Genomic DNA, 57,671 nt, shown 5'->3' on the forward strand with positions numbered 1-57,671 from the left:
CGGGGCGGCGTGCGAACTCGCGCCGCGCACAGCATGCTGTGCGCACCCGTGGCGCTCAAACAGCGCACGCCTTGCCTCCCCGAACCAGGCCCTGCACACGCGTGCCCGAATCGCCCGCCCCAGCTCAAGCGCCCACGACGCTCCATGCAGTTGGTATTGGAGTATTCGTTGCTCATGTAGCGGCAGCCCCTGTGGCTGCCATCGGCGCAATAACCTGCACCCCGGTCAGCAAAAATGGCAGCCACAAGGGCTGCCGCTACACGGGCGCTACAGGTCGGGCGTGTCCGTCATGGTACCTTTGGCACGCCGTTCGCGAAAAAACTGTCGCAGCAGATCGCCACACTCGTCGCCCAGCACGCCGCCGTAAACCTGCGTCTGATGATTAAGCTCAGGGTACTCGTGCACGCTCAGCACGCTGCCGCAGGCTCCTGTTTTCGGATCGTTCGCTCCATACACCACCCGAGCCAATCGGGCGTGCAGCATGGCGCCCATGCACATGGCACATGGCTCCAGGGTCACGAACAGGCTCATGCCGGGCAAGCGATAATTGCCCGCGGCCTGGGCCGCCGCCCTTAGCGCCACGATTTCGGCATGCGCCGTAGGATCGTGATCGCCAACGGTGCGGTTAAAGCCCACCCCTGCAATCCGCCCGTCGCCATCGAGCACCACAGCGCCCACCGGAACTTCGCCACCGGCATAGGCCAGCCGCGCCTGGTCGAGCGCCAGCCGCATGGCCGCTTGGTCATCCCCCATAAATGCGGGCCTTGAGGGAAATTCGGCCAGCCAGGCTTTCGACGGCCTCTTCAAGCCACTGATAGAGTTCGGCATCTTCGCCATAACGCGCCTGATTCAAATTCGACACGCGCCCTTCTTGAATAAAGCCCCAGGCGCGGCTGCGTTTCTCGCGGTGCTTGGGATCCCACACCCCGAAGGCGACACCGCCCGAACGGCGTATCAGCGAAAAACACGGTATGTCGGTATAACCGTCGCCCACAAAAATCATTTGGTCGAAAGGCACGCGCAGCTTGTCTTCGGCCACTTTTTTATTCACCTCGAAAGGCTTGTTGCGCGAAGCGGCCCCAACAATCCCCTTCTGGATATGGAACAGATAGCGCGTTTTATCGGTGAAACTCACCACACGCCGCGGAAATTGAATCCCGCCCTGCTCGTCATAGATGAACTCGGATGCCCATATATCGGTAAATTCACCCGCGATCGGGGTATGCCGAACCACATCGCCTATGCCGCTGGAGATCAGATAAAACTCAATCTGCACTTGCGGATGCTGCGCCTTTACCAACGCCCGCAAGCGGCCAAACAAGGACTCAACGCCGTCGTGCAGGGGCAGGCGGCCACCCCACTGCGCCAGGCGTTCTTGCGTAATCAGGCCATAGCCGCCCGATCGGGACAGCTCGATCATGCGGTACAGATACGCCGGCACCGGATCCCAATCGTGCTGGGACAATAAAGGGTCTACCTGATGCGACCAGAAATCGCCCACGTCAACCCCGATATCGGCCAGGAACCCCGAAGTGCTGTCGGGGGCAAGCGTATCGTCAAAGTCGAAAATCAGGGCGATTACATCAGACATGGCCAACCTTTTGAATCGCGGCCGGCAAGGCCGATTCGAGCATAAAGGGCCAGTGTAACGCGTGCAGCCATCAGGTCTTCCGAGCTTTGAGACGCCGCAGTACCGAGGGCAAAGCGTCTGGCAGATCTTCGGCTATCAGGCCCGGCCCGAATGCGCTGGCGGCCTCGCCGTGCAACCACGCCGCAGCCGCCGCGGCCAGGAACGCCTCCATGCCCTGAGCCATCAAGCCGACTATCAAACCGGAGAGGACGTCGCCGCTGCCTCCGGTGGCCAAATCGGCAGGCGCATTGGAATTGATAATGGCTCGGCCATCGGGCGCCGCTATAACCGTATCGGGCCCCTTGAGCAACACCACGGCGCCGCTCTCCCGAGCCGCGTAGCGCGTACGGGCGAGTTTATTTCCTTCGCAAGGGAAAAGCCGTTCAAATTCGCCTTCGTGCGGCGTCAGTACACAAGGCCCGGCGATGGCTGCAAACAGTCGATGCGAATCCCGGCCAAACGACGTTAAGGCATCGGCATCGAGCACCACGCCGCGCTGCGTGGCAAGGATCTCGAGTACATTTTGCCGCGTCTGGCCGCTGACGCCGGCGCCCGGGCCTATCAAAATGGCATTCTTGCGTGTGTCGGCAAGCATTTCCGCCAGGCTATCGGGGTCTTTCAACGACCGGACCATAACGCTGGTCAGTGCGGCCGCGTAAATTGCCCAGGCCGAATCGGGTGCGGCCAAGGTGACCAGGCCCGCGCCCACCCGAGCCGCTGCCATGGCCGACAAGCGACTCGCGCCTGTCATCTCGGCCCCGCCCACGACCACGGCATGTCCGCGTTGATATTTGTGGCTATCCATTTGCGGCCAAGGGTAATCTTCAAGCCATATTTCAGGCCCGTTTTCGTATGCGTGCGGCGCAATTTTTTGCAACACGGCCGCGGGGAGGCCGATATCGGCCACGACCAGTTCGCCGCACAATTGTTTTCCCGGCATCAACAAATGACCGGGCTTCTTGCGAAAGAAAGTCACCGTGACATTGGCCGGCGCCGCGACCCCGCGCACCCCACCGCTTTCGCCATCGAGGCCGCTGGGCACATCGACCGCACAGACCGGCAACCGGCGCCTGATCAGGGTTTCAATCACCGCGCGAGCCTGGCCCTCGACGGGCCGCGACAGGCCGGAGCCGAAAAGCGCATCGATGACCACGACCGCGCCATCGAGCAGCTCAAGCGACAACGGCTCGACCGCACCCGGCCACAGCGCAGCGCAATACGCCGCGTCGCCAGCCAGCCTTTCGCGTGCCCCCAGAAGGCCAAGCCTGACCGGCCAGCCCATCTGGGCAAGACGCCGGGCCGCAACAAAACCATCTCCGCCATTATTGCCCAGGCCGCACAACACCACGACCGGCTGCATCGGCCAGCGCGCGCTTACCGCCTCGGCTACCGCCTGACCCGCCGCCTCCATCAACGTGACACCGCTGATTCCAGACTTCAGGGCAGCCACATCGGCCGCCTTCATTTCCAACGGGGTAAGAAGCGCTCTGTCTATCGAATTCATAGCCATGCCCGTGCCGGCCTGGTGCCGCCGAGATAGATTCATTTCACTATAGTAAAGCACAAGCTCGGCTCTCGATAGTAGCCAAACAACCCGATAACCATTACTTTCTTCCCTTGTACTTTCTCATTAATAGCTTGAATAGATGATGATTATCATTTATTATTCTTGCCAATCCAGTACTCTCAGGAATCGGTCATGCCACGAGCATCGCGCGAACAGGCACACAAAAATCGCACCGCTATCGAAAACGCCTCGGCCCGCCTTTTCCGCGAGCAGGGCTTGAACGGCGTTAGTGTTGCTCAGTTGATGGCCGCTGCCGGATTGACGCACGGAGGCTTCTACGGCCACTTCTCCTCCAAGGACGAACTGGCGGCCGTGGCCTGCGCGGCGGCATTCGGGCAATCGGCCGAACGCTGGGCGGCTCAGGGCAATAAATATCCCGACGCGCATCAAACGCTCCAGGCCATTGTCAGTCACTACCTGCGCGATCCGCACCGGGACCAGATCGGCACGGGTTGCCCCGCCGTGGCGCTGGCGGGCGACGTCATCCGCGAAACACCCGACAAGCCGGTGCATCATGCCTACACGGCGGGAATCGAGCAGATGGCCTCTTCCCTGGCCACTTTGCTGGAAAAATGCGGCTCTCCGAAGCCGCGCAGAACAGCCCTGACAACGCTAGCCACCATGGTGGGCGCGCTAGTCTTGGCCCGAGCCACTCGGGAAGCCCCCATCTCCGAGGATATCCTGGCGGCCGCGCGCGACCTCCTGCTCGACCCAGGTGTACCCGACAATTAAGCAGAAACGCATCGCAGCCCGGGCCGAAGCCCACCACAACGCTCCTCCTAATATCGACAACCCCTCGGAACCGTCATGTTCGCTCAACCTTTGTCCAACTGGCTACGTCGACATGGCATCCATTTCGCCTGGGTCATTGCATTTATCTGCTTTCTTACCATGCTCACCTCGTCGGCCGCCCTGGGCTTGCCAGGCGTGTTATTGCAGCCGCTGGGCAAGGAATATGGCTGGGACACTGAACAAATTTCATCGGCCCTAGCACTGCGTTTTGCTCTCTACGGCCTGATGGGGCCGTTTGCCGCCATTCTGATGGACCGCTATGGCCTGCGCAAAGTCATATGTGCCGCCCTTGTACTGGTTACCGCGGGAATGGCGCTGGCTACCCGGATGACGGCCCTCTGGCAATTAGTGGTTTTATGGGGCGTCGTGCTGGGATTCGGCTCGGGCCTGACCGCACTGGTCCTGGGCGCCGTGGTGGCCAACCGGTGGTTCGAGGCGCGCCGGGGCCTGGTCATAGGAATGCTCACGGCCAGCACTGCTACCGGCCAATTGGTGTTTTTACCCGGGGCCGCCTGGCTCATCGAAAATTTCGGCTGGCGCGCCGCCATATTTCCGGTGTGCCTTTGCGCCCTGCTGGTCATCATCCTGGCTGTTTGCTTTATGCGCGATCACCCCGAAGACCTGGGCTTGACCGCCTATGGGGCCATTCCCAGTGCCGCTGCCGCCGCGCCTGGGTCAGGTATGCGTCCATCCACGATGACAGGCACAAGGCCTGTCGCTACAACACCTGCGCCCCGCACGCGTTTATCTATCGGCGATCCCTTCAGGATGTTGGGCCACGTGCGCGGCAACCAGACCTTCTGGATATTGTTTGCCACTTTCTTCATCTGCGGCTTGAGCACCAACGGGCTGATTCAGACGCACTTCGTGTCCCTGTGCGGCGACTTCGGCCTGTCGGCCGTGCCGGCCGCCTCGGTGCTGGCCATGATGGGCGCCTTCGACTTCTTTGGCACGATTCTGTCGGGCTGGCTTTCAGATCGCTATGACAACCGCAAATTGCTGTTCTGGTATTACAGTCTGCGCGGACTCTCGTTATTATGGCTGCCGCACTCCGAATTCACGTTCTACGGGCTGTCGATCTTCGCCATGTTCTACGGCCTGGACTGGGTGGCTACCGTGCCGCCAACCGTCAGACTGGCGGGCAATGCCTTTGGCAAGGAACGCGCCGGGATGGTGTTTGGCTGGATCTTCGCCGGGCATCAGTTAGGAGCAGCCACCGCCGCCTATGGGGCCGGCGCAGCCCGCACCCTGCTGCTGAGCTACACGCCCGCGCTCTATGTTGCGGGAGGTGCATGTCTGATCGCGGCGCTGATCGTGCTGGGAATACGCCGGGTACACTACTGAGCTTCACCGTTTATTGATGCCCACCATGACGCCCATTATTTCAATATCGGGACTTTCCAAAACCTATGCCTCGGGTTTCCAGGCCCTCAAGCACATCAATCTGGAAATCCAGCGAGGTGAAATTTTCGCCCTGCTCGGCCCCAACGGAGCCGGCAAGACCACCCTGATCAGTATCATTTGCGGCCTGGTCAACCCCACCGAAGGCACTGTGCTGGCCGACGGACATAACATTATTACGGACTATCGCGCCGCCCGATCGAAGATAGGCCTGGTGCCGCAGGAGCTTACCAATGACGCCTTCGAGACCGTCTGGAATACGGTCAGCTTCAGCCGCGGCCTGTTTGGCAAACGCGCCCATCCCGCTCATATAGAAAAGGTACTGAAGGACCTGTCTTTATGGAGCAAAAAGGACAACCGGCTCATGACTCTTTCAGGCGGCATGAAGCGCCGTGTCCTGATTGCCAAAGCGCTCTCGCACGAACCGCAGATTCTGTTTCTGGACGAACCTACCGCGGGCGTCGACGTGGAGCTCAGAAAGGAAATGTGGGCCATGGTGCGGTCGCTGCGCGCCACCGGCGTAACCGTCATCCTCACCACCCACTACATCGAGGAAGCCGAAGAAATGGCCGACCGGGTCGGCGTGATCAATAACGGCGAACTGATCCTGGTGGAAGAGAAAACCGAGCTCATGCGCAAGCTTGGTAAAAAGCAACTGATATTGCAACTGCAAAACGCGCTGCCCAACGTACCCGAAGCGCTGGCCGCTTACGCGTTAGAACTTTCCGCAGACGGCGATCAATTGACGTACACCTACGATACCCGACGTGAACACTCCAGCATCCCGGCCCTGCTGCGCGATCTGCACGACAACAGCATCGTCTTCAAGGATCTGCAAACGACACAGAGTTCGCTGGAAGACATCTTTGTCAAACTGTTGAAGGAGCAATCATGAACTGGCCTGCAATACGCGCCATCTATCTGTTCGAGATGGCCCGGACCGGACGCACCTTGATGCAAAGCATTATTGCGCCTGTTATTTCAACCTCTTTATACTTCGTGGTGTTCGGCTCGGCCATTGGCGGGCGCATCACCGAAATCGACGGAGTCAGCTACGGCGCCTTCATCGTACCCGGGCTGATCATGCTGTCGCTATTGACGCAAAGCGTCGCCAATGCGTCTTTCGGGATTTATTTCCCGAAATTCACCGGTACCATTTACGAGGTGATGTCCGCTCCTATTTCGTATTTCGAGATCACCTTCAGCTACGTAGGCGCGGCGGCCACTAAATCGATTATCCTGGGCCTCATCATCCTGGCGACGGCCGTGTTTTTCGTCCCCTTGCGCATTGACCATCCACTCTGGATGCTGCTTTTCCTGGTGCTGACAGCCTTCACCTTTAGCCTATTCGGCTTCATCATCGGCATATGGGCGGATAACTTTGAAAAGTTGCAACTTGTGCCGATGTTGATCATCACGCCTCTGGCCTTTCTGGGAGGCAGTTTTTACGCCGTCAAGATGCTGCCGCCCTTCTGGCAAACGGTTACGCTGCTCAATCCCGTGGTCTACCTGATCAGCGGCTTTCGCTGGAGCTTTTATGGCATCGCCGACGTAAGCGTGGCCGTCAGTTTGACCATGACCCTGGCGTTTTTGGGCCTGTGCCTGGTCATTGCCGCATGGATATTCAAAAGCGGCTACCGGTTGAAGGCGTAGGCGCTGTTTGCTTGGGAATCTGGCAGCCACAAGGGCTGCCACTACAAATACATACCCGCCGCTTGTAGCGGCACCCCTTGTGGGTGCCACCTCCAACGCCCCGACCCCAATCAATCCCGGAAATTATTGAACTGCAAAGGCAGTTCCACATCCGTCTTGCGCAATAGCGCCATGGCCGTTTGCAGATCGTCGCGCTTCTTGCCGCTGACGCGCAACTTGTCGCCATTGATTTGCGCCTCCACCTTAAGCTTGGCACCCTTCAAGGCCGCAACCAGCTTCTTTGAAACGGCCTGTTCTATGCCTTGCCGAATCGTAATTTTTTGCCGGGCGCCGCCCAGGTTTTCGAGCGGATCGGCCAAATCCATGCAGCGCACATCGATCCCACGCGCCGAAAGCCGGCCACGCAAAATATCCAGCATCTGATTTAACTGAAACACACTGGGCGCAGACTGGTTTACAACGAAACCTTCCAGTTCAAACTTGGCATTCGTTCCTTTGAAATCGAAGCGAGTGACCAGCTCACGATTGGCTTGGTCGACGGCATTGGTGAGTTCATGGGTGTCGACTTCAGAGACGACGTCGAAAGAGGGCATGACGTGGGTCCTATAATTTTGGCGGGTGATGCTTGCATCAATGACAGGCACGAGGCCTGTCGCTACATAATTCGCGCATACGTTTTTGTAGCGGTAGCCCTTGTGGCTGCCATTCTGAACAAGGACGAGTGTACCGTGATTTTTTACCTCGGCGCGCATGGACCCTTGATCCGCTTGCCACCAAATTTGATCCATCCCTCACCTTATGCTATAAATCAAATCATATGATGACTTAATGATTTGATTTATGCTTGAACAGGCGACCAAAACCAGTTTGACCGATAGCGCCGCCGATAAAATCCGGCAGGAAATCCTTGGAAAACGGTGGGCCATAGGCGAACGCATTCCCAACGAACCTACCCTGGCCGCGCTGCTGGGCGTCAGTCGCGGCACAGTACGCGAAGCCGTCAAGATGCTGGTTTCCCAGGATTTTCTGGAAACCCGCCAAGGCTCGGGCACCTATGTTCGCGCCAATTTCGATCCCTCGGGCAGTCTGCTGCGAATGCGACGTGCCAATTTACGCGATCAGGTCGAAACACGCTGCGCGCTGGAAGTCGAGGCCGCGCGCCTGGCCGCCATACGGCACACGCCGCAAGACATACAAACCCTGTTGAATCTGCTGGAATTGCGCGGCCATTCACACGACCCGCAATCCCGCCCAGGTTTTGTGGAACGCGATCTGGCATTTCACACCGAAATCGTCCACATCTCCCGCAATCGGGCGTTGGCCGAAACTTATTTGTTTTTCTCAACCTCCGTGCAGGAAATTATCAAAGCCACCATTAGCCGGGAATTGCCTGAACCCGATCTGGACGCTCACCGCGAAATCGTGCGAGCCATAGAAACCGGCGACCCCGAACGCGCCGCTGCGACGGTGCGCCAATTCATGGCACCCATTCTGTCCGAACTGAATCAGGCGCTGATTTCCTAAGCCCAAACGGGCTGCGACGCAGCGCCACCCTCGCCACCCTATCCATGAATCTGACTCAAGAAAATCCCGGAATCGCCGCCAACGACGGCCGGATCACCCCTCCTGCCCCGGGCTTGCGCCGGGCAGCCTTGCTTTTGCTGGGCCTAAGCGTGATGCTGATCGCATTCAATCTGCGCCCCATATTTTCCAGCCTGTCCGTTCTGCTGCCTGAAATTATCCGGCAAACAGGCCTGTCATCGGCCAGCGCCGGCTATCTGACCACGTTGCCTGTCCTCTGCCTGGGTCTGTTCGCGCCGCTCGCACCACGACTGGCCCAGCGGTACGGTGTCGAACGCACTTTACTTGGCGTCGTCATCATTCTTGGCCTGGGCACGGCATTGCGCGGATATGGCGGCATCGGCGCCTTGTTTGCCGGCTCCGCCTTGGCTGGCGCCGCCATCGCCGTGGGGAACGTACTCCTGCCCAGCCTGGTAAAACGGGACTTCGCCAACCACGCTGCCACGATGACCGGCCTCTACACCATGGCCCTGTGCGGAGGCGCCGCGGCCGCGGCCGCGTTCACCTTGCCTATTACACACGCACTTGGCAATTCCTGGGCCATCGGTCTTGGCGTCTGGGTCATACCGGTGGTGATCGTAGCTCTGGTCTGGGCCCCGCAATCGCTGCGGCAAAATTCACGCGCGCGTCACGCTACGTATACCGTAAGCGGTCTTTGGCGCGACCGGCTGGCCTGGCAAGTCACGTTTTTCATGGGCTTGCAATCCGCTCTGGCGTACTGCGTAATGGGCTGGCTCGCGCCCATTCTACGGGAACGGGGTTTGGACGGCGTAACTGCCGGGCTGGTTGTATCGGTGTCGATTATGGTGCAGGTTTTCACCAGCGTCCTGGTACCCCCGCTGGCGGTTCGCTGCAAAGACCAACGATTTTTCAACGCCGCGCTGGCAGCGATCGCCGGCGTGGCGCTACTGGGCTTGTTGTTTGCCCCTCTTTCTACCGTTTGGGTCTGGGGTATTTTGCAGGGTGTAGGGCAAGGCGGGCTATTTGCCATCGCCCTGACAGTCATCGTCTTGCGTTCGCCCGATTCGCACGTCGCCGCCCACCTCTCAAGCATGGCCCAATGCGTGGGCTACATCCTGGCGGCCACGGGCCCTCTGTTCGTCGGCCTTCTGCATAGCTGGACAGGAGGCTACAGCGCTACCGCATGGCTATTTATCGTACTCAGTGCAGGCGCCGCCATAAGCGGTTGGGGCGCCGGACGGACAACGTATGTCAAAGTCAAAAGCACGCCCAGGAAATCGCCCTGAATCCAATGGGCCGCACAAAGGCCCATCTGCAAGGCCCGTGCGTGCCGCGATTTCAACGTCGCCGCAGGCCTAATGGCCCTGCGTTGTCCGGTATGCACGCTGCCCTTCACGATCCAGGGCGGCAAACTCGTCATCTGATAGCTTGATATTTACCGCCGCCACGTTCTCCTCGAGATGCAAAACCTTCGACGTACCCGGAATCGGCAGCATGACAGGGCTGCGCTTAAGCACCCAGGCCAGCGCAATCTGACTGGGTGCGGCATGATGAGCCTTGGCCATCGTGTCGAGCAGCGCGCCGGGCTTGGCAAGATCTCCCGCGGCCAAGGGGTACCAGGGAATGAAACCAATATGGTGTTGCGCGCAGTAATCAAGCACCGCTTCACTGGTACGATCGACCAGGTTGTAGCGGTTCTGAACGGTTGCAACCTTGAAGTACGCGCCAGCCGCCTCAATGTCCTCGACTTGAACTTCGCTCAAGCCCGCGTGGCGGATCAGGCCTTCTTTCTGCATCTGGCCAATGCAATCAAATTGTTCGTCGCGCGGAACCTTCGAATCGATCCGGTGCAATTGCCAGAGGTCTATCCGCTCAAGCCCAAGCCGGCGCAGGCTCATCAGCACGCATTGGCGCAGGTATTCCGGGCGGCCCAGCGGCTCCCACACGTCCGGCCCGTGGCGCGTAAGGCCTCCCTTGGTGGCAACGCTGACTCCGCGGTAGGGATGCAAGGCCTCGTGAATCAAGTCTTCGCTGACATTGGGGCCATAACTATCGGCCGTATCGATAAAATTCACACCCAGTTCGGGCAAGCGTCTGAGCGTGCGAAGGGCTTCGGCCCGGTCGGCCGGCTCTCCCCAGATGCCTTTTCCGGTAACCCGCATGGCGCCAAAGCCCAATCGGTTAACCGTTAGATCGCCGCCTATCTGAAATTGCCCCGAGGCGGACGTTGAAGGATGAATAGCCATGAATCTTTCTCCTGGTTTTAGCAGATGCTTGACTGAGCAAGAGCAATGAAACCATTGTAGTGCCGCCGAATTACCTCCAGGCCGCCAGAAAGGCCAACAAGACCCTGGCCGAGTTATCCGCCGCAATACTCATGAAGGTATGCATTTCATTGGCGCCTTCGCCACCGCCTGCCAGATCGCTCAAAGAGCGGAAGGCGATAAAGGGCACGCCATTGCTATAAGCCACCATGGCGCAGGCCGCGCTTTCCATGTCGATCACATTGGCATGAAACGTTTTGAACACATATTCGCGAAAAGCGGCGTTATCGACGAACGCCGAGCCCGAGACCCCATTGCCGCCGACCACCAATTCAGGCGCGCGGCTCAGACATTTTTTACCGGTGTCGCAAGCGGCAAGCTTTACGTGCCGAATCTTTTGGGCAACAGCCAGCATTTTCGGGTCGACATCAAACCAGAATTTCTCGCTGATCTGCGGATGCCTGGCCGAACGCACCCGTACAGGACGCGGAAACATCATGCCGAAGTTGGACATCCCCGCCAGCAGCTTGCCCGGCGGAGGGGCAAATACACCGGAAGCGGTCTCGCGCGCCATTAATACCTCAAGATACTGGCCCCAGTGCGCCACCACCGTCACATCGCCAATATGCAAACCGGGATTCGCACCCCCGGCAATACCGCTAAAGACAATATGGCTGATTTTGAACCGATCCAGCGCCAGTTGTGTATTCATGGCCGCATTGGTCATGCTGATGCCGCTTAAAAACAGCACCACGGGTTTGCCCTGCAGCTTGCCCGTCGTGAACTCCACCCCATTGACGGAAAATTTCCTGGGTTGCTTAACCTTGCCCAACAGCAAAGCCAATTCAGGCTCAAACGCCGACATCACGGCAATACGCGGCGTCTGATCGAACCGCGGCGCGGCCTGAGCCCCGGGCAGCACACCAAAGATCAGAAACAGAGCGGCAAACAACGTCCTGAGCACAATCCGGCGTATTGGTTTCATAATGTAGGATCCGATAAGCTCTTGATAAAACAAGGGTCGGCGCAAACCGAATGAGCGCGCCACCTTCGCGAGGCATAACGCCGCGACGCTGCGACAATATAATACGAAATACCCGGTAGCGATCCTTATACAAGGAACACACTTGCTTAGCCCACGAAACATCCAGATCAGTTGCGCAGTGCGCCGCTACAGCGGCGAGCATGCAGCGCATGCCCACGGCCATGCGCAAATCCTGTATGCCTTGCAGGGGCGGATGGAACTGGAGATAGCCGGGCAATCCGCCTTTGCCGATACTTCGTGCGGGCTGATCATTCCCGCGGGTGTCACGCACGGATATATGGCGCCACAAGACACCCGCATGTTCGTCATCGATGCTCCGGCACAAAAAGGCGTCGATCGAATTAAACGCTTCGCGGTAACCCCGCAAATTGGCAGGCGCCTGGGTATCGAAGATGCCACAGCCGAGCTGGCGGCCATTTTGCAGGCGCCCCGGATTCTGGCGCGTCGGAGCATAGACCTGGCGCGTTTGAACGCCGCCGTCAGCCAGGCCTTGCATGAGGACTGGCCCACTTCGCGCATGGCCGCCTTGTTCTTTCTGAGCCCACAGCGTTTTCACGCAAGGCTGCTGGAGCTGACCGGCCACACACCCCAGTCCTATCTGCGCAGGCGTCGCCTGGAACGGGCCATGCGCCTTGTCTCGCAAGGTCAGTTGCTGGAGGCGGCGGCGCTTCAGGTGGGTTATTGCTCAGCCAGCGCCCTGGCTTTCGCCCTCAAGCGAGAACATCAAGTGGGCGCGAAGGGCCTGCGCCACCCCAGACCGAATTAAAGGTCAAGCGTTTCTCGACAATCAAGGGCAACATCCGGTCCTAATATAAAGGGATGAGAAACGCATCGATCAGCGGCATCGGCATGGTTCTGGCAGCCGCCATGCTTTGGGGCACCACCGGCACGGCGCAGAGCCTGGGGCCCGCCAACCTTTCGCCCTACTGGGTCGGCGCCTTGCGGGTACTGATTGCCAGCCTGTTCTTTGCCGCCGTCATTCTGTGCCGAGCCGACAGGCAATTGGTCAAGCAACTGCGGAACCTTCCGTGGCGCTGGGTATGGCTTGCCGGGGCTTGCATTGCGGCCTACAACCTCACGTTTTTTGCGGGCGTCAAGGCCAGCGGCGTCGCTGTTGGAACCGCCATCGCCATAGGCAGCGGCCCCATCTGGGCCGGCCTGTTGCAAACGCTGGTCTCGGGCAAAGCACCCCGATTCGCGTGGTGGGCCGGGACATCGTTCGCCGTCACCGGAGGCAGCCTGATGGTATTGAGCGCGAATGGCCGTCTACATACGACGCCCGCCGGCGTCGGACTGTGCCTGACGGCCGGCCTGGTCTACGCGGTGTATATATTGATCAGCAAGCGTCTGGTCAGCCAAACGTCGCCCGCCATCATTACTTTGTGCACATTTTCATCTGCAGCGGTGATAGCCATTCCTGCCGCCCTGGCATTATCGGGGCTCTTTGCCACGACGGCCGCAGGCTGGGCAACAGTGGGCTATCTGGGCGTTGTGGCAACGGGCGTTTCATACTTGCTGTTCACCTACGGCTTGCGGCATGTTTCCGGCCCCAGCGGCGTGACGCTGGCATTGGCCGAACCGGCTACCGCCTTCACCCTGGCCATTGTTGTCGTTCACGAACATCCAGGCGCTGCGGCCTTTGCGGGTCTGGGGCTGCTGCTGTCCGGCCTGCTTCTAGTTATCCTGGCGGAAATGAAAACAGAAAATAAATCGGCTGGCAGGGTAAACTCCTGACCCAAAGCAGCCTATTGCCGCCCAGGTTTCATATTTCAGTCATAGGCCGCGTTTACTATAGCCTGCGCTCATTTGACAACGACGCACTGCACTTAAAACGAATGCTTACCCGATAAACAATAATGGCCTTGCGCGACGCAGCGACGATGGAATCCAGCCCGGACCCGGCGTCGGGACCGGCCAACGACGACCCATTAATCTTGTCGCGTCTGCATGACATCGTCGAACGGCGCCTGCTGCATGCCGTATTCCAGCCCATCGTCAATATTCAAACCGGCGAGATTTTCGCTTATGAAGGCTTGATTCGAGGTCCGTCGGACAGCCCGCTGCATTTGCCGTCGAGCCTGTTCAAACACGCGCGCGCCAACAACCTGACCGTCGAGGTCGAGCATCTGTGCCGCGGCATCGTGCTAAAACAATTTGCCCACCTGAAGCTTCCCGGCAAGCTCTGCCTGAATGTCAGCCCGGAATGCCTGCTGCAATCACAGACCAGACACGACGATACCCTTGGCCAAATGCGTGAAATCGGCACCGATCCACAGCGCGTGATCATCGAATTGACCGAGCAAAAATCCGGCCACGACTATGAGTTGCTGCGCCAGGCAATAATGCATTATCAGGAAATCGGCTTCGAAATTGCCATCGATGATCTTGGGGAGGGCTTTTCCAGCCTGCGGTTATGGTCCGAGCTAAGACCAGAGTACGTCAAGATAGACAAGTACTTCGCCGAGGGCATTCATCTCGATCCGGTCAAACGCCAATTTGCCCGCTCGATCCAGGAGATCGCGGAAAAATCCGGCACGATCGTGATCGCCGAAGGCATTGAAACCCGGGCCGACCTCTTGCTGATCCGCGAGCTCGGAATTACCCACGGCCAGGGCTACCACATCGCGCGCCCTAACGATAACCCGGCCGTCACACTATCGGCCGATATCGCCACAGCGCTTTGCGGTGCCGGCCTTTCGCACGTCCCGGGCAAAAACCAGGCTGATCAACAGGCTCCTACCGCGCTAAAACTACTGCGTGCCGTTCCAGCCATATCGCCCAGCGTACAAAACGACTATGTGTACGAACTGTTCGTCAACAACCCCGAGCTGCATGTGATTCCGGTGGTGGAAAACGATGCGCCGATCGGCCTGATCAACCGTTTCAACATGATCGATCGCCTGGCGCGCCCCTATCAACGCGAGCTGTACGGTAGAAAATCCTGTATGGAGTTCATCGAACTCAACCCATTGGTAACGGACAAAGACACCAGCTTGCAGGACCTTAGCCATCTTATCGTCGAATCCGATCCACACCATCTCTATAACGGATTTGTCATCACCGATCAGGGGCGATACCTGGGCATGGGCACCGGACATGATTTGATACGGGAAATCACGCAGATGCAGATCCATGCCGCGCGCCATGCCAATCCGCTAACCTTGCTGCCTGGCAACGCACCGATCAACGAACGCATCACGGGCCTGCTGCACAACAGCGAACAGTTCTTCGTCTGTTATGGCGATCTCGATCATTTCAAACCCTATAACGATGCGTACGGCTATCTGCGTGGCGATGACGTCATTCAATTAACCGGCAAAATCCTGGCCAGACACTGCAACCAGAATCGGGACTTCATCGGCCACATCGGCGGCGACGACTTCATCGTATTGTTTCAAAGTGAAGACTGGGAACCGCGCTGCCGTGCCATTCTGGACGCCTTTGACGAGGCCAGCCGAGGTTTCTACAACCCGGATGATTTCGAACGCAGAGGGTATTGGGCCGAGAACCGTCAAGGAGAAAAAGAGCTTCATCCGCTGATCAGCCTGTCGCTGGGAGTCGTCAAGATTGAGTCGGCGCAGTGCCAGTCGCACCATCAAATAGCCGGCGCCGCGGCGGAAGCAAAAAAACAGGCTAAAAAAATACACGGCAACAGCCTGTTCATTGAACGCCGCAGCGCAGCGCAATCCTGACCTTCAGCCCGCACGCACCATCCCGCCGTACTGTCCTGCAAAAATTTCAATTCGAAAGCAAAAACCGGAGTATCCGCAACACTCAAGCACGATATATTGATGGTACGTATTAGGGTTACGGAAAAGGAACGATCATGCGTGCACATACTGCAAAAAAATCGGAAGACGAAGCCACGGCTACCGAACTGGACCCACGCTGGCCTCGCGTTTTAGCCAGGGACCGGACTGCGGACGGCCAGTTTTACTATTCCGTGGCCACCACCGGCGTCTACTGCCGCCCCTCCTGCCCATCGCGCAGGGCCAATCCAAAGAATGTGCGTTTCCACAACAGCGCCGCAGACGCCCAGGCCGCCGGTTTTCGCCCCTGCCAGCGATGCAAGCCCGATCAGCCCTCGGCCGATGCACAAAATGCCGACAAGATAGCCCACGCCTGCCGGCTCATCGAGCAGGCGGAAGAAAGCCCGCCGCTGGCCGAATTGGCCCAGGCGGCAGGCCTGAGCATCCACTATTTCCATCGTATTTTCAAGGCTCACACCGGCGTAACGCCCAAAGAATATGCCGCGGCTCATCACGCCGACAGAATGCGCGACCAGCTCCGCCGCAGCGGTACCGTAACCGAAGCCATTTACGATGCCGGGTTCAATTCGAGCAGCCGGTTCTACGAAACCTCGGACAAGATGCTGGGGATGACCCCCACCACCTATCGCCGCGGCGGCGCCAATACGGCCATCCGCTTTGCTATCGGCCAATGTTCGCTGGGCGCAATCCTTGTCGCGGCAAGCGCCAAGGGAATTTGCGCAATATCCATGGACGACAATCCGCAGACGCTGATTCGCGATCTGCAGGATCGCTTTCCTCACGCCGAACTGATTGGAGGCGATGCGGATTTCGAGGGACTGGTTGCACGCGTGGTGGGTTTTATCGAAGCCCCGGGAATCGGCCTGGACCTGCCTCTCGATATCCGCGGCACCGCCTTTCAGCAACGAGTCTGGCGCGCGCTGCAGGAGATCCCGGCAGGCGCTACGGCTACCTACACCGATATTGCCCAAAGAATCGGCGCACCCAAAGCTGTACGGGCCGTGGCCGGCGCTTGTGCCGCCAACGCTCTGGCTGTGGCCATCCCCTGCCACCGCGTCATCAGAAGCGATGGCGCGCTTTCGGGCTACCGCTGGGGGATCGAACGCAAACGTGCTTTGATCGACCGCGAGCATGCGGCATGAGCATCGCCAGGAAAGCCTCTGCGGTCGCCTGCCATGTGGCACCGGGCATAGAGGCAATCGACTGGCCGGCGGCTTGGGGCGACCTCGACACCCAAGGTTGGACGATTTTTCCCAAACTGCTGTCAGCGAACGAGTGCGATGCGATCGCAGGTCTTTATGACCAGCCAGACCTCTTCCGCAGCCGGGTCGTCATGGCCCAGCATGGCTTCGGACGCGGCGAATATCAATATTTCGACTATCCCCTACCCCAATGCGTCGAAAGCCTGCGAACGCAGCTTTACCCACACCTTGCGCCCATCGCAAACCGTTGGCACGAAGCGATGAAAAGCACTATTCATTTTCCTGCCGAACACGCGGCGTTCATCGAGCGCTGCCATGCCGGCGGACAGACACGCCCGACACCACTGCTGCTTCAATACGGCGAAGGCGATTACAACTGCCTGCATCAGGATCTTTATGGCGAACATGTTTTTCCCCTACAGGTGGCGATTCTTCTTAGCGAACCGGGTGAGGACTTCGAAGGCGGCGAATTCGTACTGACCGAGCAGCGCCCGCGCATGCAGTCACGAGCGATGGTGGCGCCGCTGCAAAAGGGCGATGCCATTGTGTTTGCGGTCAACGATCGGCCGATGACGGGATCGCGCGGCGCCTACCGCGTCAAACTGCGGCATGGCGTCAGCAAGGTGCGTTCGGGCCATCGACATACACTGGGGATCATTTTTCACGATGCGGCGTAAGCCTGCAACGTCCGCCCCACCCTCCACGGCTTGGTCAGCCATCCAGAATTAGCAGTACTGGGCATTTTCGATGGGAGTGTTTATGGAATTGAACGTGTTTTGTGCCGCGTTTTTTTGAGCTGTTTTGGGTGAGGGGTCATTCTGTTAAGACGCCGCAGGGCGAGGATTGGGCCGAGTGAAGTCTACGAGTAACGTGACAGAGGCAGGCTGCGGACAACCTGATCAGGCATACTGCCGGCCCCGTCCCGGCCCCCATAGACGGCGTCTTCAGATACCCAACCGACAAATGCCCAAACACCCCGCGCCGTATACCGTTTGACCAAAAATGCTGTACACCGCGTTACCCGGCGGCGTTATGCGGCCAATTGCGCAAGCGCAGCGGCGCGATCGTCGACAACGGTAAGAATGGTCAGGAATCCGCTGATATCGAATACGTCCTTGACCTGAGGTTGCAGGCAGCACAGGATCAGGCGACCCGAATTTTGCTTCAGGCGTTTGGCCAGCATGAGCACGACGCGCAAACCGGCGCTGGAAATGTAGTCGAGAGAGGTCAGGTCCAGAACGCAAATATGTTCGCCCTGCTCGACCCATACCATAAGACCTGCTTCGACCTCGGACGCATTGGCGCTATTGATCTGGCCACTTGCGGAAATCACCAAAACTTCGCCGATTTTTTCGCTTGAAAGACTCATAGGTAAACCGTTATATTAAAAAAAGTAATTTTATTCATTGAATTGTAATGGCGTGCAACAAGTTCTGGCTAGTATGATACGCGACAATTCCCGCGTTCGGCGTAATTTTCGGCATGCGGCTGTTTAACCATTTCAGCCGCATGAAATTCGGCAAGTACCCCGTCTTCCACTGCATTTGAACTCCTAAACCTCCTCTATCAATCCACACCATGCAGACACTTGCTTCGCTATCTCTCGCTCCCGGGCCCGATGCCGTCCCCAAGGCTCTGGCCTGGCTGGAATCGATCGCCAAACGGGAACACTGGCACAAGCGGACAACATCCAAGCTCATCCTGTGCCTTGACGAGGCGCTGAGCAATGTTGTCATGTATGGCTTCCATGGTGGAGCTCATGACACAGGCACGGCATGCATCGCCCTTGCAGTCCTTGCCAGCGAACAGGAAATCGCGCTCGATATCATCGACAATGGCAGACCCTTCGATCCTACCCAGGCGGTTACACGAGGCCTGGCGGAATCTGTGGACGAAGCAGCTATCGGAGGCCACGGGCTGCGCCTGATGCGGCATTATCTACAGGATATTCACTATCGGCGGGCAGATGATAAAAATCATTTGCGTCTGACGGCTATTGCCGATTCCGACAAGACCGAGCCATGAGCGCCACCGCACCATCGGTCGCGCCGGCGACAAGCCTGCACAATGCTTTCCCCGAAACAGCCCTGGCCTACGTAAACCAGGCCGCCATTGCACATAACCTTCAGTCCTTGCGTCACACACTGAATTCGGCCGGCAAAAAAAACACTCCTTCAATCTGGGCGGTCGTCAAAGCCGACGCCTACGGCCACGGCGTAATGCATGTCCTGCCCGGCCTGCATGGTGCCGACGGCATCGCCGTGCTTTCCATACCCGAGGCCTATGCGCTTAGATCCCTGGGCTGGCACAAGCCAATTCTTGTCATGAGTGCGCAATTTTCCGCTGTCGATCTGCGAGACCCGAAATTGTTTCCGCTTCATCTGGTTATCGATAACGAAAGGCAGATCGTCGAGCTGGAAAGGTTGCGGCAGGCGGACCGGCCTTTTGCATGGCTACGCTATAGCGGCATTTTGCATCACGCGGGCTTCGACGGCCAAGGCTATGGCCCCGCCTGCGGCCGACTGCAAAAATTGCTGCGCACCGATGTGCTCTCGGGATTTGGGCACATGCAACACTATGCCCAGGCGGAAGACGCCGAGCAGTTGCGCGCGGAACGGAAAATATTCGAAGCCCTGTTTGCGGCCCTCCCCGGCCCGCGCTGCACCGAAAATTCCGCGGCCCTGCTGTCCGATCCGGGCTATGCCGCCGGCGCCGATTGGGTACGTAGCGGCATCGCGCTCTATGGGATAAGCCCATTGCACGATGTCACCGGGTCAGGCCTTGGGCTGATGCCCGCCATGACGCTGCGGGCTGCCATTCATCGCGTGCAAAAACTGCCGGCGGGTCAGCCGCTGGGATACGGCGCAACATTTCGGACCAGCTACGACATGCGCATTGGGCTTGTGGCCTGCGGCTATGCCGACGGGTATCCGCGCGGCATTTCCGAAAACTGCCCCGTGCTGATCGACGGCCGCAAAAGCCGGATTCTTGGCCGGGTATCGATGGACACCATAACAGTGGACCTGAGCGCCCATCCAACAGCGGGCCCAGGCACGATCGTTACGCTCTGGGGCGCCGACGACTTGCCGGTAGAAATGATCGCCCGTTCGGCGGGAACCATACCGGCGCAGCTTTGCACCGGCCTCACCGCGCGAGTACCGAGACTGGCTATCGACGCCCCAGGCGGGGTGCGAAAGCCATAAACGCCAGCGTAGCCACCAGATACAGCATGCCGGTCACAGCCAGGCCGCCAGAAATACCTACAGAGGCGAACAGCCCGCCCACCAACAGCGGGCCCAGCATCTGACCGAACTTGTCCGCCGCGCGCATAACGCTGGTGGCCGCGCCGGCGCCATAATTCTGGACGTGATCCAAAGACAGCATATAAGCCGTTTGCGCCCCTCCGGCCAGGCAACTGGCCAGCGCCAACAAAACAACGGCTATGGCGGCCGCAAGAATACCGCTGGCAAAATGCAGGCTCAGCAACCCTATGCTGCCCACCAGCCCACCGGCCGCTATCCAGTATTTCTTGTAGGCGCTGCGATCGGCCATCCTGCCCATATAAGGCCCGACGTAAATGACGCAAAAGCCATACAGCATCAGGATGCGGCCAACGCTGGCCACTGACGAGCCCTGCGCATCCATGTATAAAGGCAGCGCATACGTCAGCAGGCCGACCTGGGCAATCGAAAAGGGAATAATGCAGCCCACCAGCAGCATGCCGAAATCACGCGTGGCAAGCAGCTTGCGCAGCGTCACCCAGGACCGGACGGCGGGCGCCGCGGCACTGCGGGCTTCATGCTGCCCCGGCAAATGACGATAGGGCCACATCAGGGTCAACACACCCACCGCCGGCAGCGCCAGTAAAACCGCGCCTATGACGAACACCGCACTGAAACCCAACTGCTGCATGATCATGGCGCCTACCGCGGCGCCCGACAAATGGCCCGCGAACAGGCCGGCAACGACCGAAGCCATATTGCGCCCCCGGTACGCGGCGGGGCTGCGGATAACGACAAAACCCTGCAGGCCCATCCAGGCCAGCCCGTAACCCAGGCCCACCAAACCCCGCGCAAGAATAAACGTAATTAGAGACCCCGCCGCCGCGCAGGCCAGATTGCCGGCCACCGCGATCAACAGGCCTGTCAGCACCGGAAACTGCCAGCCACGCCGGTCAATCAACCGTCCCGCAAGCAAGGCCGTCAACAGGCCACAAGCCATCTCTGCCGCGATAGGCAGCGCCACCAACAGGGCGGCGCCTTGCCCCGACCCGCCGTCGGGCAGCAAAGAACGCGCATATATCGGCAAAAAACTGAGCGGCAGCGCCAGGGCGAACAGAAACCCGAACATGACCGGACGCACGAGCGAGCCGACGCTCGACGAATCGTCCAGCCCGACAGGTTCGCCCGAGGACGTCCGGACAGGCACCGCAAACGCCCTGTCCATCAGCAAGGTCAGCAGCAACAGCAACTCTATGGCGGCCACCAGCGCAACGGCGACCACGGTTGCCGCATCCAGAATCCGGGCATGGACGCCCTGCGCGATAAGCGTCTTATCGGGCAGTATCTGCAAGGAAGCAATCTCGGGGCCATCCGGCCTGGCTTTCAGCGGAAAAACCAGGGAGTCGTCGCCCACCACGGAGGAAACCTGCGCCGGCATGGCGCCATGCGCATTGGCGCGGTTTAAAATTTTGCCGTCGGCGCCGAGCAGCCGCAATTCACTGATGACCGGAAAGGACGCGGCCAGCCGCGCCATAGGTTGTTCGACGCCACGCAGGTGGTCGGGCGCAATTCCGAAACCAAGAACCCGATCAAGATCATGCTGCAGGCCCCGTCCCAGAACCTCGGTGTTTTCGCGCGTGACCTGAACCCATACGACACGAAACGTGTGTATCGTGTAGGCCGCGTACAAGCCCTGCGCCAGAAGCAGAATCAATAGCGGCGCAAATAGCCTGGCGCGGCTGGCGGAGGCCAACTCATACAGGGGGATGACAAAACGGAAGAACAGCGTCAGAAGAATCGCGGCACCCAAGGTGGAAATGGCCAATACACCCAGGTTATGGGTCATCAGCGCGCTATTTTTCATGTTCTGCTGTCGGACCTGCAAAACGACCGCCCCCTTCATGTCGGCGTCCGCCAGCATCAACGGAACGGCCACCATGATTCCTTGTGCGTCAGTCTGGTACACAGCGCCCGAAGGGCTGCGCACGACCCCCATGCCCGCATCCCCCCGAGTTCTCAAAGCCTTCAGCAACGATGCAGTCTGAAGCCCATCGCCCACCGAGGCGACGACTTGCCCGCCCGACAGCACCACGCTGGCACCCAGCAAATCGGGAATGCGCTGCCGCAAGCTGGCCAGCATTTCCGACAAGCCAAAATACTGCGCCAGAGGCTTGCCCAGCCTCATGCCGGTCTGGATCTGGGCCGATGTCTGTCCGGCCAGCAGCTCGACTCGCTCGGCGGTATTGTCGATGGCCAGACGATCCAGTGCCGACAGGCTAAGCGCGCCGATCAACGCCTGCGAGAGCAAAAGCACCAGCATGCACGCCAGCAGCACGTCGCGCAGCGGATGGCGCCGGCGCGCCGGTCGTGTTGTTGCATCAGCGTTCATAGTCTCGTCGGCGCAGGTCGCCCACGCCATTCCCTCTTTAATAAATAAGCCGCAGGCGCAATAATAAATTACAATCGCATGCAAAAGCACACTTCCCACTTACATTCCCACGGCGCCCGGCGCTGCAACCCCCCTGTTGGGCAGTCATTTATGCGATTAACCTCGCTGCGCAGCAAAATTTTTCTCCTCGTCGGCCTAACGCTCTTCCTGAGCGCCGTGGCCGTTCTGTTCGTCACCGAGCGCAACGTTACCCGCACCGTCATCGCGGGCGAAAAACTGGCCGTCGACAACGTGTTGAATCTGCTGGTGCGCGATAGCGACGCGCACTGGGGCGATCTGCTTAACAACAAAATCACCACTGTGCGCGACGACCGCAAGCAACTGGTGCAATTGGGCAATACGATACAGTCGGTTCTTGCGATGTATGCGGATCAGGCCGCGCACCATAAAATCAGCACCGGGGAAGCCCAAGATCTCGCCAAACAATGGATAAATAATCTGTCCATAGGCAACGAGCGCTTCAGTTTCATCTTCAGTCACGATCTGATCACCATCGCCAGCGGCGAGAAATCGCTTCTGGGTGTAAGTCTGGCCAAGGTAAAAGACTTCAAAGGCCATGACATGGCCGCCTCGGCCTATCAGGAAGCCCGCGTCAGCGGCCACAGTTTCGCCATTTATCACCTGCCTTCAACGGGCCAGCAGAAACAGGGCGAACTGCGTTATGCCTATTTTGCCTATTTTCAGCCTTGGGACTGGATCTTGGCGGTTAGCGGAGACGCGCGCGAGGTTGTAAAACAATTCGACCTGCGGCGCAAAGAAATGGATCGCTCCATCGGCGAAGCCATGAAATCGCTTCGGCTGGCCCAATCGGGGTTCGTGTTCATTGCCGCCGACGACGGCCGTTTGGTCTCACCGCCGCCGCCCAAGCAATCGGGCCTGCTCGACCAGCAAGACGCCACCAGCCAAAAAAGCTTGCGCACATTGCTCGGCGCCATACCGCCCAATGGCCAGATATCGAACTTCCAGTTCAACAGCAACGATTCCGACGGCCCCTGGGAAATCAGCGCGGCCTATTTCAAACCACTGGGGTGGACCATCGTCGCCGCCGTCCCGAACAAGGATCTGACCCGCGCGGCGATCCAGTTGCGCAACCGGCTGGCCTGGGTATTCCTGCTGGCATTGCTGCTGTCGCTGGCCATTGCATGGATATTGTCTACACGCATCGCCAGGCCTTTGCGAGACTTGACCGATTTCGTCCGTAAACTACCCGAACAGGACCTGAGCATCGCCAGCCCCACACCGCCGCATATTGCCCAACTGCCGCAAAAACAACCCGATGAAGTAGGCCGCCTGGCCGCCACGTTCATGTTCATGGATCAGCAATTGCGCGAAAAAATCGCCAGCCTGCTTCAAGAGACGTCCAGCCGCGAGCGCTTCGAAAGCGAACTGAATATTGCGCGCAGCATCCAGAGGGGTTTGCTGCCCACCCCACTCGCCGCCGGCACGCTCGCGAAAGTGGACCTGAACGCCACCATGATTCCCGCCAAGGAAGTGGGCGGCGATCTATACGATTACTTCCTGCTGCCCGACGGGCGGCTGTGCCTGGCCATTGGCGACGTTTCCGACAAAGGCATACCGGCCGCCCTGTTCATGGCGGTCACCCGCACGCTGATACGGGCGTCGGCCGAGGACGAAGCAGACCCGGCCCGGCTGATGGAACGCGTCAACAATCGACTGTCCGAGAACAACCCCAACCTGATGTTCGTTACCCTGGTCATCGCTGTGCTGGATATGAAAACGGGCGAGTTGACCTGGTCCAACGGCGGGCACCTGCCGCCGTGCATACTCAGTGTCAATGGCAAACTTCGCCTGCTTGAAGATCGCAGCGGCCCAGCTTGCGGCGTCCAGGAAGATTTGCCCTACAAACAATTCAGCACCCGACTCGAGCCCGGGGAAATCCTGATAGGCTATACCGATGGGGTAACCGAAGCACTGAATCCGAACGGCAATCTTTACGGAGAGCCCCGGCTCTTTGCCCTGATCGCCGAGCAAAAGCCCGACAATGCGCAAAGCCTGATGGCGGCGCTGCTGCACGATGTGCATGAATTTGCCCAAGGCACGGAGCAATCGGATGACATTACCTTGATCGTCGCAAAAAGGGCCATGCCATGATTTCACGTTTTCTTTTTTGCATCGTCACGGCCATCAGCCTGCTCGCCGTCCCGTCTTCGCAAGCGCAAACGGCGGCATCGACGCCTGCGGGCCAGGCCAGCGTCTTTGCCACGACGCCCACGGCCAAACCCGACGGCAAGCGCTGGCGCATAGGCTACGTGGAAAGCGGCAACTACGATCAATATCCACTCACCCTGACACAAATAATCAAAGGCCTGCAGCACCTGGAGTGGCTGCATCTGAATACCGACATTCCAAAGGGGATCAGCGGGCACGATCTGTGGACGTGGCTTGCGGCCAACGCACAAAGCAAATACCTGGAATTCGTCCAGGACGCATACTGGCAGCCCGGAGACTTCGATGCCGAAAAGCGGGCACCCATGCGCGAAGCCATCGTCAAGCGTATCCATGACAAGGGCGATATCGACCTGATGATCGCCATGGGCACGTGGGCGGGGCAGGACATGCGCGCCATCGGCCCGCCGATTCCCACCATCGTGGCCTCAGCGAGCGATGCGGTTGGCGCCGGCATATCGGATAGCGCCAAGGACAGCGGCCGGGAAAACCTGCACACTCGCGTCGAACCCGAGCGCTTCCAGCGCCAGGTGCGGCTGTTCCACGAAATCGTTCCCTTCAAGAAGCTGGGCATCGTCTACGAAAACAGCGCTGCGGGCCGCACCTATGCCGCCGTGGATGCGGTGGAACAAGTCAGCCGGGAGCTCGGCTTTTCTGTCCAGCCCTGCTACGCCGCATCCAGCAGTATTCCTACCGAACAGGCCGTTGCCAATGCTGTCGGCTGTTACAGCAAACTGGCCGACGAGCGCGTCGACGCGGTATACGTCACCACGCACCGCGGCGTCACCCCCGATTCAATAGTGGCCATCTCAAAAATACTGGAACAGGCCAAGATACCCAGTTTTTCGATGAACGGCTCCAAAGAAGTCAAGCAGGGAATCCTGCTTAGCCTGGCGCAAGCCGATCTATCTTACGTAGGGCTTTTTCAGGCCGAGGCCATCGCCCGTATCTTCCACGGAGCCAAACCGCGCCAGCTTAGCCAGATATGGATAGATCCGCCAAAGATCGCGCTGAACCTGGCTACCGCCCGGGTTATAGGATTCAACCCGCCGGTCGATATCCTCCTGGCGGCCGACGAGGTGTATCAGACGGATCCCTGATCATCCGTGCCGGCCACGCGTCGTCCAGCCGGCCAGCGCCTATTTTTTCGGCAAAGCGCCAAACCGGTCGGGATGCAAGGCGGCGTGCCGCGGCAACAAAGCGGCCAGGCGGCTACCTTGCGTGCCGCCTGCGCTCTCCCACGTATCCAGAAGACGGTCTGCGGCCGTGCGACCCGACTCCCCTATGAATTCCGCGTAGGCCAGCCAATGCCGGTCGCACTGTGGCAAGCCGGCGCGCGCCACCGCCAGCACGTCGGCGCAGAGCGCCTTGATTTGGGCATCGCCCAGTCCCGCTCGCAGGGCGGGCTGTCGCAACGCGCCAAGGCGCTTCCAGCCCCATTCCTCGACCAGCAAGCGGGCATCGGCAAGATTGGCCAGCAGGCCCGCCTGCAATGCCGACGGCGCAAGCAGCACGCTTTGCGCCACCTTTGCGCCGGCCTCGCTCAACAGGCAGGCATCGGCAAATCCCGCGCCCGGCGCGCGGGCCTCGATATAAACCTGGGCGTCGCACGCCGTAAACAAAGTCTCGAGCCCGCCCTCGCGCCGCCATGCCGCCATTAGATCGGGTAGCGGCGGCAAAGCGCCGAATCGATATCGCAAGCGCGCGTCCAGAAACTGCCCTATTTGGGAATACTCGAAATGGTGCGTATCGGGCGCAAGCCGGACTGCACAATCGTTATCGGCTCGATGGCCCGGCCATTGCGACGATTGCAGAAAACTCAACAGGCAGGGATCGCCGTCCAGAAGAGCCGTCGGGACAGCCTTGTAATCGTAGGACGGTGCGAGCGGCAGGCCACGCGTCACCGTGCCCGGCCCGAACATCCACAGGAAAAAATCGCCCATGTCGCGAAAAGGACGCTCCGGATAGCTGCACAATTGCAGATCGCCGGGAAACTTGGCGGGGCCGAAGACGCGCTGCCAGAGCGTCATGCGATTTTCCTTGAAACCCGTCACCCGACCAGACTCAAGTGGGCTATTGGCAAACAGGGCGATACTGGCCGGCGCCAGGGCCACCGCCACATTCAGCGCGTCTATGGCATGATCGATAGGCACCGATGTGTTGGCGCCATTTTGCGCTTTGGCGTCAATGCCTTCCCAGTGATGCCAACCCCGGTAGCCCCGCAGTTCCCGGTAGATGGGACGCGGAACACAGACCCGCTCATACCAATCGGCATCGCGTGGACAAGCCGGATGTTGCGATGCGTTCAGGACGCAGGCATGGTCGCTTTTCAAGGCGTCAAGCGTATCGGCCAGCTCCTGATGCGCGAGCACCGCCAGGCGTTGCAGCCCTCCCGATCCGCCGTCCACGGGTGCGAGGGATGTTTCCAGCAGATTGAAGCCGTTATCCAGACCGCACTCGGCGACCGGCGTGTGCAAGCCGACACAACGGCCCGAAAGAGTGCTGGGCCGGCACGCTATCCCCTTTTTTTCCTTGATCGAGCGCAATGCGTCGAAATAGGCTTCCACAGGCAGGCTCGCACCGGTTTCGGCGTGCGCCACAACCATTTCCATTTCCAGTCCGATCCTGGGGCAATACGCTTCCTTAAGCCCATTATCCAATTTGTCTCCGAATCAATTACGTAACGGCGTGCACCAGGAAAAGCCTTCATGACAATCAACCATGGTCTTGAACACTTTGGCTAAACCCGGATAATCCCGGCCCCAGACGCGCACGCCCAGCGCTTCCAGCAGCGCCATGGGGTAAAACACGAACGCCGCGCGCCAGTCGGCATTTTCCCGGCACATCCGTAACGCCTCGTCCAAAGAGGCCGAACGGACCGTGCCGCCCCCCGAAGCCCCGGGCGTCGACATGGCCCGCTCGTCGAAAAGGCCCAAAGGCATGTCTTCCCAGGGTCGGGCGAGCAGAAAGTCGGCCGCGCCCGATAGCCTGAGAATCCCGCCCAGCATTCGATGAATCTGTGCCACCACTCCCGACCAGTCGCCCTGCCCTGTCTGGCGAACCAGACGCATGCCGGAATACAGCGGCGTAGTGGGGCTATCGAGCCCCCAGCGCCAACTGCATGGACGGCTCAGCAAGGTCCAGACAGGCACGCCAAGGGCGCCGGCCAGGTGAGCCGGCGCGCTATCGGTGGTGATCAGCAGATCCAGTCCGACGATCGCGTCGGCCAGGTCGGCCACATCGGTAAACGTGCAGCCAAGCAGTTCTACGGCGGCGGCCCAAGGCTGACAAGACAGCCGACGTTCGTCATCGCCCCATTGCACACTGACCCAGTCTATCCCGGGATAATCGCGCAATACGGGTTCGAGCAGAGCCGGAGGCAGCGATTTGATGTTGGCGGCAACACCTGTGTTGCTGGTTATCCAGTTCAGACCCACCCGCAACCGGCCATTGGCGGGCGCAGGTTTGCGGCCGTGTGCGGTCAGATAGGCGTCGCCCCCCTTCGAGTCGTGGGTCAAGGATCCCAAACGCATGATCGACACATGAACGTCATCGGGATCGTCACGGCTTTCACCAAATGCAATCGTTTCGATTTCGGTCGATTGCCGACGCAGCAAACGCTGCAACTCGGGGCGGCATTGGACACGCACCCGACGGAACTGCTTTGCAACAGACGACACATACCGCCATTGCTGAACGATGTCGCCGACCCCCTGATCGGCAAGAATCAACAGATTGCGCTCGCTAAAAGCAGGCGTTGTTTCTTGAAAAGCCGACGGTTGGGCGTCGCGGCGGCTCAGGCCATGAGGAGCGTTGGCATCCCAAAGCATGGACTCGATCTGCCCGGTCGACGGGCGCGTCACATCCACATCCAGAGACCACGGCTGGCCCAGCGACGAAGGCCCGACACTGATCCGAAGATCATCCACAACCCAGCGAAATTGCGTTGTCGAGTCCATGACGCTATGAACCCGTGGAGCTCGGAGGTTCGTCGATTTCCCCCATCAGTTGATCAAGCTCGTCCTGGGAAAAATCGATGCCGGTGAAATCCGAAGGTGTATAGACCGCCGTCGAAGACGCCTCGCATGTCTGAATGAATCGGTCGATCTGGTTTTCGATCTCCACCAGCAACGCGTCGATGGTCGACGCCGCATGCCGTGCGGCAAAGCGGCAAGACAGCGACAGGCCGCCATTTTGCTGCCAGCTGTCGAAGGAAAGAAGGTGTCGTCGATCCGCGTCGGCCGCCCGCTCCCGCCCCGCCCCGAGGCGGACCAGAGACACAGTGCGGCCGCCGAACTGACCAATGTCCCCAACATAGTTGAACGACACGGCGGGTTCCGCACGCAGTGAAACATCCCCGCCATATCGCAACAAGCCATACGTCATGCCATCGTCGGGAATGGACCGGATCGCCTCCTTTGCCGCCACCATCCAACCTGCGGTGTCGCGGGTATTATCCACGACAGGCAAAACCACAGGATAGCGAGTCGTGAACCAGCCAACGGTTCTGGACAAATCGATAGATGCGTCAAAAGGCTGACGCCCGTGCCCCTCGAGATCGACGGCAAGCGGCGACCCAGCCCAACCGGCCACCCCGCGGCCCACGGCGGCCAGAACCGCCTCGTGCGGACGCAGGCCGAACACAGCGGCTATTCCGGTCAGGAAACGATCAGCCCGTTCCCGATCGAGAACAAGCCGGCGTTCCTGCACGTCGCCTTCGCGATTGGGCATGTCCGGATGATCGACCGGTAGCGTGGCGGCCGCGTCAACATGCCGCGCCGCCTCGGCCCAGTACGGCAGTCTGTCGACCACAGCCTCGGCGTGCTTTGACAGGGCGCGCGCCCACCACGACCACGAAGTCGACGCGGGCCCAACGGTGCAGGCATCGCCGCCAAGACCCGTTTCAAGGTCATCGGCCAGGATCGACCAGGACACCATATCCGACACGGCGTGATGCACCACGACAACGACATGCGTGCCAGCCTGGCCGTCAAGCGGAATCGCCCCTGCGGCAAGAACACGCCCGGCGGCCAGATCCAGGGTATCCATCAACTGATCGGCCATCCGGTCTTCGGCCTGGCGCAACGCGTCACCCTCCAGGCCGTCGTGGTCGGCAACGAAAATGGCGGGGGCAACCGGAGCGCCGACGCGTTGGCAAGGACGATCGGCGCTCGCGTCCAGAAATATCCGCAAGGCGTCGTGACGGCCAATAATGGTTTGCACTGTTTCCCGCAGACGTTCAACCGTAATGGCGAACGGTGCGGCGAACACGGCGCTCAGACACCAACGATTGCGATCGGGCATCGGGGTTTCCAGAAACCACCGCTGTATCGGTGTCAACGGCACTGGATCGGTCAGCGCGACGACACCGGCCATGCGGGCCGCGACCGGCACCGCAAGCCGCGCCAGTCCGCGCGGAGTGGGCGCTTCGAACACCTGAGTCGGCGTCAACCCCAAGCCGGCGGCGCGCGCCCGGCCGACGATCTGGATCGCCATGATCGAATCGCCCCCCAGTGCGAAGAAATCGTCATCGGGGCCTACATCCGCGCGTTGCAGCACACCGCACCACAGATCGCGCATGACCTTCAGACGCCCATCGGCCGTCTGCGGTGCAGAGGTCGCCGGGGCGGCCGGAACGGCCGGCTCTGCAGCGGCAGCCGCGAGCAGCGCCTGGCGGTCGATCTTGCCATTGGTGGTCAGCGGCAAGGCCGCGCAGACGACGATTCGTCCCGGCACCATCGCCGCTGGAACCCGTTGCGCCAGCCACGACGCAATCACATCTACAGCGGCATTGCCGGCAACCGCCGCCAGCAAGGCCGGCTCGCGCCCTTCCTGGCGCTGGACCAGCACAACGGCATCGCGTACATCGGGACAAGAACGCAACAGTTCGGCCAACCCCGCCGGCTCGATGCGGTGGCCGCGAATCTTGACCATGTCGTCGCACCGGCCGGAAAAAGCCACGGCGCCATCGACCCGCCGGCGCCCCATGTCGCCCGTGCGATAGAACCGCTCGCCAGCAGCACTGCGCCCAAAACGCTCACTGCCTGGCGCCTCGGGCCGGGTATAGCCGGCGGCAACCGCCGCGCCGGCAATGACGATCTCTCCTTCCTGGCCGTCCGGCACGGGTTGTCCGGCGGAATCCAGGATGGCGACCCGGTAGCCCGACAGCGGACGCCCCACGGGAACGGCCATCGCACCGTCATCGCGCAGCGACGCGAGCGCTTCGGTCATGCAGGCGCCCACAGTCGTTTCCGTGGGACCATAGTGATTGAAAACGCGGCAGGCGCCGCCCAGTTCCCGAATGCGATCGACCAGCCTCCAAGTCAGGATGTCGCCTCCGAGAATCAATGCCCGGCGGGGCAGCATCGCCACAGCGTCCGGCGCATCGAGCAACGCGCCAATATGGGCGGGCACAATCTTGAGCACATCGACCGGCGTTTCGGTCATCCATTTTTGCAGCGCGGCCGGATCCCTTGCGGTTTGCGCATCTATCGCGTGCAGAACCCCTCCCGACCACAGCGCACCCAGAACCGACGTATAGCCAAGGTCGGCGGCAAACGAAGAAATAATGGCGAAGGAAACCGGCCCCGGGATAGCAAGCCGTTCGAGCAAGGCCGTTGCGTAGGCGGCGACCGCGCCGTAAGGCACGCGTACGCCTTTTGGCCGCCCAGTGGAACCGGAGGTATACAGAATATAGGCAATATCGCCTGCCGCGACGGCAACGGGTGGCACGGCGCCGTCACCGACTTCGCCGCTGCGTGACCATTCAACCACTTTCGCCTGCGTCAACGGCGGTGAAGAACCCGTTTCCAGGATCAGCACTTTGGCATCGCTATCTTCCATGACGTAGGCGTGATGACTATCGGGGTGCTCATGATCCAGGGGTACAAAGGCGGCCCCCAGGCGAGCCGACGCCAATATAGCCACCACAGGCCCCAAACCGCGCGGCAACCTGAACGCAACGCGATCACCCGCTCGAACGCCTGCGTGCGCCAGCCGCCCGGCCAGGGCGTTGACCTGGGCGTCCAGACGGGCATAATCGACCACACCGTCCCGATCGCGCACCGCCGGCGATGCGGGATTGAGCAAGGCCGCCCGAGCCACCTTGTCCGCCAGCGTTTCAATTGTCCCTGCGGCCCGGCCATCGGCAGTGGCCCTGGGCGGTATCTCGGAAGCAGCCACGGCATCGGCTTCAGGCGCCCGGACCATAGCTTCCAGAATGCCGACGTAGGCATCGATCCAGCTTTCGACCCGCCCGGCATCGAACAGGTCGCGGTTGTAATGCGCATCGATTTGCAGGCCATCGGAATCGGACTGGATGTTCCAGTTCAGTTCCCAACGTACAGCGCTATGGACATTGGCGTCGATCCGGGTTGTCAGGCCGTCGAATGCCGCAACCGCATCGAGACGATCCAGGTTGAACGAGGCGGCGGCCAGGGGTGGGCGCGACGGGTCGCGTCGCAGTCTTAGATCCTTGAGCAATCTGGAGTAAGGGTAATCGCGATGCGCCATTCCCAGCGCCACGGCATGCTGCACCGCCTTGCGCAAATCCTGATCGGAGACCGCCTGGCCTGCGGCGATTCGCAAAGGCAGCACGCCCACGCAATAGCCTGCCAGGGCGGAAGCGCCCAGTTCGGGCTGCCCCGCCGAAAATATAGCGATGACCGATTCGTCCTGCCCTGACAGGCGCGCCAGAAGCCGCCCATAGGCGGCAAGGCACAAAGAGAAAAGCGAGCTGCCGGTCTGTCGCGCGGACCGCTCCAGCGCTTCGCGCAACGGTCGCGGCAGGCGCCGGCTTGCCCGCTTGCCTGCATAGCTTTGAAGCGCCGGACGGGGCCGGTCGACAGGTAGATTCAGAGGCGCGGGAACCGTCGCGTAAACCGACCGCCAGTAAGCTGCAAGTTCCGGAGCATCGGCACGCGCGCGAGTATGCTCGACGTACGAACGGTAAGGAACCGGAGGCGGCAAGTCGGACAGCGTACGGCTCAGCCCGGCGTTGTAGAGCTGCGCCAGTTCCAGGGCCATCAATTGCATTGACCAGCCGTCGGTGACCAGATGCGGCATGACCAGAACCAGGCGATAACGGTCCGCGGCGAACCGCAATATCCAGGCGAGCACGATGGGCCCGTGCTCCAGATCCAGGGGAGTCAGGACGGTGGCATCCACCCAGGCCTGGAACCACGCCGGATCGTCGGCGCTGTGATCAACCTCAACGCTGCGGATATCCGGATCGAGCCTGGGGTGAACAACCTGGCTGGCGCCATCCTCGGGAAATGTCGTGCGCAGCGCCTCATGCCGGCCGACCACGCCGCACAACGCCGCTTTCAACACATCAATGTCGGGCGCGCCCGTAAAATCGAACACCAGCGATTGATTGTAGGCCGCCGAGGTTTGCGGGCTGAACGCCGCCAGCAGCCGCAGCGCCTGTTGGCCCGGCGTCGTCGGCAGGCTCTGCGCAATGTCCGTTGGCGCCGCCGATTTACGCGCAGGCGCCAGCATGCCGTGGGCACGCATCGCCCGCAGCGACGCCCGAACCGCCTGTTCCACCTGGTCCAGGTCCTGATCGTCGTGGGCGGTGGACAGGAAGCAGGTGCGCCCTTCCCAAACATACACGCCGTTCTGGATCATGTGGTTGTAGAACAGATCGCTGGCTCCGACAAAGCGAAACAGCGACGCAAAGTGATGAACCGAAATACCGGATTCTTCCTCGGCCAGCACCTTGTTCAGGCGTACCGCGAAATTTTCCGTACGTGTGTTCAACGAGTCCTGAAGACCAGGCCCCTGTGCTTCCAGATACGTCAGCACCGCCTGCGCATTGGCCATCGCCAAAGGGTTTTTGTTGAAGGTCCCGGCAAAGAAGGTTCGGTCGCCCCTTGGGACGCTGGCATCGTCCGTCGACCAGGCGCCGCCATCCAGAGCATCCAGAAAACGCGCATCGCCGGCCACCACGCCGATCGGCAAGCCGCCTCCGACTATCTTGCCGTAGGTAACCAGGTCGGCACGAACACCGGCCCAGGCCTGAGCCCCACCCAGCGCGACGCGAAAACCCAGCAGAACCTCGTCGAAAATCAGCGCCGTGCCGGTCGATCGGGTGAGCTCGCGCAGGCGCTGGAGAAAGGCCCGGGGCTGGCGGTCGGGCCGGCGGCCCTGCACCGGCTCGACAATGACCGCAGCAAGCGTTGCCCCTTCACGGGCCAGCATTTCGAGAGAACCTTCTTCGTCGCCGTAATCGAGCAACAGCACATCGCCCACCATGCCGGGCGGTGTGCCGCCCGCCAGCGGAACCGTGATTCCGCCCGGTCCGGCTTGAGTCAGCGTGCCATCGAAATGGCCGTGGTACGACCCCTGGAACATGGCGATGCGATTGCGCCGGGTTGCATGGCGAGCCAGTCGCAAGGCCGTCATGACCGCCTCCGTCCCACTATTGCAGAACGTGACCCGGGCATTGCCGGTCAGCCGGCAAATCCGCTGCGCCACGTCGCCCGCCAGATGGGCTTGTGGGCCTATGAACAACCCGCGTTCGGTCAGGTGCCCAACGAGGGCATCGACCAGAAACGCCGGCGTATGGCCAAACAGCTGGACGCCGAACCCCATCGCGATATCGACGTAGTGATTGCCGTCTACATCTGTGATGTGACTGCCCGACCCTTTAGCCCCTATGATGGGATAAAGCATGGACTTGGTTTCCGGCCGGAACCCCGCCACGGCTCGGCTATCGGCCAGGTAGCGGCCATATAGCCGGCGCTGGTCGCCCGAAGCTCGGGTGCGTTGCGTATAGACTTTGGAAAACGCAGTCACGCCCGCCGCCGCTTGTTCCGAAATCGCCGCCGGCTGGGGCTCGTGCGTCTGAACGCCGGCGGCGGCGACCGCTTGCGAAACCACGGACGGCCCACTCGCTACCGGAGCTTGCGCAAAGACCTGCGGAGATGCCGTCGGCGCGGCGGACTTCGCGTTGACAACCACATGATCGATCAGCCGGGCAGGCGTTGCCAATGTCTCGAATAATGCGAGGCGCGGGATCGCAATAGACCAGCGACGCTCCAGAGCCGCCACGGCTTCGGTCAGGGCAAGAGAATCGACGCCAAGCTCCAGAAACCCCCGATCCGACAGCGCATCGTCCGCCGAGATCTGCAACGACCGGGCCAACAGTAAAGCCGCTTGTTGACGCAGATCGGCGGGAGGCTGTTGGCTCCCTGCCACGTCCACGGGAGCCAGAGTAGCGGCAGCCCTTGTGGCTGCCATTTCCAACGCACCACCTGTCGTAGCAAGCGTAGCGGCACCCCTTGTGGGTGCCATCGTCGCACTACCCCCCTCTTCAGAAACAAGACTCAACCAATAACGACTATCGGCAAACGGATAGCCAGGCGCCTCGATCCGCGCAGCGGGATCGAGCACCGCCTCCCAGCGAACCGGGGCGCCGCCCACGAACAGTTGCGCCAGCAAGCTACCCAGCGTGCGCCCGGCGGGCTGATTGCGCCTGAGGGATGGAACGAAAACGGGCGACTGCCCTTCAAACGCGGGAGAGCGGCTAGCCGTGCCCATCAGGGCCGGCGATGCGCCGATTTCGATCAACAGACTGGCGCCGGCTTCGGCCACTGCCGATATGCCATCCGCGAAGCGCACCGATTCGCGAATATGGCGCACCCAATAGCCGGCCGTGTCGAATGGCGCGTCCGTGGTACCTGTAAGATTGGATATCAGCGCAACTCCGGGTTTATGCAGCGTCACGCCGGCCAGCGCCGTTTCGAATGCGGCCAGTGCCGGATCCATAAGGCGGGAATGAAAACCGTGGGATGTGCGCAGGCGCTGGGTACCAACGCCTTGCGCGTCCAGTGCATCGCAGACGGCGGCTACGGCCGTCGCCGGGCCCGAAATCACGCACTCGTCGGGCGCATTAATGGCGGCAAGGTCGACGCTTTCGCGCAAGGTCATCGGCAATTCCAGCAGCGCTTGCGGCGACGCGAACACCGCTGCCATCGCGCCGTCGTCCGAAGCCGAAGCCATCACCCGGCCACGCTCCACGACCAATCGCAACGCATCGTCCAAAGAGAAGACTCCGGCGCGGCATGCGGCGACCCACTCGCCAAGACTGTGTCCGATCATGACATCGGGCGTAATGCCCCAGGCGGCAAGCCGCTCGGCCAGCGCATACTCGAGCACGAACAAGGCGGGTTGAGTCAGGCGTGTATCGGACAGCCCGCTTGCCGCGTCGTCCTGGAACATAACGGCGGTCAATGAACGGCCAATCAAGGGATCGACGACTTGGGCGCAACGGTCGACGACCGCCTGAAATATCGGATCGCCGTCATACAGGTCGCGGCCCATCCCGACCCACTGGCTTCCCTGCCCGGTAAACAAAAAGGCGATTTTCGGCGCGCCCTGCAAAGCCATGCCGCGAGCGCCTGCCGTCGGCACTTCGCCTGCGGCCGCTTCGCGCAGGCCGGCCACTGCGGAAGCACCGTCGCCGGCGACGACCGCCGCTCGGGCGGCGAAACCATTACGGCCAATGGCAAGGCTGGCCGCAACGCGATAAGGATTGACATCGCCGCCCTCGATCCAGTCGGCAAGCGTGGCAGCCAGCCGGTTCAGCCCCATCTCATCGGGCGCGGACAGCGGCAATACCACCATCCCGGCTTCGCGCCAAGGCGGTGCCGGCGCGGCGGCTTCCAGAATGACATGCGCATTGGTGCCGCTGAAGCCGAAACTGCTGACGCCGGCACGGCGCACGGTAGCCTCGGGCCACCTCTGCGCATGATCGATGACCTTCACCGCCATGCGGTCCCAGGCCATGCGTGGGTTGGGCGCCGTCTGGTGCAGCGTAGGCGCCAGGTCTGCGGATTCGAGCGCCAGGACGGTCTTGATCAAGCCGGCAATGCCGGCGGCCGCCTCCAGATGTCCGATATTTGTCTTGGCCGCGCCCAGCAGCAGCGGTGCACTGCGCCCTGGCGCGTAGGCCTCGGCCAGCGCCTGGACTTCGATGGGATCTCCCAGCGGCGTGCCCGTGCCATGGCATTCCACCACCTGGACGTCGGCGGCGCGAAGCCCCGCGTCGGCCAGGGCCGCCCCGATCAGGGACCTCTGGGCAGCGGCGTTCGGAGCGGTCAGCGAACTGGCACGGCCATCGTGGTTGATGGCGCCACCGCGCACAATCGCGCGCACGCGGTCGCCTCGTGCATCGGGCAACCGTTTCAACACGATGAATCCAGCGCCTTCGCCGCGCACGTAGCCGTCGGCCTGGGCATCGAAAGTGCGGCAGGCATGACTTGGGCTTAACATGCCGGCGGCGGCGAAACCGCGCGTCCAGGCATCGTTGATCAACAGGTTGACGCCGCCGGCGATCGCCATGTCGCATTCGCCCAGGCGCAAGCTGCGGCAGGCGGCAAGAACCGCGACCAGCGAAGACGAGCAAGCCGTATCGATGGCAAGCGCAGGGCCCGTTATGTTCAGAATGTGGGCGATCCGGCCGGCCGCGGCGCTGGCGGCGTTGCCTGTCGTGGCCTGCGGCGTGAAGCCCGCGTCGGCACCATGAAACCTGGCCTCATAATCGTGGGTGCTGATACCCAGAAAAACCCCTGTCGCCGAAGGCCGCCGATGCGGATCGGCCGCGCCGGCGTCTTCCAGCGCATGCCAGGCCACTTCCAGCGCAAGGCGATGCTGCGGATCCATGTGCGCCGCTTCGCTTTCGCGTATGCCGAAAAACTGGGCGTCGAACCGATCGATGGCATCGATATAGCCGCCCATCGGCAGCCCGGCGCGTTCGGGCCTGTCGAGCGGCGGATCCGAAATGGCATTGCGGCCTTCGTTCAACAGACGGCGAAACGCCGCCAGATCGGGCGCCCCGGGAAATCGGCAAGCGACTCCAATCACCGCAATCGGCACCGCCTGCGCCGACGCATCGGACCGAAGCGTATCGATGCGTTCCTGAAGCCCGGTGACAAGCTTCAGTATCTGATCAGTGTTGAGACGTGCAAGGCGATCGCGCAGAGCCGAGGATGAATTCGCGGTCATGCGTCGCCCCGCTCGATGGACGCAAGCAGATCATCCAGATCGGCTCCGGGCAGCGGTAGCGCGGACGATGACGCCGCCGCCGAAGAAGTCGCCGCCCCACTCTGCGCCGCCTTTTTAGGCGGCGCAACATGGGCCACGAGCCTCGCAATAGTCGGGTAGTCAAAGGCGATCGTTTCGGGCAATTCAGCGCCAACCTTCTCGCCAAGCGCGAAGGCCAGCTCGGTCGAGCCAAGAGAATCCAGCCCCATCTCGGCGAAGCCCTGATCGGACCCGATGGTTCGGGCCGGCAGGTTCAACCGGTCGGCCAACCATCCGGTCAGCCAAACAACAAGCGCCGTGGCCTCGATCGGCCCTGCGCTTGCGGACGGCCCGGCCGCCAAGTGCCCTTCCCACTGGGCAATCACCGCAAGCGTCCCGTCCTGATACGCCTTGCGATTGGCCAGCCGTTGAATCTTCCCGCTGGACGTTCGCAACACCGAACCAGGAGCGACCAGCACAATTCGCGACAGCGCCAGTTCCAGGTTTTGCCACACCGCTTCAACAATGGCGTGAAAAATGGGTTCCGGGGCGTCCGTGCGGCGGGATCGTTCAAGCTCTTGCACAAGAATGACCTGTTCGCGTTCGACGCCTTCAGAGGAAACAGAAAAGGCGGCGCCATTGTCGCGACGCAGCGCATCGTGCGCGTTTTGCGCAGTCCGTTCGATATCGTGCGGGTAGAAATTCGCTCCGCCGAGAATGATCAGATCCTTGATCCGGCCCGTCACGAATAGTTCGTTATCGACCAGAACGCCCAGGTCTCCGGTACGCAGGAAAGATCCGGCCGCGGCTTCTCCTTCGATAACGGCGCCGAAGGCGGCCTCGGTGTCGTCCGGGCGCTGCCAATATCCGCGCGCAATCGTCGGGCCGCCCACCCAGATTTCCCCCACCCGATCCGGCGGGCACCGCCGCCGGGTATCGGGATCGACGATGGCGATGGGGACATCTGGCAGCGGCCGGCCGCTACCGGGCATCGTCCGGCTTGCGGGAGCGCCGTCGGCCACAACGGATACACGCCCGGCGGCCAATGCGTCTACATCGAAGTGCCGCAGCACGGGCGGCGCACCAACGGGGCTGGCCGTCACCGCCAGCGTGCTTTCGGCCAGTCCATAGGCCGGGGCAAACGCTTCACGCCGGAAACCGAAAGGTTGAAACTGCTCGGTGAACTGCTCCATTACCGCCGGGTTGATCGGTTCAGCGGCATTCATGGTCATGACCATGTTGCCAAGATCCAGGCCGGCCCGGTCTTCAGGCGCAATCCGGCGACAGCAAAGATCGTAGGCAAAACTGGGGGCCGCCGAGTGCGTGCCGCGGTAGCGCGTCATGGCCTGCAACCACAGCGCGGGCTTCTGCAAGAAGGCGTTGGGCGCCATCTGAACCGACGCGCAGCCGGAGAACAAAGGCTGCAACAAGCCGAAAATCAAGCCAAGATCGTGAAACGCCGGCAACCAGCTGATCATGGTGGAATCGGCATTCAGCGCCCAGACCGCTTCCATGCGGGACATATCCTGGATCAGGTTGCCGTGACTGACCCTCACGCCCTTGGGCAAAGCCGTGGATCCGGATGTGTACTGAAGAAAAGCGATATCGTCGGCGGCCGTTGCGGCCGGGGCCAGATCGGGATCATCGGCCAGTTCATCGGTTGAAATCCAGTCAAGCGCACCCAAGCGCTCGCTGGAACGGCGCCATTCGTCGATGGATCCCAGCAAATCGGCGCTGGTCAACGCAACCCGTGCATTCGAGTCAGTCGCCACCGCCACCAAACGTTCGATCAGGCGATTGCGGCGCGGCGGATTGATGGGCGTGGCCAGACGCCCGCTCCACAGACAACCCAGGAAGGCGGCGAAAAACTCCACACCGGGCTGAAACACCAGCAGCACGGGCTCTCCGGGCTGGGTCGCCCGCGCGAGCCGGGCCGCAACCGCGCGCGCTTTCGCTGCCAGATCGGGGGCCATCCAGCGGCATTGCTCGTGCCCCTGACTGTCCAGAAAGGTAAATGACCAGGTGTCGTCCGGCGCCTTGGCGCGATTCCGCAAAATTTGCGGCAGAAAAACCGGATCGCGTTGTTGGCCCACAGACATTACGCCCTATCCTTTGCATTAGCGGGAGCGGTACCGGCGGCGGAACGCCGGGCTTCCAGACGGCGCCCGACGAGCTCGTCGAGCTTCGCGTCCAGGCGACGATCAAGTGTGGCGGCAATTTCCTTTTCCATTTGCGACTGCTCGCCGCTGGTCCGGTGCAGATCGGCCACATGGCGCAGATCCTGCCGACTCAGCGACAGCAGCAGGCATGGAAAGCGCGTACGGCAAGTGGTCGGATTGGGGACGTCTTCGAGCAGCGCAAATTCTCCGAAGAAATCGCCGACCTCCAGAATTTCCATGGTCAGGGTGGCGCCATCGCCCAAACGGACCGTGCTTTCGACCGATCCGCGGGCGATGATGTAGAACCGTCCGGTAGCCGTTCCCTCGACCGTCAGGACAGTATCGGCCTGAACCTCTTCGACACGCAGCATGGCGCGCACACGTTCCAGATCGTCCTGGGGAACACTGGCAAACAAAGGAATCTTGCGCAGCCGTTCCACACTGATGGCGACATCCTGGCCGGCATTGGCGATGGAAATATCCGACTGCTTCTCCCACATTCCGGCATAAAGCCCATTGCGCGCCAACAATTCATCGTGCGTGCCGGTTTCCACCAGCTTGCCGTCGCGAAACGCGCAGATCAGATCCATGTCCGGGCACGAAGACAGGCGATGGGTAACCGAAAACAGCATGCGGTTGGCAGTGACCCTGGCCAGGGTGTCGTTGATGGCCGCCTCGGCTTCCGCATCGAGCGCAGAGGTGGCCTCGTCGAGCAGCAAAATTTTGGGATCGCGCAAAAGGGCGCGGGCGATCACGATACGCTGACGTTGGCCGCCCGACAGCAACTTGCCGCCCTCGCCCACATCGGTTTCATAGCCGTTGGGCAACGTGACGATGAAGCTGTGGATCTCGGCGGCGCGCGCGGCCTGCTCTATCTCGGCGTCGGTGGCATCCATGCGACCAATCCTGATGTTGTAGCGGATCGATCCGTCGAATAGAGTGGTGTCCTGATTGACCACGGCTATAAGCGAAAAAAGCGACCGGTCATCGATCTCGCGAATATCCGTGTCGTTCAAGACGACGCTGCCGCTGGTTGCATCGTAGTTGCGGGACAGAAGGTTGATGACCGTACTCTTGCCCGAACCGGACGGCCCTACCAGCGCGATACGTCTGGGCACCGGTGTCTCGAGCGTGACGTCGTCAAGATTAAGCCGGTCGCCCACATAGCTGAACGACACATCGCGCAACGCCACCCTGGATAAAGGCTCGTTCATAGGCATGGCGTTTTGCACAACAGGCTGATCGTCCGGATACGACAATAACGACTCGATGCGCTGCCAACTGCCAACGGCCTGAATGGCTGTCGGTATCAGGGCGGCAATACCGCCCGCCGCGCCGCCGATCGCCAGCAACAGGCCGATGTAGGCGACCACGACGCCTCCGGAAACCGTGCCGCTCAGTGACAGAACCGCCCCCAAACCGATAATCCCCAACTGCGCGGCGCTAACAGCAAAAACGGTGGCGCGAGTGGTGAGTTCGCCCAATAGGTACTGTTTGTAGCTTGCGTCGTAAATATCACTCGTATAACCATTGAACTGATCCCGCCGATGGCCGCCAATATGGAGCGTGCGGATCATCGGCAGCAACTGGACGGTTTCTTTGACAAAGCCCGCGATCTTGCCGTCTTCAACCTTGCGGGCATAAGACGCCTTGACGGCAAAGCGGCTTACCTGACGCGGTGCCCAGAAGGCAATAGCCAGAAGGATGATGGTCGTCAAAGCCATCCGCCAATCCAAAGCGAACGCCGTGATCAAGGAACCAATCATCAGAAAAGACTTGGAAACGATGCCCGAGATGGCCCGGATAACGGCGTTTTCGACAATAAATACATCGGCGGCGAAAATCGTGACGACATCGCCGCTTTTAAAACGGTTGAGCGAGCGCGAGGACAGGGCAAGCAACTTGTCGAACACCCGTCGCCGCACATCATTCAGCGCTTTGGGCCCAAGCGTCGAAACACTGAAATCGATACCCAGGCCGGCGACGGCAGTGACCAGGAAGCCGCCGATCAGGTAAGCCAGCGTAAGCCAGATGACGTGCGCATTGTGGGGAGTGATGCCGTGATCGAACAATTGGTTGAGCCACAGCGGCATCAACATGGCGTAGATGGTTTGAATCAGAATCCCGATAGCCAGCAGCCAGCAGAAAAAGTGATAGGGGCGCAACAGCCCCGCCGCCCAACGCATGAACGGCAAAATGCCTTTCAGCGGCCGTTCGCGCGACAAGGATTCGCCCCATTGCAGCTGCAACATGACGGCCGGTTTTCCTGTGACGCTGCGGCATACCTCGTCGATCGAAACGCCCGGCTTCATGGCACGCGCAAAATCCAGCAAGACGCGGGCGTCGTATACATCGAGCAGAAATCTGACGAACGAACCGGCCCGTATCGCGTCGCGTGCTTGCGCCGCATGCGAGGCCAGACGGCTGGCCAATCCGTCGAGATCGTTGACGTCGTCCGCATTGACCATCACCACATCATCGCCCGGTTTGACACGGACAAGATTCAGGATGCCCACGCCTATCAACCCCAAGGCAGCTTCAGGGCAGCCAAGGCGCTCGGTCAAGATGCGTTCCACCAGATCGAGTTCGGCGTCAGTGCCGGAATTTTTACGCGCACTGACCAGAACGCTGGCAGCCAGGCCGCCTTCATCGGGGATATTGAGCTTGAGCAACTCATATACACGCTGTTCCACCCGTTGAAACCGCCGGGTGGGAAACTTAAATCGGCCCTGCATAACGCTTTGTGCTTGTTCTTTCACGCCCAGCCTCGCTCGTCGTGGGTTACCTCTGTTTGCGGCAAGACAGGCAGCGCATCGTCGCGACCGTCATCCTGGGCAAGCTGAAGAATAATGCGAGCCACGGCATCGGGATCCGTGGCCCAGGGGAAATGTCCGATCTCGTGGCGCGTAACTCGCGTCCTGGCAGTGGTGACCGCCTTCCACGTCAATAGGTCGTCGGCCGAAACCGACGGGTCGTCAAGCATATGCAGAACATCGATGGGAATCGCCAAGCGTCCGGCATGCGTGTGACGATAGGTGTCACACGCTTCCAGATCGGCGCGCAACGCCTCTTCAGCCACTGTGCCCTCCCAGTCGCCTTCCCCCGGCGCCATCCCGAAGCGGGCCGCGAGCTCGGCTCGCAGTCGCGGCGACGGCAACCGGTATAGCGGTGCTTCGACGGGAGCCAGAACCGGGGATCGGAAACCTGAGACGACAAGGCGTTCTATGGGCGCACCAGCTCGCATCAAGCTCCAGGCCATTTCGTACGCCAGAAGAGCGCCATAGCTATTGCCGACCAGAATCAGCCGAAGCGGATCGCCGGTTTGATCAAGAGCCAGCCATCCTTTTGTGGCTCCGTCCACGGCCTGGGCAACCCGGCGCGGCGGCGCAATGCCGTCGATGTCGCCGCCGCGAGGAAGATTGACGACAAGCACTCCGGCCGATAGCGGCAGTGCGGCCATTAGCCGGCGTACCGACAATGGCGAGCCCCCCGCGTGGGGAAAAAAAATGAAGGTCGGTTGCCCACGCACTGCACAACGCAACCGCAGCATCCAGCGCGGTGAAGCGCCGGGGTCAACCCTGTGATCTACCGCATCAGGCATACGCATCCGTTGAAGAATTAAAAAATTTTTAAGGGATGGAAATGGACGGGTAACATATTACCAGCTACTGTATCATTGCTGTATATTTCATTAGCATTCAGAGACATATTCACACTGGGCCACGGTCTGGAACCACGGATAAAAACATGAATGAGCAACCGGAATTCATTGCCCACCTCGACACGGATGGAGCCATATGCCTACGCAAGGCCTTCGACGCCGGCTGGGTCCAACTCGCCCGGGAAGGAATCGAACGAAACATCGCCGATCCAAGCCCTTTCTTTCGCAATCTGGGCGAAAACGGCGGTGGCTTCCTCTCGGACATGTGGTCGCGCCGGTATATCCCGGAATTCGAACGTTTCTGCATGGAATCGCCTGTGGCCAGGCTGGCGGCACACGCGCTGCAATCCGATCGCGTCCGGCTGGCCCAGGACACGTGGTTCGCCAAACGCCCCGGCAGTTCGGAACGTACGCCCTGGCACCACGACACCGTAATTTCCGGACCCTTTTGTTCAGTGTGGGTAGCCCTGGATCCAACGCCGCGTGCAGCCACACTGGAATTCATCCGCGGCTCGCACGCCTGGGGCAAGGCCTTGATGCCGAAATCCTTTTTTGACGAATCGGCAAAGCGCAACGCGGTCGATCAGTTCTACGCCGATTTCCACGGCGACAAGTCCCGTGCAGACGCGCACGAATTCGGCGAAATTCCCGATATCGAGGCCAACCGGGATGCCTACGACATTATCGGTTGGGACATGGAACCCGGCGACTGCGTGCTGTTCAACGCGCGCACGATCCACGGAGCGCCAGGCAATCATCTGAAACGCACGATTCGCCGCTTCGTCACGCGCTGGGTAACCGACGAATCCACAGTGGCCATGCACGGGCAGGAAATGATCGACGCCCTTGTCGGCGCGGGGCTCGAAATCGACCTTCAAGTGGGCGGACCGGTTCGAGGAAAACTGTTCCCGGAAATACGCGTCGGGGATGATTAAATATTCTTTACTCTTATTGACATTTTTTACATATACCCCCTACACTGCCCGGGTGCCTGGTGTCGATATCGTCCTTCTTCTTAAGGCATACCTGAGTAAGTATCACGATCTTACCCGGCACTGTTGTTGTCACATGCGGATAACATTTACCAACCACTAGGGATTCACTATTATGGCTGATATGTTCTTGACCATCACACGCGCTAATATCAAAGCAGGTAGCGAAAAGGATGCACGAGCTCTTTTGAAAAAATCGCTCATGCCCAGCGACGGCTCCAAGCCAGGTGACCACATTCCGGGCCTGATCGGTTTCGGACTGATGCGCTCCAAAAAAGACGCCTCGATGTTCGGCCTGGCCACGGTATGGAAAAATGAAGCTTCGTTCGACGCCCTGCACAAAAACCCCAATGCCAAAGTTGGCGGCCACTGGGTTCAAAAATTCATGGCCTTTACTAAAGGCGACGTAAAAGGCGAAGGCTTCTATATCGAAAGCCTGTAACACGCAGCAAAGGAGGTTGGCCTGACTGTTCTTTCCGAGCAATGCCAACCAGGCCCGGCCTCCCCCAATCCCCGCATCAATTGTCCGAATAACGGGTCGGGTTGGCTTTCTGTCCAGGCGCGCGCATGACCGTTTCTCCTCCTTCCCCTGGCTCGACATCACCCGTTCGCACGCCTAACACCGGAAACCCCGCCCTGCGTCCCATCGAAGACGCCTATCCGCTGACCCGAATGCAGCAGGCGCTGCTGGTGCGTTGCCTTTCCTATCCCGATCAGCCACTTTACATGGGGCAATGGTGGGCCGTTCTGGACGGAGACCTGAACCAGCAAGCATTCACCGCCGCCTGGCAGGGCGTGGTCGACCGCCACACAGCCTTGCGCAGCGGCTTTCATTGGGATCTGAAAGATCACCCGTTCCAGGTGGTTCACCGCCAGGCCGCTTTGACGGTCAACGTGAAAGACTGGCTCGGCCATGTCGATTGGCGCAAACGTCTTGACTCGTTCCTGGCCGACGATCGCGCCCGGCCGTTCGATATCAAGAAGCCGCCACTGATGCGCATCGCGCTCATCCGGCTGGCGCCAACGCGCCACCTTGTCGTCTGGACGCGCCATCATCTTACGGTCGACGGCTGGTCTCTGGGTGTCGTCCTGGGCGAAGTATTTTCCTTATATAAGGCGCTATGCGCCGGGCAGCCGCACGCGTTGCCGCCCGCCCCCGCGTTTCGAGCCTACGTGAACTGGGAACAATCCAGCGACCGGTCGGCGGCGTTAAGCCATTGGCGCAACGTCCTGGCCACCGGCGCGCCGGACGAACGCGACCCCGCCGAACGCCGCCACATCGCGACAACGGAAACCTCCGGACCGGAAATCCAGGCCATCGTCCGCCATCTGCCGGAATCCATTTCAGAACGCCTGAACGCGCTGGCCCGGTCTTGCCGCGTCACCGTCAATACCGTCATTCAGGCCGCCTGGTCCATGGTCGATAGCCGGCTGACCGGCCGCGATACGGCTCTTTTCGGCGCAGTGGAAACAGTGCGCCCCCCCCATCTCGCGCAGGGCGAAACAACCGACCTCGTCGGAATTCAGATTCAGATACAACCCGTTCTGGCCCGTATCGACCAGACGCCGCTGCGCGACTGGCTCGAAGACCTGCAGGCGAAAGCGGTTGCCGCACGCAGTGCCGGCTCCATAGGCATGGACGAGTTTCGCGATCTGCTCGGCCTGCCACGCGACAGCCTGCCATTCGATAGCCTGGTCGGTTTTCAGAACTACCCCCTGGACGAAGCCTCTGCCCTTGCCGGCAGCGGATTGACTCTGGCCGAAAGCGGCGATGTCACACTGCCCGACATGCCGCTGAACCTGATGGTGGAACGGCAGGCCGGCGGCCTGTGCCTGCAGTTGATGTTTGACCGGAATCGCTATGGCCTGCCCGACGCTACGCTACGTCTGGATATGCTGGCCGCAACACTGGCGGCCCTGCCCGATTCGGCGGCGGTTTCCGTTGACGCCATCGACGTGCTGCCCGAAGCAATCATGGCACCGTTGTTCGGCGATGCGCCCATCGACACGCCGCTGCCCGGCTCCGGGCAGACCGTAATCCAGGCAATTCTCGAACACGTGAACAATCGGCCTCAGGCTGCAGCCGTCACTCTGGGCGAACAGAGCCTGACCTATGCCGGACTGATCGCCATCGCCTCAACCGTGGCTGCCAGACTGGCCGCGAACGGAATCGGCCGCGGCGCCCGCGTGGGCCTGCACCTGGAACGCACCCCACTGGCCATAGCGTCTATCGTGGGCATCATGCTGCGCGGCGCGGCGTACGTGCCCATCGACCTTAGCGCGCCCGATGAACGCAAGGCATTCATTACGGCGGAAGCAAATCTTGCCGGTGTGCTCTCGATGACGTCCGACGACGTGGCGGGTCTGCCGGCCATCGCCGTAGGCGATTTGGCGCCTGAAACGCTCGACGCCATCGCGCCCGTCGACGCAAGCGCTTTCCTGCCACCCACGGACTCGGACGAGGCTTACGTCATCTTCACCTCGGGATCCACCGGGCGCCCAAAGGGCGTTTCAATCGGCCACGACAACCTTGGCTACCATGTAGCGGCACGAAACGCCGCCTACCCGGGTCAACCCAATCGCGTTCTTCTGCTGACCTTTCCCCTTAATTTCGATGGATCCGTCACCGGCATATTCGGCACGCTGTCCATAGGCGGAACACTCGTCCTGCCGCGCCCCATAGAAGCCACCGATCCTGATCGCCTGGCAGCGCTGATCCGCGATCAGCGCGTTACCCAAACCATCATGATTCCATCGCAATGGAGCCTGCTGCTGTCGGCGGGAGCGCCCGCCGACCTGAACAGCCTGGAAGTGGCCGTGGTCGCAGGCGAAGCGTGTCCACGCGATCTGGTCGAGCGCCACTACGCACGGTTGCCGAAAACCCTGCTGGCCAACGAATACGGGCCAACAGAAACGACCGTCTGGGCCACGCTGGAACGATGCGCCGCCGGAGAAACAGGGCCGGTCGCGATCGGCCACCCCATCCCCGGAACACGCGTTTACGTGGCGGACCGGAAAAACCGGCGCTGCCCACCGGGGTCTACCGGCGAGCTTCTGATCGCGGGGCCGGGAATCGCGCGCGGCTATGTGGGCCGCCCCGACCTGACGGCCGAACGCTTCATCGCCAACCCATTCCACAGCAGCCCGGGATTGCGCACCGCCTATCGCACCGGAGACCGCGTCGTTCTGGGCTTCGACGGCAAGCTGCGGTTTCACGGCCGGGCCGATGATCAGGTCAAGATCAGCGGCTATCGTATCGAGCTGGCCGAAATCAGCGCCTGCCTCCTGGAACTTCCCGGCGTCGAGGACGCGGTAACTGTCGTTCACCGTGCCGGGGCGCAAGCCCGAAGCCTGCTCATCGCTCACGTCGCAGGCGCCAATCCGCCAAGCCAGGAAGCCATCCTGCGCCACGCGCAACGCCTTCTGCCCGCATACATGGTGCCGCACAGCATCGTGCTGCACGATCGTCTGCCGCGCACCAGCACAGGCAAGATAGATCGCCACAATCTTCCTGCGCCCCTGCCTCAGGAAACCGCCTCCGTGGCGCCCGAAGGCGAAACCGAAGAAGCGATTGCACAAGTCTGGCAGGCCGTTCTGGGCTGCCAGGCCATTGGCCGCTTTGACGACTTCTTCGCCATCGGCGGCCGGTCGCTCGACGCCATGCAAGTGGTTTCACGCCTGCGGCGCGACCTGAAGCTTGCGGTCGATCTTATCGATCTGTTCGAATCTCCGCGACTCAACGATCTGGCGCGCCGGGCGGCCGGCCGTAACGCCGGCGAAGGCGCCGCCATCCGCAAGCGGCAAAGAACCCGCATTGACCTGGCCGCGACCTCGCCGGAGCAAGCATCGTGAACAGCGGTTACATCGCCGCCGCATCGTTCGCGCAACGGCAGCTTCGCTATCTGGACCTGCTGCAACCGGGAGGCTCGGAATACGCGCTTCCGTTTGTGCTGGAAATAACAGGCGCCTTCGACGAAACGGCGCTGCGGCGAGCGTTCGACGCGGTCATTGATCGGCACGACGTGCTGCGAGCTTCGTTCCCCCTGATCAATGACATCCCGGCCCTGGCCGTGCTCGATCAACGTGTGATCGCCATGCCTGCCATCGAGCTTTCCGCCGGAACCCGCGCCGACTGGCGCAGGCAACTGGCAGGCGCCGTAACGGATATGGTGGCGCGACCCTTCAACCTCGAAAAAGGCCCAGTACTGGCAGCGGCACTTTTCCGGCCTGCCTACCCCGAAGCGGCCGGCTGTTCGGCGGGCCTGGCGGTGGTCTTTCATCACGCCGTAGCCGACGGCGCGTCATTGCCGATTTTTCTGGACGACCTGATCGTCGCCTACAACGCGGCCGTCACCGGGGCCGCGCCCGCATGGCAGGAACTGGCGCTGCAATACCCGGACTACGCCGACTGGGAACAGGAGCGTTTCGGGGCAGCCGATGCCCCGGCCATGACCGAAGCCCTGCGCTACTGGCGCGAAACGCTGCGCGGGGTCCCGTCACTCCTGGACCTGCCGCTGGACCGGCCACGCAGCGCAATGCAGTCCCCCGGTGTCGGAGCCACGGCGCGCCTGAACCTGCCGGCCCCGATCGGCAACGCCTTGGCCGATTTGGCCCGTCTTAAAGGCTGCACGCCTTTCATGGCTTTTCTGGCTGTGTTCTTCACCGTGCTGCACCGCTGGAGCGGCCTGGACGATCTGGTCGTGACCGTGCCCGTATCCAAGCGCACGCGGCCCGAACTGACCAGGCTGATCGGGCTGCTGGTCGACACGCTGCCGTTGCGCGTGTCCTGTAGTCCGGATACGAGCTTCGACTCCTTGCTTGGAGACGTGCATAAAGTATTTCGAGACGGCATCCGCCATCGCGACGTTCCGTTCCAGCGCATTGTCCAGTCCATCGAAATCGAACGGCGCACCGACGTTGTTCCCCTGATGCAAATTTTGTTCGGCGGCCTGGAGCCGGCCGACGATCCCGTCATCGCAGCTGACGGCACCTGCTTTGCCGCCACCGACGATCAGGCGGACCAGACAGCCAAGGCCGACATATCCTTCGTTTACCGCCAGTCCGCCGAACAGGTCGAGCTATGGTGCCGCTACGATCAGGCGCTGTTCGAGCACGCAAGCATCGAGAATCTGCTTTCGTGCTTCGGCGCCATCGCCGCCGCAGCGGCACGCGCGCCCAACCAGGCGATCGGCGATCTTCCCCTGATGGACGAAGCGGCCGGACGCGACCTTATCGCCCGATTCAACCGAACCCGCCGGCCGTACCCGGACAATCAATCCGTCGCCGCCCTGTTCAACGACGTGGCCCGTCAACATCCCCAACGCATCGCCATCGACGATGGCGGGCGGCTTACCCGCTACGCCGAACTGGCTGACCGGTCGGCCCGCCTCGCCGCTATCCTTGCGCAAGCCGGCCTGGGGCCCGATGACGCAGTCATGCTTGTCCTTCCCCTATCGGACCGATTTCTTGCCCTGATGCTGGCCATTTTGCAGATCGGCGCCATCTATGTTCCGCTCGATCCGGCACATCCCCATGCGCATCGCGCCCGGCTTTCGAAGTCGATTGGCGCCCGCGCCGTTATCCTGTCGACCGCCGAGGACCAGGAAGAATACGAAGGAATCCAGGTCCTGGACGCGCAGACGCTGGACGCGCGTGCGGCGCAACTGGCAGCCGATTTCACGGTGCCGCACGGCTCGTCGGGCACGGCTTACATCATGTTTACATCGGGCTCCACGGGCGAGCCCAAGGGCGTGGCGGTTCCACATCGGGCCATCGCACGCCTGGTCTGCAACACCAACTTTGCGTCCTTTGGCCCAGACACCCGCGCGGCCGTCTACTCCAATCCGTCCTTTGATGCGTCCACACTCGAAATCTGGGCTCCCCTCCTGAACGCAGGCACGGCCATCGTGATCGAACGCAAGGCCATGCTCGATATCGCCAAGCTGCGACGCCTATTGGCGGAATCCAACATCACGCTCTTGTGGGTCACCGCGGGGCTGTTTCAGGAAATTGCCGGCATCGACCCATCGGCCTTCGCCGGCAATCGGCTGGTGCTCACCGGCGGCGACACCGTCAGCCCGGAAGCGGCCCGCGCTGTGCTGGCCGCGGGGGCGGGATCGGGATTGCGGCTGATGAACGGCTACGGCCCGACCGAGAACACCACCTTCAGCACCACCTTCGACATTGCCGGCCTGGATGCGAACAGTCTTTCCGTACCCATAGGCCTGCCCATCGCCAACAGCGCGATCTACGTACTGGATCGGCGCGGACAACCACTGCCGATCGGCGTGAACGGCGAAATCTATGTCGGGGGCGACGGAGTCGCCAACGGATACGTCGGCGACCCGGAACGCACGGCAGCGGCATTTCTGCCCGACCCGTTCGACGAGCGCGGCAAAGCGCGCATGTATCGGACCGGCGATCACGGCCGCTGGCGCCAGGACGGCGCCATCCTGTTTGCAGGCCGTTCGGACGATCAGGTCAAAGTACGAGGATTTCGCATCGAGCTCAACGAAATCGCTGCCGCATTGGGGCGCCATCCGGCACTACGCACCGTTCATGTCGCCGCCCCAAAGGATTCGAAGGGAGGGCGTCAAATCGTCGCCTACGTGGTGGCGCACACGCAGCCCGCGCCAAGCGCGGCCGACCTGCGCCTGTTCCTGGAACCGCTGCTGCCGTCGCACATGCTGCCCAACGCCTACGTCGCGACGGAATCGCTGGCGCTTAACCTCAACGGCAAAGTCGACCGCAAGGCGTTGCCTGCGGTGCAAGACCATCATTACGACCGATCGGCGCAGACCGTCGCACCGCGAACCGAAGAGGAATGCGCGTTGCATGCCATTTGGCAGGAACTTCTGGGAATCGACACCGTTGGTGTCACCGATAATTTTTTCCATGTCGGCGGCGATTCCATCCTGGCTATCCGCATGGCCGCCCGCGCCGCCGACGCAGGCTTACCGCTGACGCCCACCGACGTCTTCCAGCTCCAGACCATCGAGCGGCTGGCGGATGCGGCCTCTCTGGCGCGCCCCCGTCAAAAGCGCGCCGCGGCCGATCGCGCCTTCTCCGCGGAGCTGGTTCCCATCGTTCAATACAACGAGGCAAATCAGCCCTTCCTGCTGGCCAGCCTGGCTCTGGACCGGCCCATCGGCGTCGTGGAACTCGCATTGGTCATCCAGCATCTGGCCGAACGTCACGAGGCCTTGCGTTTGCGATGGATCCGCGACGGCGAGGCACGCCGGCTGGAAATCATGGCTTATGTGGCTCAATTGCCTTTTCGCACGGTGGAAGAGCCCAGCCTGGCCGACGCGCAACTGGACAACTGGATAGCAGAGCATGCGGCGCGCATCGGCCGCGGGCTCGACACACAATCCGGCGTCATGGTCGCCACCACATTAATCGATCGCGGCCCGACAGCCGGGCCGGTTGTCGTCCTGGCGCTGCACCGGGCCATAGCAGACGAGCGCACCCTGGCGCTGATCGTCGCCGAGCTGGAAACGGCGATCAAAGCAGGGCATGCGGCATTGCCGATCCTGGATACGGCCTACGGCGACTGGCTGGACTGGCTGGAGGGCTACGCCGACGAGCAAGCCGCGGGCCGCGGGCTGACCACTCTGGAAAGCGCCGCAATGCGAACATCCATGCCTCCTTTGCTGGTTGACGCGCCCGCAGACGGGCCGAGCATCGCCGCGGAATATTGGCTTGATCCCGCAGTTGCCGCGACCCTGACCGACCACGCGCCGGCACGGCTCATCACCACGCCGCTCGACATACTAGCGACCGCCCTGGCGGCGGCTCTGCCGCCGCCAAACAGCGATGCGGTGCTGATCGAGGCCATCGACGAGCAGCGCAACCTGCCCCGCAACGCACCGAACGTCGAAGGGCTTCTGGGCAATCTGGACAGCGTTTTGACCATTCTCGCACCCACGGGACACATGCCGGTCGCCGCACGGCTGCACGCAGTCAAGGCCGCACGCCAAGCCGTGTCGGCAACCGCTCCGGTCTATCGGGTGCTGGGCCAGACCTTCGATCTGCCCGGCGCCGCACTTGGCATTGCCTGGTCGAGCCCATCCGCCGCACGCGCCGCGATACGATTCCATTCGCTGCCTACGTTCAGCGCCTCAGTAAAAGGCATGCTGGTGGCAAGCGCAATCGGCCCCCGGCTGCGCCTGGCCTGGGCCGGCGCGGAGCCGGCCGGCGGCGCTGCCGAGCTGCTCGAACGGGTAGCGCACACACTTGGTTTAATCGCGGATTTGGCCACACCGAACGCACGCCCTCTGTACACGCCGGCCGATTTTCCGCTCGCCGGGCTGTCCACGCCAGAACTGGCCGGCATCGTCGACGCCGCAACGGATATCGAAGCCATCTACCCCCTGTCGCCGATGCAGGAAGCCATGCTGGTCCACACGCTTGCCGCCGTACGCTCCGAAATCAACTTCGAGCAAAGCTGCATGCGTATTCGCGGCCCGCTCGATCATGAAGCATTCCGCCATGCCTGGGCAACGGTATTCGAGCGGCACGATGTGCTGCGCACCGCTTTTCACTGGCGCGGGCTGGCGCGCCCGCTGCAAGTCGTCCACCGCACCGTGCCCTTGCCGCTAACCACCCAGACATGGCCGGCATTCGACGCCGTCAGGCTGGATGCACTCCTCGCTCGCGACCGGGAGCAGGGGTTTGATCTGGAGCAGGCGCCGCTGGTGCGGCTAAGCATCATCCAGGTGGCGGCCGACGATGCATATGTCGTTTCCAGTTTCCATCATCTGCTGGTCGACGGCTGGTGCCTGGGCCGGTTGGAACGCGAGGTCCGGGCCGCCTACGAAACCTATCGCAGCCGCCGCCCGCCGTTGTTCGACACGCCGGTTCCCTATCAGTCCTACATCGCCTGGTTGGCGCAGGCGGACTGCGCCGACAGCCAGCGGTTTTTCATCGACCTTTTGAACAACTTGCCGGATCGGCGCCGGCTGTTTCCCGCAGCAAAAGGCCCGGCCCATGCCTTTACCACGACGCACCGGACGCTGGATCGCCCGGCCAGCCGGGCACTGATGGCTTTCGCGCGACGGCGCGGGCTGACGCTGGCCACGACCCTTCATTTCGCCTGGGCCGTCTGGTTGGGAGCCCGCCTGGGCTCCGAGGACGTCGTGTTCGGAACCACGGTATCGGGGCGCCCTTCGGGCGTACCAGGTGTCGAAAGAATTGTCGGCCTGTTCATCAACAACCTGCCGATCCGCCTGCAACTGGGTAGTGATGCGCGTCCCGCCGAACGCCTCCAGGCCATTCAGTCGCTGCTGGGACAATTGCAAAGCCACGCCCACCTTTCACCCATGGCCGTCGCCGAGGCCGCCGGCGGCCAATCGGGGCCCCTGTTCGACACCCTGGTCGTGGTCGAGAACCTGGCCTCTGGAACCAGCGCCTGGAGCGGCGCCGAAGGCCTGACCGTCGAAGCGGTGCACTCTCGCATGAAAACGGCTTACGACCTGACATTCATAGCCATACCGGGCGATTCGATCGCCCTGTCTCTGGTGCAGCCCGACGACGGGCGAACGCTCGAAGACGCAAGCGCCGTGCTGGACGCCGTGGCGGCTATCCTGACCGCATTGCCCGATGCGGTAGACAACCGTCTTGACAGCCTGCCTCGCCCCGAAGCGCGCCCGCCTGTTGTCCTCGCCGGTACACCTTCGGCACAGCCCGTTCGCTTCGCCACCCGGCCTCGCAGCACGCTGGAAGCCCAGATCGCCGACGTGGTGGCCGATCTTTCCGCCGTGCCCCAAGGCGGCGAACCGATGGCCGCCCTGGACCTGGACACGGATTTCTGGTTCATGGGCGTCAACTCCCTGAAGCTGATCCAGCTTGCCGCGCGCCTGGAGCAGCGTTTGGATCGCGCGGTGCCCATTTCACTGCTTCTGGAACACCGCTCGGTATCGGCGCTTGCGCGAGCCATCGAATCCGGCCAGACGTGGACGCCGGTCGTTCCCATGACCAGCGCAGGCACGGGCGCGGCACGCGGGCAGGCGAGCGATCCGTTCGTATGCGTCCATCCCGTTGCCGGCGACGTCAGTGTCTTCCTGGATCTGGCCCGCGCCATGCCCGCATCAATTCCCTTCTGGGCCATCCAGGCCGCCGGCCTGGAAGAAGGACAGGAGCCGCTCGATAGCGTCCAAGCCCTGGCGCAGGCCAATCTGGAAGCCCTGACGGCACGGGGCCTGCCGCATCCGCGCTGGATTGGCGGTTACTCGTTCGGCGGGATCATAGCCTTCGAAATGGCGCGGCAGTTGGCGCAACGAGGAACGCCGCCCCAGCATGTTGTCATTATCGACACGCCTGCGCCACTGGAACGCACATCCGTTCTTGAAGCCGACCCGGATCGAGCCCATGCCCAATGGCTTGTCCGCATGGCCGATGTGCGCGCCCGCTTCCAGGGCCTGGAACCCGTGCTGACGCAAGACGAGCTGCTGGCGCTGCCGATAGCCGAAAGGTTCGCCCTGGCGATCGAGCGGCTTCATGCGGCCCGGCTGCTGCCGCCGGCAGCCACTCCCCAATGGCTGGAACGGGCGCACCGCACCAGCCTTGTCCAATACGGCGCGTATCTGAGCTACTCGCCTGCTCCCTCGCCCGGACAGAAACTGCCACTGGCCATTATTCGGGCGGCGGCACCGCGCCAGTCCGATCTGGGCGATCTCGAGAACCGTCAGCTTGCGATTCCCGATATGGGCTGGCAACTGTTCACCGAGGCATCCATACCCGTGCTTCATGTCACCGGCGATCATGTGACGATGCTGGGACCCGACACCGCCCCGAACGTGGCCGCCGCCATCGCAAGCCTGTTGCAGGTTGACGGCGGCGCCTGAAGCTCCACTGATCGTGCCCTAAGGCATTTTCGATTGAGGTGTTTACGGAACTGAACGCGCACTCAGATCGCGTACCTTTTCGCTTTGGAACTGACCGAGGGGTGCGCGACATTTTTCTGTTCTCGTACCTTGACTCGACCCCTTAACAACGTAAAGACGTAAAGCAACTTACCTGCTGCACCGAATAAAGAATGGTGTTCGCTTACGGTGCATCCAGGGGTTGGTCATCAATCGGCAAATCCAGGCTCACCTTTTCCCGGCCCATTGCCACGAATGTCCTGAATCGCTTGACATTATTGTTCTGAAAAAAAAGCCTTCGGGTCAGATCGCGGTACTGCTCCATATCCTGCACGGTGATAATCAATATGAAGTCGCACTGGCCGGTCACGTAATAGCACTGCTGAACTAGGGGACAGGCCTCGAAGCTGCGCTTCATGGCGTCGAATAAATCAAGCTGCTCGCTTTCGGCCTCGACCTCGGCCACGATCGTCAAAGGGTAACCGACCGCCTCGGGCGACACCACGGCCGTGTATTTCTTGATGATCCCTTCATCGGTCAGCCTCTTCAGGCGCCTGTTCACGGCGGCCGTCGATAAATGCACGCGCTCCCCCAATTCGCTTTGCGCAATGCGAGCGTCGTTTTGCATTTCTATCAGAATCTTGCGGTCGTAAGCGTCCAGCATCGGTAAGCTCAGCGGGAGATTATTAAGTAAAACAAGCAATCATTGCAATAAATTTGCAATTCACAACAATTAATAGAATAAAAAATAGGGGTTGTTGGAAATATTATTTCAATATCAACGACACCGCAAGCGCACCCGATCCTTTCATGAAAACCCGGAGAATGAATTATGGCCAAGCAATCATCCATCAAAACCCCTGCGATGGAATATGGCCGCGATGGTGAAACGCCACCGGCGATCTCCAACCGCCGCGCGAGCCGCATCCCCTACCCCGACGAACAAAAGAAAATCAAAGATATTGAACGGACGGAGGAAGAACGCAAATGGCTGTCAAGCTGGCGGCTACTCAACCATTCAGCGACGCCGCTGTGGTCCTTGCCAAAACTGGCCGCTACGCTCGGCATTGCACAACTACGCGTCAAGGACGAGTCCAAGCGCTCGCCGCTCGCAAGCTTCAAGGCATTGGGCGCGCCGATCGCCCTGATACGCCTCATCCTGCGCCTTTACCCGGAACGAAGCTTCGAGCCCGCCGCGATACTTGCCGGCCGCTATCAAGACGACTTGCGTGCACTTACCGTTATCACCGCCACCGACGGCAACCACGGCCGAGCCCTGGCGGCGGCGGCGCAATCGAGCGGTTGCCGCTGCGTCATCGTCTTGCATGCGCGCGTGAGCACCGAACGCGAACAAGCCATCGCCGCTTTCGGCGCGGAAATCGTGCGCGTTGCGGGCAACTACGATGCGTCCGTCAAGGAGGCCGCCCGCCTGGCCGCCACGAACGGATGGCACGTGGTTTCCGACACTTCGTACAGCGGATACGAAGACGTTCCAGGCGACATCATGCGCGGCTACGGCATTATTTCCCAGGAAATCATCGAGCAAATCTCCGATCCCGCCGGCCAGCCGTTCACGTTCACCCATATATTCCTGCAGGGCGGCGTGGGCGCCCTGCCCGCCGGCGTCCTGGATTATCTTTGGAAGTTCTATGGTCCACGCCGTCCAACAAGCGTCATCGTCGAACCCCGCCAGGCCGACTGCCTGTACCAGAGTGCGCACCTAGACCGCGCCGCGCATGCATCGGGCGCCATTGACTCGATCATGGCGGGCCTGGCTTGTGGAGAAGCCTCTCCCCTGGCGTGGCAAGTCCTGCGAGTCAGCGCCGATTACTTCATGACCGTCGAGGATTCCGACGCGACCACCGCAATGCGCCAGTTGGCCGCCGGCAACGGACAGGACGTCCCGATCGTCGCCGGCGCGTCGGGTGCGGCTGGGCTTGCGGGGCTTCAGGTCGCGTGCGGGAACCAACCGCTGCGCGCCATGTTCGGACTCAATGAACACTCGCACGTTTTAGTCATCAATACGGAGGGCGACACGGCTCCGAGCATCTACCAGACATTGGTAGGGGAATCCGGCCAATCCGTGCTCGCCCGCCAATCTTCGCGGCAATCCGGCCACCGGCCCTCCGATCAAGCGTGCTTGCCGATGGCGCACGGCTGATAGGTGCCAGGCATCGAGCGGCGAGCGCCGTCAGGAACGGTTCTCCCCCTCGCCGGCAGCGCGACGCACGGTGAGCCCGATCAGTAC

36 protein-coding genes (1 of these 36 running past the window's edge) are annotated in these 57,671 nt (G+C 61.3%); 20 read left to right on the top strand and 16 right to left on the bottom strand.

Annotation, left to right across the window (positions count from 1 at the left end; translation table 11 throughout):
* Positions 1 to 267: 267 nt before the first annotated feature.
* The 3 genes from tadA to EDC26_RS17225 form a co-directional block, all read right to left on the bottom strand.
* Positions 268 to 753, bottom strand: coding sequence for a tRNA adenosine(34) deaminase TadA (gene tadA / locus EDC26_RS17215; RefSeq protein WP_243700968.1), 486 nt, complete (start codon positions 751 to 753; stop codon positions 268 to 270).
* Positions 743 to 1,591, bottom strand: a complete 849-nt coding sequence (locus EDC26_RS17220) for an HAD family hydrolase (RefSeq protein ID WP_132584938.1) — start codon at positions 1,589 to 1,591, stop codon at positions 743 to 745. The genes tadA and EDC26_RS17220 overlap by 11 nt, the downstream gene beginning before the upstream one ends.
* Before the next feature lie 70 nt (positions 1,592 to 1,661).
* Complete coding sequence (locus EDC26_RS17225) at positions 1,662 to 3,134, bottom strand: NAD(P)H-hydrate dehydratase (RefSeq protein ID WP_132584940.1); 1,473 nt, start codon at positions 3,132 to 3,134, stop codon at positions 1,662 to 1,664.
* Between the two features lie 195 nt (positions 3,135 to 3,329).
* On the opposite strand from EDC26_RS17225, the gene EDC26_RS17230 reads away from it, so the two are divergent.
* The 4 genes from EDC26_RS17230 to EDC26_RS17245 all read left to right on the top strand — a co-directional run bounded on the left by EDC26_RS17230 (position 3,330) and on the right by EDC26_RS17245 (position 7,043).
* Complete coding sequence (locus EDC26_RS17230) at positions 3,330 to 3,929, top strand: TetR/AcrR family transcriptional regulator (RefSeq protein WP_132584942.1); 600 nt, start codon at positions 3,330 to 3,332, stop codon at positions 3,927 to 3,929.
* A gap of 75 nt (positions 3,930 to 4,004) precedes the next feature.
* Complete coding sequence (locus EDC26_RS17235; protein ID WP_132584944.1) at positions 4,005 to 5,333, top strand: MFS transporter; 1,329 nt, start codon at positions 4,005 to 4,007, stop codon at positions 5,331 to 5,333.
* 25 nt (positions 5,334 to 5,358) lie between these two features.
* The gene (locus tag EDC26_RS17240) at positions 5,359 to 6,285 is read left to right on the top strand and encodes an ABC transporter ATP-binding protein (protein ID WP_132584946.1); all 927 of its coding nucleotides are present in this window, start codon (positions 5,359 to 5,361) and stop codon (positions 6,283 to 6,285) included.
* Entirely contained in the window at positions 6,282 to 7,043 is a 762-nt protein-coding gene (locus EDC26_RS17245) for an ABC transporter permease (RefSeq protein WP_132584948.1), read from the top strand. Before EDC26_RS17240 ends, EDC26_RS17245 begins: the two co-directional genes overlap by 4 nt.
* Before the next feature lie 110 nt (positions 7,044 to 7,153).
* On the opposite strand, the gene EDC26_RS17250 is transcribed toward EDC26_RS17245, so the two are convergent.
* Positions 7,154 to 7,636 (bottom strand): YajQ family cyclic di-GMP-binding protein, encoded by a 483-nt coding sequence (locus EDC26_RS17250; protein ID WP_132584950.1) that lies wholly within the window; start codon positions 7,634 to 7,636, stop codon positions 7,154 to 7,156.
* 247 nt (positions 7,637 to 7,883) lie between these two features.
* On the opposite strand from EDC26_RS17250, the gene EDC26_RS17255 reads away from it, so the two are divergent.
* Together EDC26_RS17255 and EDC26_RS17260 are read left to right on the top strand one after the other, a co-directional pair.
* Positions 7,884 to 8,567 carry a FadR/GntR family transcriptional regulator gene (locus EDC26_RS17255; RefSeq protein ID WP_132584952.1) on the top strand — a complete coding sequence of 228 codons (684 nt, stop codon included), beginning with the start codon at positions 7,884 to 7,886 and terminating at the stop codon, positions 8,565 to 8,567.
* 44 nt (positions 8,568 to 8,611) lie between these two features.
* Positions 8,612 to 9,871 carry a CynX/NimT family MFS transporter gene (locus EDC26_RS17260; protein WP_132584954.1) on the top strand — a complete coding sequence of 420 codons (1,260 nt, stop codon included), beginning with the start codon at positions 8,612 to 8,614 and terminating at the stop codon, positions 9,869 to 9,871.
* A 69-nt stretch (positions 9,872 to 9,940) separates the two neighbouring features.
* On the opposite strand, the gene EDC26_RS17265 is transcribed toward EDC26_RS17260, so the two are convergent.
* Positions 9,941 to 10,831, bottom strand: coding sequence for an aldo/keto reductase (locus EDC26_RS17265; RefSeq protein ID WP_132584956.1), 891 nt, complete (start codon positions 10,829 to 10,831; stop codon positions 9,941 to 9,943).
* Positions 10,832 to 10,901: 70 nt separating this feature from the next.
* A complete protein-coding gene (locus EDC26_RS17270) occupies positions 10,902 to 11,834 on the bottom strand; it encodes a 5'-methylthioadenosine/S-adenosylhomocysteine nucleosidase (RefSeq protein WP_132584958.1) in 933 nt (310 codons plus the stop codon).
* Positions 11,835 to 11,976: 142 nt separating this feature from the next.
* Between EDC26_RS17270 and EDC26_RS17275 the strand changes: the two genes are divergently transcribed.
* The 5 genes from EDC26_RS17275 (at position 11,977) to EDC26_RS17295 (ending at position 17,543) form a co-directional block, all read left to right on the top strand.
* Positions 11,977 to 12,660 carry a helix-turn-helix domain-containing protein gene (locus tag EDC26_RS17275; RefSeq protein WP_243700969.1) on the top strand — a complete coding sequence of 228 codons (684 nt, stop codon included), beginning with the start codon at positions 11,977 to 11,979 and terminating at the stop codon, positions 12,658 to 12,660.
* Positions 12,661 to 12,713: 53 nt separating this feature from the next.
* Positions 12,714 to 13,628, top strand: a complete 915-nt coding sequence (locus EDC26_RS17280; RefSeq protein WP_132584960.1) for a DMT family transporter — start codon at positions 12,714 to 12,716, stop codon at positions 13,626 to 13,628.
* 146 nt (positions 13,629 to 13,774) lie between these two features.
* Positions 13,775 to 15,586, top strand: a complete 1,812-nt coding sequence (locus tag EDC26_RS17285) for a GGDEF domain-containing protein (protein ID WP_207915193.1) — start codon at positions 13,775 to 13,777, stop codon at positions 15,584 to 15,586.
* Positions 15,587 to 15,720: 134 nt separating this feature from the next.
* Entirely contained in the window at positions 15,721 to 16,806 is a 1,086-nt protein-coding gene (ada, locus tag EDC26_RS17290; RefSeq protein WP_132584964.1) for a bifunctional DNA-binding transcriptional regulator/O6-methylguanine-DNA methyltransferase Ada, read from the top strand.
* Entirely contained in the window at positions 16,803 to 17,543 is a 741-nt protein-coding gene (locus EDC26_RS17295; protein WP_132584966.1) for a 2OG-Fe(II) oxygenase, read from the top strand. The genes ada and EDC26_RS17295 overlap by 4 nt, the downstream gene beginning before the upstream one ends.
* Before the next feature lie 353 nt (positions 17,544 to 17,896).
* Here the strand turns inward: EDC26_RS17295 and EDC26_RS17300 are convergent, their stop codons facing one another.
* The gene (locus EDC26_RS17300; RefSeq protein ID WP_132584968.1) at positions 17,897 to 18,235 is read right to left on the bottom strand and encodes an STAS domain-containing protein; all 339 of its coding nucleotides are present in this window, start codon (positions 18,233 to 18,235) and stop codon (positions 17,897 to 17,899) included.
* A gap of 209 nt (positions 18,236 to 18,444) precedes the next feature.
* Here EDC26_RS17300 and EDC26_RS17305 point away from each other — a divergent pair, with 209 nt between their 5' ends.
* Together EDC26_RS17305 and alr are read left to right on the top strand one after the other, a co-directional pair.
* Positions 18,445 to 18,891 (top strand): ATP-binding protein, encoded by a 447-nt coding sequence (locus EDC26_RS17305; RefSeq protein WP_132584970.1) that lies wholly within the window; start codon positions 18,445 to 18,447, stop codon positions 18,889 to 18,891.
* Positions 18,888 to 20,069 (top strand): alanine racemase, encoded by a 1,182-nt coding sequence (gene alr, locus EDC26_RS17310; protein ID WP_132584972.1) that lies wholly within the window; start codon positions 18,888 to 18,890, stop codon positions 20,067 to 20,069. The genes EDC26_RS17305 and alr overlap by 4 nt, the downstream gene beginning before the upstream one ends.
* Here alr and EDC26_RS17315 read toward each other — a convergent pair.
* Complete coding sequence (locus EDC26_RS17315; RefSeq protein WP_132584974.1) at positions 20,035 to 22,476, bottom strand: MFS transporter; 2,442 nt, start codon at positions 22,474 to 22,476, stop codon at positions 20,035 to 20,037. The two genes, alr and EDC26_RS17315, sit on opposite strands and share 35 nt — an antisense overlap.
* A gap of 150 nt (positions 22,477 to 22,626) precedes the next feature.
* Between EDC26_RS17315 and EDC26_RS17320 the strand changes: the two genes are divergently transcribed.
* A complete protein-coding gene (locus EDC26_RS17320) occupies positions 22,627 to 24,648 on the top strand; it encodes a SpoIIE family protein phosphatase (protein WP_132584976.1) in 2,022 nt (673 codons plus the stop codon).
* Positions 24,645 to 25,823, top strand: a complete 1,179-nt coding sequence (locus tag EDC26_RS17325; protein ID WP_132584978.1) for an ABC transporter substrate-binding protein — start codon at positions 24,645 to 24,647, stop codon at positions 25,821 to 25,823. Before EDC26_RS17320 ends, EDC26_RS17325 begins: the two co-directional genes overlap by 4 nt.
* A gap of 39 nt (positions 25,824 to 25,862) precedes the next feature.
* On the opposite strand, the gene EDC26_RS17330 is transcribed toward EDC26_RS17325, so the two are convergent.
* The 6 genes from EDC26_RS17330 to EDC26_RS17355 are packed head-to-tail and all read right to left on the bottom strand — an operon-like array spanning position 25,863 to position 43,509.
* Complete coding sequence (locus EDC26_RS17330) at positions 25,863 to 27,335, bottom strand: glutamate-cysteine ligase family protein (protein ID WP_425012846.1); 1,473 nt, start codon at positions 27,333 to 27,335, stop codon at positions 25,863 to 25,865.
* Between the two features lie 60 nt (positions 27,336 to 27,395).
* Entirely contained in the window at positions 27,396 to 28,682 is a 1,287-nt protein-coding gene (locus EDC26_RS17335; protein WP_132584982.1) for a glycosyltransferase family 9 protein, read from the bottom strand.
* Positions 28,683 to 28,686: 4 nt separating this feature from the next.
* Complete coding sequence (locus tag EDC26_RS17340; protein WP_132584984.1) at positions 28,687 to 37,731, bottom strand: non-ribosomal peptide synthetase/type I polyketide synthase; 9,045 nt, start codon at positions 37,729 to 37,731, stop codon at positions 28,687 to 28,689.
* Entirely contained in the window at positions 37,728 to 39,848 is a 2,121-nt protein-coding gene (locus EDC26_RS17345) for an AMP-binding protein (protein ID WP_132584986.1), read from the bottom strand. The genes EDC26_RS17340 and EDC26_RS17345 overlap by 4 nt, the downstream gene beginning before the upstream one ends.
* Positions 39,848 to 42,667 carry an ATP-binding cassette domain-containing protein gene (locus tag EDC26_RS17350; protein ID WP_132584988.1) on the bottom strand — a complete coding sequence of 940 codons (2,820 nt, stop codon included), beginning with the start codon at positions 42,665 to 42,667 and terminating at the stop codon, positions 39,848 to 39,850. The genes EDC26_RS17345 and EDC26_RS17350 overlap by 1 nt, the downstream gene beginning before the upstream one ends.
* Positions 42,664 to 43,509: a thioesterase II family protein gene (locus EDC26_RS17355; protein ID WP_165931062.1), complete on the bottom strand. Its 846-nt coding sequence runs from the start codon at positions 43,507 to 43,509 to the stop codon at positions 42,664 to 42,666. The genes EDC26_RS17350 and EDC26_RS17355 overlap by 4 nt, the downstream gene beginning before the upstream one ends.
* Positions 43,510 to 43,655: 146 nt before the next feature.
* On the opposite strand from EDC26_RS17355, the gene EDC26_RS17360 reads away from it, so the two are divergent.
* The 4 genes from EDC26_RS17360 to EDC26_RS17375 all read left to right on the top strand — a co-directional run bounded on the left by EDC26_RS17360 (position 43,656) and on the right by EDC26_RS17375 (position 55,405).
* Positions 43,656 to 44,504, top strand: a complete 849-nt coding sequence (locus EDC26_RS17360; protein WP_132584992.1) for a phytanoyl-CoA dioxygenase family protein — start codon at positions 43,656 to 43,658, stop codon at positions 44,502 to 44,504.
* A 172-nt stretch (positions 44,505 to 44,676) separates the two neighbouring features.
* Positions 44,677 to 45,003 carry an antibiotic biosynthesis monooxygenase family protein gene (locus EDC26_RS17365; RefSeq protein WP_132584994.1) on the top strand — a complete coding sequence of 109 codons (327 nt, stop codon included), beginning with the start codon at positions 44,677 to 44,679 and terminating at the stop codon, positions 45,001 to 45,003.
* 125 nt (positions 45,004 to 45,128) lie between these two features.
* Positions 45,129 to 48,413 carry a non-ribosomal peptide synthetase gene (locus EDC26_RS17370; protein ID WP_132584996.1) on the top strand — a complete coding sequence of 1,095 codons (3,285 nt, stop codon included), beginning with the start codon at positions 45,129 to 45,131 and terminating at the stop codon, positions 48,411 to 48,413.
* Positions 48,410 to 55,405 carry a non-ribosomal peptide synthetase gene (locus tag EDC26_RS17375; protein ID WP_132584998.1) on the top strand — a complete coding sequence of 2,332 codons (6,996 nt, stop codon included), beginning with the start codon at positions 48,410 to 48,412 and terminating at the stop codon, positions 55,403 to 55,405. The genes EDC26_RS17370 and EDC26_RS17375 overlap by 4 nt, the downstream gene beginning before the upstream one ends.
* Before the next feature lie 202 nt (positions 55,406 to 55,607).
* Here EDC26_RS17375 and EDC26_RS17380 read toward each other — a convergent pair whose 3' ends face one another.
* Positions 55,608 to 56,087 (bottom strand): Lrp/AsnC family transcriptional regulator, encoded by a 480-nt coding sequence (locus EDC26_RS17380; RefSeq protein WP_132585000.1) that lies wholly within the window; start codon positions 56,085 to 56,087, stop codon positions 55,608 to 55,610.
* Between the two features lie 201 nt (positions 56,088 to 56,288).
* Here EDC26_RS17380 and EDC26_RS17385 point away from each other — a divergent pair, with 201 nt between their 5' ends.
* On the top strand, positions 56,289 to 57,584 hold the full coding sequence (locus tag EDC26_RS17385; protein WP_132585044.1) for a diaminopropionate ammonia-lyase: 1,296 nt from the start codon (positions 56,289 to 56,291) through the stop codon (positions 57,582 to 57,584).
* A 30-nt stretch (positions 57,585 to 57,614) separates the two neighbouring features.
* On the opposite strand, the gene EDC26_RS17390 is transcribed toward EDC26_RS17385, so the two are convergent.
* Positions 57,615 to 57,671: the end of an efflux RND transporter permease subunit gene (locus tag EDC26_RS17390; RefSeq protein WP_132585002.1), read on the bottom strand. The gene runs 3,021 nt beyond the window's last position; 57 of the gene's 3,078 nt are visible here — the last part of the coding sequence; the start codon falls outside the window, past its right edge — the gene reads right to left on this strand; the stop codon is at positions 57,615 to 57,617.

Source organism: Paralcaligenes ureilyticus, assembly GCF_004346225.1.
GTDB classification, from domain to species: domain Bacteria; phylum Pseudomonadota; class Gammaproteobacteria; order Burkholderiales; family Burkholderiaceae_B; genus Paralcaligenes; species Paralcaligenes ureilyticus.

Coding starts and splice junctions, on each gene's coding strand:
- EDC26_RS17225 (WP_132584940.1), bottom strand. CDS start 3,134: ATGAATTCGATAGACAGAGCGCTTCTTACCCCGTTGGAAATGAAGGCG.
- EDC26_RS17335 (WP_132584982.1), bottom strand. CDS start 28,682: ATGGACTCGACAACGCAATTTCGCTGGGTTGTGGATGATCTTCGGATC.
- EDC26_RS17380 (WP_132585000.1), bottom strand. CDS start 56,087: ATGCTGGACGCTTACGACCGCAAGATTCTGATAGAAATGCAAAACGAC.
- EDC26_RS17355 (WP_165931062.1), bottom strand. CDS start 43,509: ATGCCTGATGCGGTAGATCACAGGGTTGACCCCGGCGCTTCACCGCGC.
- EDC26_RS17320 (WP_132584976.1), top strand. CDS start 22,627: ATGCGATTAACCTCGCTGCGCAGCAAAATTTTTCTCCTCGTCGGCCTA.
- EDC26_RS17235 (WP_132584944.1), top strand. CDS start 4,005: ATGTTCGCTCAACCTTTGTCCAACTGGCTACGTCGACATGGCATCCAT.
- EDC26_RS17345 (WP_132584986.1), bottom strand. CDS start 39,848: ATGTCTGTGGGCCAACAACGCGATCCGGTTTTTCTGCCGCAAATTTTG.
- EDC26_RS17305 (WP_132584970.1), top strand. CDS start 18,445: ATGCAGACACTTGCTTCGCTATCTCTCGCTCCCGGGCCCGATGCCGTC.
- EDC26_RS17365 (WP_132584994.1), top strand. CDS start 44,677: ATGGCTGATATGTTCTTGACCATCACACGCGCTAATATCAAAGCAGGT.
- alr (WP_132584972.1), top strand. CDS start 18,888: ATGAGCGCCACCGCACCATCGGTCGCGCCGGCGACAAGCCTGCACAAT.
- EDC26_RS17220 (WP_132584938.1), bottom strand. CDS start 1,591: ATGTCTGATGTAATCGCCCTGATTTTCGACTTTGACGATACGCTTGCC.
- ada (WP_132584964.1), top strand. CDS start 15,721: ATGCGTGCACATACTGCAAAAAAATCGGAAGACGAAGCCACGGCTACC.
- EDC26_RS17240 (WP_132584946.1), top strand. CDS start 5,359: ATGACGCCCATTATTTCAATATCGGGACTTTCCAAAACCTATGCCTCG.
- EDC26_RS17330 (WP_425012846.1), bottom strand. CDS start 27,335: ATGGAAATGGTTGTGGCGCACGCCGAAACCGGTGCGAGCCTGCCTGTG.
- EDC26_RS17315 (WP_132584974.1), bottom strand. CDS start 22,476: ATGAACGCTGATGCAACAACACGACCGGCGCGCCGGCGCCATCCGCTG.
- EDC26_RS17245 (WP_132584948.1), top strand. CDS start 6,282: ATGAACTGGCCTGCAATACGCGCCATCTATCTGTTCGAGATGGCCCGG.
- EDC26_RS17340 (WP_132584984.1), bottom strand. CDS start 37,731: ATGACCGCGAATTCATCCTCGGCTCTGCGCGATCGCCTTGCACGTCTC.
- EDC26_RS17285 (WP_207915193.1), top strand. CDS start 13,775: ATGGAATCCAGCCCGGACCCGGCGTCGGGACCGGCCAACGACGACCCA.
- EDC26_RS17325 (WP_132584978.1), top strand. CDS start 24,645: ATGATTTCACGTTTTCTTTTTTGCATCGTCACGGCCATCAGCCTGCTC.
- EDC26_RS17250 (WP_132584950.1), bottom strand. CDS start 7,636: ATGCCCTCTTTCGACGTCGTCTCTGAAGTCGACACCCATGAACTCACC.
- EDC26_RS17265 (WP_132584956.1), bottom strand. CDS start 10,831: ATGGCTATTCATCCTTCAACGTCCGCCTCGGGGCAATTTCAGATAGGC.
- EDC26_RS17255 (WP_132584952.1), top strand. CDS start 7,884: ATGCTTGAACAGGCGACCAAAACCAGTTTGACCGATAGCGCCGCCGAT.
- EDC26_RS17370 (WP_132584996.1), top strand. CDS start 45,129: ATGACCGTTTCTCCTCCTTCCCCTGGCTCGACATCACCCGTTCGCACG.
- EDC26_RS17295 (WP_132584966.1), top strand. CDS start 16,803: ATGAGCATCGCCAGGAAAGCCTCTGCGGTCGCCTGCCATGTGGCACCG.
- tadA (WP_243700968.1), bottom strand. CDS start 753: ATGGGGGATGACCAAGCGGCCATGCGGCTGGCGCTCGACCAGGCGCGG.
- EDC26_RS17385 (WP_132585044.1), top strand. CDS start 56,289: ATGGAATATGGCCGCGATGGTGAAACGCCACCGGCGATCTCCAACCGC.
- EDC26_RS17260 (WP_132584954.1), top strand. CDS start 8,612: ATGAATCTGACTCAAGAAAATCCCGGAATCGCCGCCAACGACGGCCGG.
- EDC26_RS17300 (WP_132584968.1), bottom strand. CDS start 18,235: ATGAGTCTTTCAAGCGAAAAAATCGGCGAAGTTTTGGTGATTTCCGCA.
- EDC26_RS17230 (WP_132584942.1), top strand. CDS start 3,330: ATGCCACGAGCATCGCGCGAACAGGCACACAAAAATCGCACCGCTATC.
- EDC26_RS17280 (WP_132584960.1), top strand. CDS start 12,714: ATGAGAAACGCATCGATCAGCGGCATCGGCATGGTTCTGGCAGCCGCC.
- EDC26_RS17360 (WP_132584992.1), top strand. CDS start 43,656: ATGAATGAGCAACCGGAATTCATTGCCCACCTCGACACGGATGGAGCC.
- EDC26_RS17270 (WP_132584958.1), bottom strand. CDS start 11,834: ATGAAACCAATACGCCGGATTGTGCTCAGGACGTTGTTTGCCGCTCTG.